Annotated in this window: 60 protein-coding genes, 1 tRNA gene and 1 other RNA gene (2 of these 62 running past the window's edge); 40 read left to right on the top strand and 22 right to left on the bottom strand. The window is 41.4% G+C overall.

All coding sequences use genetic code 11. The features are described from left to right. Positions 1-277, bottom strand: the 5' portion of a protein-coding gene (locus tag A5882_RS09335; protein ID WP_008377404.1) for a GntR family transcriptional regulator. 110 nt of this gene lie to the left of the window's left edge; the window shows 277 of its 387 coding nt (coding positions 1-277); it begins with the start codon at positions 275-277; the stop codon falls past the left edge of the window. 100 nt (positions 278-377) lie between these two features. Between A5882_RS09335 and A5882_RS09340 the strand changes: the two genes are divergently transcribed. Continuing rightward, positions 378-956, top strand: coding sequence for a DNA-3-methyladenine glycosylase I (locus A5882_RS09340; RefSeq protein WP_086299212.1), 579 nt, complete (start codon positions 378-380; stop codon positions 954-956). 6 nt (positions 957-962) lie between these two features. After that, the gene (locus tag A5882_RS09345) at positions 963-1,496 is read left to right on the top strand and encodes a dihydrofolate reductase family protein (RefSeq protein ID WP_005237235.1); all 534 of its coding nucleotides are present in this window, start codon (positions 963-965) and stop codon (positions 1,494-1,496) included. 83 nt (positions 1,497-1,579) lie between these two features. Here the strand turns inward: A5882_RS09345 and A5882_RS09350 are convergent, their stop codons facing one another. Then, positions 1,580-2,131 carry an NADPH-dependent FMN reductase gene (locus A5882_RS09350; RefSeq protein WP_016613846.1) on the bottom strand — a complete coding sequence of 184 codons (552 nt, stop codon included), beginning with the start codon at positions 2,129-2,131 and terminating at the stop codon, positions 1,580-1,582. A 254-nt stretch (positions 2,132-2,385) separates the two neighbouring features. Here A5882_RS09350 and rpsP point away from each other — a divergent pair, with 254 nt between their 5' ends. The 16 genes from rpsP (at position 2,386) to A5882_RS09430 (ending at position 12,790) form a co-directional block, all read left to right on the top strand. Beyond that, positions 2,386-2,661, top strand: coding sequence for a 30S ribosomal protein S16 (rpsP, locus tag A5882_RS09355; protein WP_005228917.1), 276 nt, complete (start codon positions 2,386-2,388; stop codon positions 2,659-2,661). 11 nt (positions 2,662-2,672) lie between these two features. Beyond that, positions 2,673-2,918, top strand: a complete 246-nt coding sequence (locus A5882_RS09360) for a KH domain-containing protein (RefSeq protein WP_005228918.1) — start codon at positions 2,673-2,675, stop codon at positions 2,916-2,918. A 112-nt stretch (positions 2,919-3,030) separates the two neighbouring features. After that, on the top strand, positions 3,031-3,288 hold the full coding sequence (locus A5882_RS09365; RefSeq protein WP_005228919.1) for a hypothetical protein: 258 nt from the start codon (positions 3,031-3,033) through the stop codon (positions 3,286-3,288). Positions 3,289-3,374: 86 nt separating this feature from the next. Continuing rightward, positions 3,375-4,199 carry a hypothetical protein gene (locus A5882_RS09370; RefSeq protein WP_034878719.1) on the top strand — a complete coding sequence of 275 codons (825 nt, stop codon included), beginning with the start codon at positions 3,375-3,377 and terminating at the stop codon, positions 4,197-4,199. A gap of 155 nt (positions 4,200-4,354) precedes the next feature. Beyond that, positions 4,355-4,879, top strand: coding sequence for a ribosome maturation factor RimM (gene rimM / locus A5882_RS09375; RefSeq protein WP_061053876.1), 525 nt, complete (start codon positions 4,355-4,357; stop codon positions 4,877-4,879). Then, a complete protein-coding gene (trmD, locus tag A5882_RS09380; protein WP_005237230.1) occupies positions 4,869-5,615 on the top strand; it encodes a tRNA (guanosine(37)-N1)-methyltransferase TrmD in 747 nt (248 codons plus the stop codon). Before rimM ends, trmD begins: the two co-directional genes overlap by 11 nt. Positions 5,616-5,781: 166 nt before the next feature. Continuing rightward, positions 5,782-6,129: a 50S ribosomal protein L19 gene (gene rplS, locus A5882_RS09385; protein ID WP_002357176.1), complete on the top strand. Its 348-nt coding sequence runs from the start codon at positions 5,782-5,784 to the stop codon at positions 6,127-6,129. Between the two features lie 772 nt (positions 6,130-6,901). Then, the gene (adhP, locus tag A5882_RS09395; protein ID WP_086299213.1) at positions 6,902-7,915 is read left to right on the top strand and encodes an alcohol dehydrogenase AdhP; all 1,014 of its coding nucleotides are present in this window, start codon (positions 6,902-6,904) and stop codon (positions 7,913-7,915) included. A 101-nt stretch (positions 7,916-8,016) separates the two neighbouring features. Further along, complete coding sequence (locus A5882_RS20100) at positions 8,017-8,391, top strand: response regulator transcription factor (protein WP_254908476.1); 375 nt, start codon at positions 8,017-8,019, stop codon at positions 8,389-8,391. A gap of 11 nt (positions 8,392-8,402) precedes the next feature. After that, complete coding sequence (locus A5882_RS20105; protein WP_254908477.1) at positions 8,403-8,735, top strand: helix-turn-helix transcriptional regulator; 333 nt, start codon at positions 8,403-8,405, stop codon at positions 8,733-8,735. Positions 8,736-9,002: 267 nt separating this feature from the next. Beyond that, entirely contained in the window at positions 9,003-9,407 is a 405-nt protein-coding gene (locus tag A5882_RS09405; protein WP_005237221.1) for a VOC family protein, read from the top strand. 191 nt (positions 9,408-9,598) lie between these two features. Beyond that, the gene (locus A5882_RS09410; protein WP_086372690.1) at positions 9,599-10,030 is read left to right on the top strand and encodes an Rrf2 family transcriptional regulator; all 432 of its coding nucleotides are present in this window, start codon (positions 9,599-9,601) and stop codon (positions 10,028-10,030) included. Between the two features lie 130 nt (positions 10,031-10,160). Next, a complete protein-coding gene (locus A5882_RS09415) occupies positions 10,161-10,811 on the top strand; it encodes an NAD(P)H-binding protein (RefSeq protein WP_086299214.1) in 651 nt (216 codons plus the stop codon). Between the two features lie 166 nt (positions 10,812-10,977). After that, a complete protein-coding gene (locus tag A5882_RS09420; RefSeq protein ID WP_008377623.1) occupies positions 10,978-11,439 on the top strand; it encodes a GAF domain-containing protein in 462 nt (153 codons plus the stop codon). Positions 11,440-11,620: 181 nt separating this feature from the next. After that, complete coding sequence (locus A5882_RS09425; RefSeq protein ID WP_005237217.1) at positions 11,621-11,848, top strand: hypothetical protein; 228 nt, start codon at positions 11,621-11,623, stop codon at positions 11,846-11,848. A gap of 168 nt (positions 11,849-12,016) precedes the next feature. Beyond that, positions 12,017-12,790, top strand: coding sequence for a hypothetical protein (locus A5882_RS09430; RefSeq protein ID WP_086299216.1), 774 nt, complete (start codon positions 12,017-12,019; stop codon positions 12,788-12,790). 74 nt (positions 12,791-12,864) lie between these two features. On the opposite strand, the gene A5882_RS09435 is transcribed toward A5882_RS09430, so the two are convergent. Then, positions 12,865-13,200: an antibiotic biosynthesis monooxygenase gene (locus A5882_RS09435; protein ID WP_061053883.1), complete on the bottom strand. Its 336-nt coding sequence runs from the start codon at positions 13,198-13,200 to the stop codon at positions 12,865-12,867. Positions 13,201-13,921: 721 nt separating this feature from the next. Here A5882_RS09435 and A5882_RS09445 point away from each other — a divergent pair. From A5882_RS09445 to A5882_RS09460, 4 genes are all read left to right on the top strand, one after another. Beyond that, the gene (locus A5882_RS09445) at positions 13,922-15,583 is read left to right on the top strand and encodes a peptide ABC transporter substrate-binding protein (RefSeq protein WP_086299218.1); all 1,662 of its coding nucleotides are present in this window, start codon (positions 13,922-13,924) and stop codon (positions 15,581-15,583) included. 182 nt (positions 15,584-15,765) lie between these two features. After that, complete coding sequence (locus A5882_RS09450) at positions 15,766-16,839, top strand: dipeptide epimerase (RefSeq protein ID WP_086299219.1); 1,074 nt, start codon at positions 15,766-15,768, stop codon at positions 16,837-16,839. A gap of 21 nt (positions 16,840-16,860) precedes the next feature. Continuing rightward, on the top strand, positions 16,861-17,772 hold the full coding sequence (locus tag A5882_RS09455) for a C40 family peptidase (RefSeq protein ID WP_176285399.1): 912 nt from the start codon (positions 16,861-16,863) through the stop codon (positions 17,770-17,772). A 36-nt stretch (positions 17,773-17,808) separates the two neighbouring features. Continuing rightward, entirely contained in the window at positions 17,809-18,576 is a 768-nt protein-coding gene (locus tag A5882_RS09460) for a serine hydrolase (protein WP_086299221.1), read from the top strand. Between the two features lie 49 nt (positions 18,577-18,625). On the opposite strand, the gene A5882_RS09465 is transcribed toward A5882_RS09460, so the two are convergent. Then, on the bottom strand, positions 18,626-19,327 hold the full coding sequence (locus A5882_RS09465; RefSeq protein ID WP_034872495.1) for a GntR family transcriptional regulator: 702 nt from the start codon (positions 19,325-19,327) through the stop codon (positions 18,626-18,628). 170 nt (positions 19,328-19,497) lie between these two features. Between A5882_RS09465 and A5882_RS09470 the strand changes: the two genes are divergently transcribed. Both A5882_RS09470 and A5882_RS09475 read left to right on the top strand, forming a co-directional pair. Then, a complete protein-coding gene (locus A5882_RS09470) occupies positions 19,498-20,802 on the top strand; it encodes a PTS sugar transporter subunit IIC (RefSeq protein WP_086299222.1) in 1,305 nt (434 codons plus the stop codon). Positions 20,803-20,817: 15 nt separating this feature from the next. After that, positions 20,818-22,233 carry a glycoside hydrolase family 1 protein gene (locus tag A5882_RS09475; protein WP_086372691.1) on the top strand — a complete coding sequence of 472 codons (1,416 nt, stop codon included), beginning with the start codon at positions 20,818-20,820 and terminating at the stop codon, positions 22,231-22,233. 53 nt (positions 22,234-22,286) lie between these two features. Here the strand turns inward: A5882_RS09475 and A5882_RS09480 are convergent, their stop codons facing one another. The 5 genes from A5882_RS09480 to A5882_RS09500 all read right to left on the bottom strand — a co-directional run bounded on the left by A5882_RS09480 (position 22,287) and on the right by A5882_RS09500 (position 26,893). Further along, positions 22,287-23,387: a mandelate racemase/muconate lactonizing enzyme family protein gene (locus A5882_RS09480; protein ID WP_005237206.1), complete on the bottom strand. Its 1,101-nt coding sequence runs from the start codon at positions 23,385-23,387 to the stop codon at positions 22,287-22,289. A 577-nt stretch (positions 23,388-23,964) separates the two neighbouring features. Then, positions 23,965-24,651: a hypothetical protein gene (locus A5882_RS09485; protein ID WP_254908478.1), complete on the bottom strand. Its 687-nt coding sequence runs from the start codon at positions 24,649-24,651 to the stop codon at positions 23,965-23,967. Positions 24,652-24,695: 44 nt separating this feature from the next. Further along, positions 24,696-25,526, bottom strand: coding sequence for a hypothetical protein (locus tag A5882_RS09490; RefSeq protein ID WP_086372692.1), 831 nt, complete (start codon positions 25,524-25,526; stop codon positions 24,696-24,698). A gap of 170 nt (positions 25,527-25,696) precedes the next feature. Next, positions 25,697-26,060, bottom strand: a transfer-messenger RNA (tmRNA) gene (gene ssrA, locus A5882_RS09495). Between the two features lie 62 nt (positions 26,061-26,122). Then, positions 26,123-26,893 (bottom strand): Cof-type HAD-IIB family hydrolase, encoded by a 771-nt coding sequence (locus A5882_RS09500; RefSeq protein WP_016619858.1) that lies wholly within the window; start codon positions 26,891-26,893, stop codon positions 26,123-26,125. 145 nt (positions 26,894-27,038) lie between these two features. On the opposite strand from A5882_RS09500, the gene A5882_RS09505 reads away from it, so the two are divergent. The 3 genes from A5882_RS09505 to A5882_RS09515 are packed head-to-tail and all read left to right on the top strand — an operon-like array spanning position 27,039 to position 29,543. Next, the gene (locus A5882_RS09505; RefSeq protein WP_005237201.1) at positions 27,039-27,389 is read left to right on the top strand and encodes an SdpI family protein; all 351 of its coding nucleotides are present in this window, start codon (positions 27,039-27,041) and stop codon (positions 27,387-27,389) included. Next, a complete protein-coding gene (locus tag A5882_RS09510) occupies positions 27,370-28,083 on the top strand; it encodes a response regulator transcription factor (RefSeq protein WP_005237200.1) in 714 nt (237 codons plus the stop codon). Before A5882_RS09505 ends, A5882_RS09510 begins: the two co-directional genes overlap by 20 nt. Beyond that, on the top strand, positions 28,083-29,543 hold the full coding sequence (locus tag A5882_RS09515) for a sensor histidine kinase (protein ID WP_005237199.1): 1,461 nt from the start codon (positions 28,083-28,085) through the stop codon (positions 29,541-29,543). The genes A5882_RS09510 and A5882_RS09515 overlap by 1 nt, the downstream gene beginning before the upstream one ends. Before the next feature lie 117 nt (positions 29,544-29,660). Here A5882_RS09515 and A5882_RS09520 read toward each other — a convergent pair whose 3' ends face one another. The 3 genes from A5882_RS09520 to A5882_RS09530 form a co-directional block, all read right to left on the bottom strand. After that, positions 29,661-30,134 (bottom strand): hypothetical protein, encoded by a 474-nt coding sequence (locus tag A5882_RS09520; RefSeq protein WP_005237198.1) that lies wholly within the window; start codon positions 30,132-30,134, stop codon positions 29,661-29,663. After that, complete coding sequence (locus tag A5882_RS09525) at positions 30,113-30,850, bottom strand: hypothetical protein (protein ID WP_005237197.1); 738 nt, start codon at positions 30,848-30,850, stop codon at positions 30,113-30,115. Before A5882_RS09525 ends, A5882_RS09520 begins: the two co-directional genes overlap by 22 nt. A gap of 180 nt (positions 30,851-31,030) precedes the next feature. Further along, positions 31,031-33,115 carry an LTA synthase family protein gene (locus tag A5882_RS09530; RefSeq protein ID WP_016613914.1) on the bottom strand — a complete coding sequence of 695 codons (2,085 nt, stop codon included), beginning with the start codon at positions 33,113-33,115 and terminating at the stop codon, positions 31,031-31,033. 237 nt (positions 33,116-33,352) lie between these two features. On the opposite strand from A5882_RS09530, the gene A5882_RS09535 reads away from it, so the two are divergent. The 3 genes from A5882_RS09535 to ybaK are packed head-to-tail and all read left to right on the top strand — an operon-like array spanning position 33,353 to position 35,822. After that, complete coding sequence (locus tag A5882_RS09535) at positions 33,353-34,522, top strand: class I SAM-dependent rRNA methyltransferase (protein ID WP_303393759.1); 1,170 nt, start codon at positions 33,353-33,355, stop codon at positions 34,520-34,522. 5 nt (positions 34,523-34,527) lie between these two features. Next, on the top strand, positions 34,528-35,280 hold the full coding sequence (gene aroD, locus A5882_RS09540) for a type I 3-dehydroquinate dehydratase (protein WP_008377653.1): 753 nt from the start codon (positions 34,528-34,530) through the stop codon (positions 35,278-35,280). A 50-nt stretch (positions 35,281-35,330) separates the two neighbouring features. Further along, entirely contained in the window at positions 35,331-35,822 is a 492-nt protein-coding gene (gene ybaK / locus A5882_RS09545) for a Cys-tRNA(Pro) deacylase (RefSeq protein WP_008377655.1), read from the top strand. 55 nt (positions 35,823-35,877) lie between these two features. Here the strand turns inward: ybaK and A5882_RS09550 are convergent, their stop codons facing one another. Continuing rightward, positions 35,878-36,915 (bottom strand): tagatose 1,6-diphosphate aldolase, encoded by a 1,038-nt coding sequence (locus A5882_RS09550; RefSeq protein WP_005237193.1) that lies wholly within the window; start codon positions 36,913-36,915, stop codon positions 35,878-35,880. A 139-nt stretch (positions 36,916-37,054) separates the two neighbouring features. Further along, positions 37,055-38,317, bottom strand: coding sequence for an NAD(P)/FAD-dependent oxidoreductase (locus A5882_RS09555; RefSeq protein WP_016613916.1), 1,263 nt, complete (start codon positions 38,315-38,317; stop codon positions 37,055-37,057). Between the two features lie 160 nt (positions 38,318-38,477). Between A5882_RS09555 and gdhA the strand changes: the two genes are divergently transcribed. The 3 genes from gdhA (at position 38,478) to A5882_RS09570 (ending at position 41,848) form a co-directional block, all read left to right on the top strand. After that, on the top strand, positions 38,478-39,827 hold the full coding sequence (gene gdhA, locus A5882_RS09560) for an NADP-specific glutamate dehydrogenase (RefSeq protein ID WP_086299270.1): 1,350 nt from the start codon (positions 38,478-38,480) through the stop codon (positions 39,825-39,827). Between the two features lie 102 nt (positions 39,828-39,929). Then, entirely contained in the window at positions 39,930-41,276 is a 1,347-nt protein-coding gene (locus A5882_RS09565) for a glucose-6-phosphate isomerase (protein WP_005229134.1), read from the top strand. Positions 41,277-41,638: 362 nt separating this feature from the next. After that, the gene (locus A5882_RS09570; RefSeq protein ID WP_016619871.1) at positions 41,639-41,848 is read left to right on the top strand and encodes a hypothetical protein; all 210 of its coding nucleotides are present in this window, start codon (positions 41,639-41,641) and stop codon (positions 41,846-41,848) included. A 61-nt stretch (positions 41,849-41,909) separates the two neighbouring features. On the opposite strand, the gene A5882_RS09575 is transcribed toward A5882_RS09570, so the two are convergent. From A5882_RS09575 to A5882_RS09590, 4 genes are all read right to left on the bottom strand, one after another. After that, the gene (locus tag A5882_RS09575) at positions 41,910-43,712 is read right to left on the bottom strand and encodes a glycerophosphoryl diester phosphodiesterase membrane domain-containing protein (protein WP_086299271.1); all 1,803 of its coding nucleotides are present in this window, start codon (positions 43,710-43,712) and stop codon (positions 41,910-41,912) included. A gap of 170 nt (positions 43,713-43,882) precedes the next feature. Continuing rightward, a complete protein-coding gene (locus A5882_RS09580) occupies positions 43,883-44,482 on the bottom strand; it encodes a TVP38/TMEM64 family protein (protein ID WP_005229140.1) in 600 nt (199 codons plus the stop codon). 188 nt (positions 44,483-44,670) lie between these two features. After that, entirely contained in the window at positions 44,671-45,141 is a 471-nt protein-coding gene (locus A5882_RS09585) for a threonine/serine exporter family protein (protein WP_005237187.1), read from the bottom strand. Further along, positions 45,138-45,896, bottom strand: a complete 759-nt coding sequence (locus tag A5882_RS09590; RefSeq protein WP_016619873.1) for a threonine/serine exporter family protein — start codon at positions 45,894-45,896, stop codon at positions 45,138-45,140. The genes A5882_RS09585 and A5882_RS09590 overlap by 4 nt, the downstream gene beginning before the upstream one ends. 277 nt (positions 45,897-46,173) lie before the next feature. On the opposite strand from A5882_RS09590, the gene A5882_RS09595 reads away from it, so the two are divergent. Further along, positions 46,174-46,740 (top strand): TetR/AcrR family transcriptional regulator, encoded by a 567-nt coding sequence (locus A5882_RS09595; protein WP_086299272.1) that lies wholly within the window; start codon positions 46,174-46,176, stop codon positions 46,738-46,740. Between the two features lie 84 nt (positions 46,741-46,824). Next, a tRNA-Ser gene (locus A5882_RS09600) sits at positions 46,825-46,912 on the top strand. A gap of 205 nt (positions 46,913-47,117) precedes the next feature. Here the strand turns inward: A5882_RS09600 and A5882_RS09605 are convergent. After that, complete coding sequence (locus tag A5882_RS09605) at positions 47,118-47,777, bottom strand: Ltp family lipoprotein (RefSeq protein ID WP_086299273.1); 660 nt, start codon at positions 47,775-47,777, stop codon at positions 47,118-47,120. Between the two features lie 229 nt (positions 47,778-48,006). Between A5882_RS09605 and A5882_RS09610 the strand changes: the two genes are divergently transcribed. After that, positions 48,007-48,195, top strand: a complete 189-nt coding sequence (locus A5882_RS09610; protein WP_034872503.1) for a hypothetical protein — start codon at positions 48,007-48,009, stop codon at positions 48,193-48,195. 59 nt (positions 48,196-48,254) lie between these two features. Here the strand turns inward: A5882_RS09610 and A5882_RS19800 are convergent, their stop codons facing one another. Next, complete coding sequence (locus A5882_RS19800) at positions 48,255-48,404, bottom strand: hypothetical protein (RefSeq protein ID WP_005229155.1); 150 nt, start codon at positions 48,402-48,404, stop codon at positions 48,255-48,257. A gap of 465 nt (positions 48,405-48,869) precedes the next feature. Here A5882_RS19800 and asnB point away from each other — a divergent pair, with 465 nt between their 5' ends. Then, the gene (asnB, locus tag A5882_RS09615) at positions 48,870-50,765 is read left to right on the top strand and encodes an asparagine synthase (glutamine-hydrolyzing) (RefSeq protein ID WP_061054487.1); all 1,896 of its coding nucleotides are present in this window, start codon (positions 48,870-48,872) and stop codon (positions 50,763-50,765) included. A 54-nt stretch (positions 50,766-50,819) separates the two neighbouring features. On the opposite strand, the gene A5882_RS09620 is transcribed toward asnB, so the two are convergent. Continuing rightward, complete coding sequence (locus tag A5882_RS09620; protein ID WP_005229159.1) at positions 50,820-51,623, bottom strand: Cof-type HAD-IIB family hydrolase; 804 nt, start codon at positions 51,621-51,623, stop codon at positions 50,820-50,822. Between the two features lie 261 nt (positions 51,624-51,884). Between A5882_RS09620 and A5882_RS09625 the strand changes: the two genes are divergently transcribed. Both A5882_RS09625 and A5882_RS09630 read left to right on the top strand, forming a co-directional pair. After that, a complete protein-coding gene (locus tag A5882_RS09625) occupies positions 51,885-53,324 on the top strand; it encodes an NCS2 family permease (protein WP_005237180.1) in 1,440 nt (479 codons plus the stop codon). Positions 53,325-53,424: 100 nt separating this feature from the next. Continuing rightward, positions 53,425-54,630 (top strand): multidrug efflux MFS transporter, encoded by a 1,206-nt coding sequence (locus tag A5882_RS09630; RefSeq protein WP_016619879.1) that lies wholly within the window; start codon positions 53,425-53,427, stop codon positions 54,628-54,630. A 47-nt stretch (positions 54,631-54,677) separates the two neighbouring features. Here A5882_RS09630 and A5882_RS09635 read toward each other — a convergent pair whose 3' ends face one another. Next, positions 54,678-54,860, bottom strand: coding sequence for a YjzD family protein (locus tag A5882_RS09635; RefSeq protein WP_008377814.1), 183 nt, complete (start codon positions 54,858-54,860; stop codon positions 54,678-54,680). A 147-nt stretch (positions 54,861-55,007) separates the two neighbouring features. Here A5882_RS09635 and dnaE point away from each other — a divergent pair, with 147 nt between their 5' ends. Next, positions 55,008-56,626 carry the beginning of a DNA polymerase III subunit alpha gene (dnaE, locus tag A5882_RS09640; RefSeq protein WP_086299274.1) on the top strand. 1,693 nt of this gene lie beyond the right edge of the window, so 1,619 of the gene's 3,312 nt are visible here — the first part of the coding sequence; the start codon lies at positions 55,008-55,010; its stop codon lies beyond the right edge, outside the window.

A 56,626-nucleotide genomic window follows, 5' to 3' on the forward strand; every position in this document is an offset into this window, starting at 1 on the left:
CTTTCACTTGTAAGATCCGAATCTCATCGCGTGGCAGATCCTCAGTAACTTTCACAAAGGTGCCTTTTCCTTTGATGGTGACAAGTACTTGCTCATTTTCCAATACTTTGTAGGCTTTGCTGACGGTATTTGGATTCATCAACAGGCGCTTGGCCATTTCACGAACCGAAGGTACTTGGTCTCCGGCGGTTAGAACACCGTTCAGAATATCTTCTTTGATACTTAAAACCAATTGCTCATAGTAAGGTTTGCTGCTGGCTTTGTTAATGCGAACCACAAAATCAGCTCCTTTCATTTATGTGTACTAGTATACGTAGTACACTGGTGGAAGTAAAGTCATTTATGATAAAATAAACAAAAAGGAGCTGATGAGGACAATGGAGCGATGTGAATGGGCCAACAGTACACCAGCAATGCAGGAGTATCATGATACGGTATGGGGAAAACCTGAGTATGAGGATCAGCAGTTGTTTCGAAAACTGGTGTTAGATATGAATCAAGCAGGATTGAGCTGGCAAACGATTTTAAACAAGATGGCGAATTTCGATGCAGCATACGATCAGTTTAATATCATAAAAGTAGCGAACTATACGGAAGAAAAAGTGGAAGAACTGATGATGAATCCAGGAATCATTCGCAATCGACGAAAGATTGAAGCAGCGATCATCAATGCCCAAGAAGTTTTAAAAATCCAGCAAGAATACGGCAGTTTCTCCGCATTCTTGTGGCGATATGTCAATCATGAGCCAGTCATCAATGAATTTCAGCAGCAATCCGATGTACCGACCCATTCGGAAATCTCCGATCAGCTAGCAAAAGACTTGAAAAAGCGAGGCTTTAAATTTGTCGGAACGACAACTATTTACGCGTTTATGGAAGCGGTCGGCATGGTTAATGATCACTTAGTCACTTGTGTTTGTCGAAGGTCAGAAGCAAACGTAAAAATAAAGGAGTGAGCCTAATTGGGAAAAGTGGTATTTTATGGTGCAATCAGCCTCGATGGCTATTTAGCAGGTATGGAGGATCAACTGGACTGGCTGTTTCAAACTGATACCGGTGTTGCAACGACCTATGAAGCATTTTTTGCAACCATCGACGCGACCGTGATGGGAAGAAAGACCTATCAAGAAGCAAAAAAACTGATGGATGATGGACTGCTATATCCTGAAAAGACCAACTATGTTTTTTCTCGTACCCGAAAAGAGCCGCTGCCGGATGCAACCCTAGTGTCAACGGATCCAGTTGCATTTGTTTCAGCATTAAAACAAGAGGAAAACGTATGGGTAGTAGGTGGGGGTTCCTTATTAAAACCATTGCTGGAAGCTGATTTGATCGATGAATGGTTTATTCAAATCGCGCCGGTGTTTTTAGGAGAGGGCAAGCGACTGTTTGAACCGGGGGATTATGCGAGACGCTTGACGTTTGTTGAAACAAAACAGATGGGGGAACTGACAGAACTTCATTTTGTCCGAAAGTCTGTGTCAGGCAGCGAGTAAAAAGCGCAAACGATTATTCTTCACAGTAAAAAGACCAAGAAACTCAGTGCCGAGTTTCTTGGTCTTTTTGTTTGGATTCTTAATTAGTTGAATCGTTGAAAGAGTTCAATATATTTTGCAATGATCGTTTCAAAGAAGCTTACTGTATCTGGGTTGATTTCGTTGTTTTCATCAATCAAGTTGGTGATTCCACCGATATAGGCTTCTGGTTGTTGTAGAGTAGGCATATCCAAAAAGACTAATGATTGACGTAGGTGATGGTTTGCACCAAACCCAGCGATCGCTCCTGGAGAAACGCTGACAACCAAAGCTGGTTTGCCACCCCAACTGCTAGCACCGTAAGGACGAGAACCAACATCTAATGCATTTTTCAATGCTGCAGGAACAGAACGATTGTATTCTGGTGTAAAGAAGAAGACCCCGTCAACGGCGCTTAATGCTTCCCGAAATGCTGTCCATTCAGCAGGAACTTTTCCTTCAACTTCCAAATCTTCATTGTAAAAAGGCAAGTTGCCGATTTCGATGAAAGATGCTTCAAAACCTTCTGGTAATAATGATGCGAATTTTTTCGCTACGAGTTTATTAAATGATCCTTCCCGTAAACTGCCGACGATAAAACCAATTTTTTTTGTCATGTAAATTTCCTCCTTGTTGTTTTCTACTCATTAAGCTTACCAAAAGTAAGTGGATGGTGCAAATAAAACGATTTGACTTTAAAAAGTTTCTCTATTACTAATGATACGCGTCCTGATTCATTCTGGCAAAAGATAACCATGCTTAGAAAATAAGAAAGAAGAAACTTTTTTTAGCTGTAAAGAAAAAACTCTTTACACCATCGGAAAAACCTGTTAAACTAGCTCTTGTGATTAAATCAATGGAGGTGTAAATAATGGCAGTAAAAATTCGTTTAAAACGCATGGGTTCTAAAAAGAAACCTTTTTACCGTATCGTCGTAGCAGATTCACGTTCTCCTCGTGACGGACGTTTCATCGAAACAGTTGGTACTTACAATCCTTTACTAGACCCAGCTGAAGTGACAATCAAAGAAGATTTAGTTCTTGATTGGTTATCTAAAGGTGCGCAACCTTCAGATACAGTTCGTAACATCCTTTCTAAAGAAGGCGTTATGAAAAAACACCACGAAGCAAAATTCACTAAGAAATAAGGTGACTTTGGATGAAAGATTTGCAAGAATTAGTCTTAACGATCGTTTCACCACTTGTTACCAAACCTGAGGATATCAAGCTTGAGCTGGTAGAGTCAGATGATTTCTTGGAATATAATCTTACTGTGGCACCAGAGGATATTGGTCGTATCATCGGTAAACAAGGTCGGGTTGCCAAAGCAATTCGAACAATCGTTTACAGTGTACGGACAAATGGACCAAAAAAAGTTCGTTTGAATATCATTGATGGTAAATAAGCAAGAATGAAAAGCATTTCTCTTTGAGGAATGCTTTTTTTGTAAAATTCATGCTTAAGATGGAGGACAAAAAAAGGTGGTTTTGAGATAATCAAAAGGAGGAGGTGCTTGTATGTCTCAACTAATCGCATGGATCGTCGTTCTTTTGATCCTCGTCTTTATTTATAAAATTGGTTCTTTTCTTTGGCGAACGCTAGGGATCTTGTTGTTGCTCTTTTTAATTTGGGTCTATCGTGAGGAGATCATGACGCAATTGAACCAATGGACACAAAACTTTCGTTGGGGCGACCTATCGACGATCGCCAATCAAGTTTGGCAATGGATCAAGGATGGCTTTCAATCACTGCAAAATTGGGTGACAAATCTTTAAAAAATCAACAAAAAAATGACAGACAATCTGACTTGTTTGTCATTTTTTTTATTGAGGGGTATTCTTTGTATAAGGAGGGGAACATCATGAAAAAAGAACTAGGATTATTCGTTACGCTGCTGACGATGGGCGCCTTAGCTGGCTGCAATAATCAACAGGAACCAGAAACCAGTCAAGCCAGTAGTGCCGAAACAACAGCGACGAGTATGGTGGAAAGTACCCAAACGCAAGCAAGTAGTCAATCAGAAACAAGTCAATCAAGTACGTCTTCTAGTCAGGCGGCTTCTAGGGATTCTTCAAACACGAATAGTACTGCAGATATCTACGCTCAAATACAAGCGGCATTCCCTGATCTTGTCTTGCCCAAGGACATTCCACTTGCTTCAGGTAAAGTGTTGAATGCGGCCACAGCTGGCAGTCAGTCCGATGCTTCGATTCTTTATTATGGACTTGATAAGCAGCTGCCTCTCAATGACAAGGCTTTGAACGAGGAAACACCGATTGCTGCTTTTCAATCAAAAGACTATCAATCAGCGGATGAAGCTGCTGCAGCGGTCAATGTAACAGCTGATGATGGCGGACAAGCCGTTGATCTCGGATATGGCATTACTGGGCATATGCAAGGAGCTGCTGGTTCCAGTTATTTGAGCTGGCAAGAAGGAAATTGGTCATTGACTGTTCGAGCAGTCAATCAAGAGGAACAAGATCCAGTTCCGGTTGCCAAAGAAGTGGTAGCGTATCTGGAAGAAGCTATGCTCCCAGCGCCTGAGGTCGGTCAAATCACTATCGATATGGGAAAAAATGACCATACAGCAACTACAGTGGTTTGGCAACAAGAAAAGACCCTTCGAACGGTGCAACATCAAGATGCACGTTCAGCATTGAAAATGGCCGTTTCTATGAATCAATAAGGTTCATATTAGGACAATGCCCCTTTGATCAAGCGTCGAAGGGGCATTTTTCGCGCGATGATTTTGAGGAAAACATGGGGCGCTAGGAAACGGCTAGAATTCGCTACTTTGCTATGCTAAAATAGAACAGAAGTTAGAAGAAATGGGGAACGAACGTGACAGAATATTTAAACGTAGGAAAAATCGTCAATACACATGGAATCCGTGGAGAAGTACGTGTGATATCACAAACGGATTTTCCAGAAGAACGCTACCGTAAAGGGGCCGAATTGACACTTTTTCGTGAAAATAAAGAGCCAATAACATTGATTGTTTCAGGTCATCGCAAACACAAAAACTTTGATTTAGTGACGTTTGAGGGCTATCCCAATATTAACGATGTTGAACCGTTTCGTAACGGCATTTTAAAAGTTACCAAGGATGATTTGGTGGATTTAGCAGAAAATGAGTTTTACTACCATGAAATTATTGGTCTGGAAGTCGTCGAAGAAGATGGCACAATCATTGGTAAAGTCAAAGAGATCCTTTCACCAGGTGCCAATGACGTTTGGGTCGTTCAACGAAAAGGGAAGAAGGATGCCTTGATTCCTTATATCGAGTCGGTTGTCCACACGATCGATCTTGAAAATGGTCAGGTCATTGTGGAAATCCCAGAGGGGTTGTTAGACGATGAGAATTGATGTATTGACACTATTTCCGCGAATGTTCGAAGGTCCTCTAGGAGAATCGATCATTGGCAAAGCAAGGGAAAAGGGACTGTTAGAAATCAACGTCTCAAATTTCCGTGACTATTCCGACAACAAACATCAAACAGTGGACGACTATCCTTATGGCGGCGGAGCAGGAATGTTATTAAAAGTCCAACCTGTCTATGACAATATCAAAGCGATCGAAGAAGCAGCACCAGAAACGAAGAAACGCGTGATCCTTTTAGACCCAGCGGGGAAACCTTTTGATCAAAAGATGGCAGAAGAATTTTCTACCGAAGAGCACCTCGTCTTCATTTGTGGTCATTATGAAGGATACGATGAACGAATCCGTTCATTGGTCACTGATGAAGTGTCACTGGGAGATTACGTCTTGACTGGCGGCGAATTGGGTGCAATGGTCATGATCGATGCGACGGTCAGACTATTACCAGAAGTTTTAGGCAATCAAACCTCCGCACAAACCGATTCTCATTCCACTGGTTTATTAGAACATCCGCAATATACACGCCCAGCAGAGTTTAAAGGCATGAAAGTACCAGAAGTTTTGATGAATGGCAATCATAAATTGATCGAGCAGTGGCAATTAAAAGAATCATTGCGCCGCACCTTTCAGCGCCGACCTGATATGCTAGAAAATTATCCGTTGACGGAAGAAATGCAGAAGCTTTTAAAAGAAATTGAAGAAGAAGCGAAAGCTGGCAACTAAAATAGTGCCAGTTTTTTTGATATTCTGCGCGATGACAAGAAAATTCTCTTTACAGCCTGTGGTCGACTGTGGTAAGATGTTTCAGTGAGTGTAAACTCAACTATTACGATGTTCCGCTGGAGCTTTCATGCTTTAAGAATGTTTGGGAATAAGGAGAATGATAAACATGAATCCATTGATTCAAGAACTAACTCAAGAACAATTACGTACTGACATCCCAGCTTTCCGTCCTGGGGACACTGTTCGCGTTCACGCGAAAGTTGTCGAAGGAACTCGCGAACGTATCCAGTTATTTGAAGGTGTTGTCATCAAACGCCGCGGTGCTGGTATCAGCGAAACTTATACAGTTCGTAAAGTATCAAACGGTGTAGGTGTTGAACGTACCTTCCCATTGCACACACCACGTGTTGCACAAATCGAAGTTGTTCGTTACGGTAAAGTACGTCGTGCAAAATTGTACTACTTACGTGCATTACACGGAAAAGCAGCTCGTATCAAAGAAATTCGTCGTTAATCATTTATTATCAGATGAAGCAAAAGCCCTTGATTTCAAGGGCTTTTTTCTTTTGTCTGAGGTGACAAAAACTTTCTATTCGTTGTGATAAAATCATGAAACGACTATAAGAACAGGAGGGGATCATTGCTGCATACCACTGGGTACCCTTGTATTTTGATGGGAACAGTCGTCTGAGTGAAACACAATGCCATCGACTGAAACTTTTTGTGGACATTTATCGGCTATCCGATAGTGACAGATTGCAGGTTGAAGATTGTTTGATCGATCACCTTTCAGCATTATTTGCTTTTATGTGCAGAGAAGGAAAAAAGGGAGTGAAAATTGTTAGAAAAACACTGATGAGGGACATCACGTTAAATACCAATATGATATTCAGTGCCTGAAAGAAAATAAATCGTAAATCACCGAATTGATAAAAAAGGATTAGAGAATAATGGGGAAGACCAAGATTACATGTTTATGTAATTTCCTCTTGATAGGTTTTATTAAAACTTTTGTTATTTATATGATGGTTTTTTTTGCTTTTTTAGTCCTTGTAGTTTATTGAATTTGAAATATAAGAAAAAAAATTGAATTATTTCATTATTTTTTTCTCATAAATGATTACAGAAAAAAAGCAATATATTCCCCTTTTTTTGATGGTTTCTATGGTAACCTTCTCGATAGGGAACTTTCTTTTATCTAGCTATTGCTGACCTCTTCGTGTTAGTTAATTACTTCACAAATAAAAGGAAGTTCTTTATTTAAATGAATTGAAAGAGGTGTCTTTATGAAAGCAGCTGTAGTATCAAACGATAAGGTTGTAAAAATTGAGGAAAAAGAATTGAGAGCGCTTCGTCCGAATGAAGCATTATTGAAAATGGAGTGTTGTGGTGTCTGCCATACGGACTTGCATGTAAAAGATGGTGACTTCGGAGATGCATCTGGAATCGTACTCGGTCACGAGGGAATCGGTAAAGTGGTCGCGATCGGTGATGATGTTACTTCTCTAGCAATCGGTGACCGTGCAAGTGTCGCTTGGTTATATGAAAGCTGTGGATCATGCGAATACTGTGTGAACGGGAATGAATCATTATGCCGTTCCGTTAGAAACGCCGGATATTCTGTAGATGGCGGTATGGCTGAAGAGTGTATCGTTGTAGCTGACTATGCAGTGAAGGTACCAGAGGGCTTAGGTTCTGCTGAAGCCAGCAGCATTACTTGTGCAGGTGTAACCACATATAAAGCGGTAAAAGTTTCTGACATTAAACCAGGTCAATGGATCGCGATCTATGGTTTAGGAGGATTAGGAAACCTAGCCTTGCAATATGCAAAAAATGTCTTTAATGCAAAAGTGATTGGGATTGATATCAACGAGAAACAATTGGACTTTGCAAAAGATCATGGCGCTGACCTTGTGATCAATCCTGCGAAAGAAGATGCGGCAAAAATCATTCAAGAAGCAACCGGCGGCGCACATGCAGCTGTAGTAACAGCTGTTTCAAAAGCAGCCTTCAATTCTGCTGTCGATGCCGTTCGTGCGGGTGGTACGATTGTAGCGGTTGGTCTTCCACCAGAAAGCATGGACTTGAACATTCCTCGACTTGTATTGGACGGTATTAAAATCGTCGGTTCCCTTGTTGGAACACGGACTGATTTAGCAGAAGCTTTCCAATTCGCAGCCGAAGGAAAAGTCGTTCCAAAAGTTGTCATGCGTCAGTTAGAAGAGATCAATGATATTTTTGATGAAATGCTTTCAGGAAAAATCAAAGGGCGAATGGTCATTGATTTTCAAGAGAAATAAATAGAAATAGAAAAACCAACGGGTGAATTTTAAACGAAGGAGAAGATTTCGTGTGTAACTTATTGATCATTGATAGCAAAGAGCATGGAGCAGTTAACGATATGATTCGTTTGATCGATCGTCATTTTCCAAATGTCATCTTGCTTCCGACGGTTTGTTCAAAAAAAGCGCTTCAGCGTACCTGTCTTGAGCAGCCGGTTGAAATTGCAGTGATTAATGCGGATGGCGAAGAGGACTCTTTTGAATTATATAAAGTATTGCTTTCATTTTGCCCTAATGCAAAAGCAATTTTGTATTCTGCTGTAGAAAGTTTTGCTACCGCTCAAAAAGCGTTGCGTTACGGCTTGATTGATTACTTGGTCGAACCGATCACAAATGATTTTGTTTATGCATTGGATCGGGAATTCAATCCATCAATCAGATTTCCTTGCTACACATCGAGAAAAATAATGAGGCTTCTCCTTCGCTTTCTTTAAGACATAAGATATTGCGCTATATTCATGAAAATTATAGAGAACATATTACGTTAGATACTTTAGCAGATCACCTGCATTTAAGCCGGTATCACACCAGTCGTTTGATCAAGAATACATTAGGAATGACCTTTTCATTGTACTTGATGATTTATCGTATTGAAGTTGCCAAAAAAGAACTATCAACGAGTGATCGATCAATCAGTGAAATCTCTGTCAGAGCAGGATTCAATGATCCAAATTATTTTAGTAAGAAATTTAAAAAAGCAACTACTTATACGCCAAAAGAGTATCGAAAAATTTATCGTGGGAAAGCTACCGTGATCGATTCAAGACTTGAGCTTTAAGTATTGAAAAAAACAGATCAGCTTGCAGTTGTATTGATTAGCGAAAAAATGGCTTCTATGCGATGCGTATCTGGTTACTTTTCCATAGGTGATAAAAGCAAAAGGCCTTTCATGCAAAGGTTTTTTTGCTTGGAAAAACGAGTTTTGAATGAGCTGATAGAAACCAACGGCGTAGGATAAGGTCTGATGTTTTTGTGAATCCAACGATAGATGCTATAATGAGAGCGGATTCATCAATACAACTTATCAAAGAAAAGAGGCAAGAAAATGGCGAATAAAATGGTGTTTATAAATTTGCCTGTCACTGATATCAAACGTGCAACCTCCTTTTATGAAGCGTTGGGATTTGTCAAAAATGAAGAGTTCTCAAACGAGACTAGCAGCGGAATGGTTTGGAGTGAATCGATTTGGATAATGTTGTTAGAACATGAGTTTTATCAACAGTTTCTGAATGGCAGACGTATTGGGGATACGAAGAACACGAGTAGTGCATTGATCGCGTTTAGCTTTGATACGCCAGAAGAAGCGAAGAATTTTGCAAAGATTGCAGAAGCAAATGGTGGCCAATCGTTCCAAGTTGATATGGGGATTCCAGAGGATATGATGGTCGGCTATGAAATCGTTGATCCCGACGGCAATCAGCTTGAATCAGCATGGATGAATGGCTATTAGCAAAGTGATCGTTTAAATAAAAAGTAAAAAAGTGGTTCAGTATGCAGTTCCTTCAAGAAGTTAGGCTTTTGTGCTAACTTTTTGAGGGCTGTTTTTTTTGACGGGATTCTTGAGTTTTGTAAGATTGATCAGTCCCCTTTGTCTAAATGCTAAAAAAGAGGTATGATACAAGAAAAAGGAGTGGAGACGAAGTGAAATATTCAACCAAATACAGCGACGCCATTCACATCCTCGCTTACATCCACCTCTTTAAAGGAACTGATTTATCAAGTGATCGGATCGCCCAGAGCGTTGAAACGAATCCTGCTTATGTTCGCCGGATTATGAGTGATTTACGGGTTTCTGGATTGATCGAAAGCCAAAGAGGAAAACCAAACCCTAAACTAACGAAGGAACCAAATGAGATTTCTTTGTTAGACATTTATGCGAGTGTTGAAAAAGATCACCATCTTTTACATGCAGACAAAAAAACCAACCCCAACTGCTTAATTGGGGGGAATATCCAAGGGGTATTAGAAGAAACCTATGATGTGCTGCAAAAGAAAATCGAGCAAGAGATGAGCGCCATCTCGCTGCAATCAATCATTGAAGGCATTCAAGGAGAGGCCGATCAAGTAGATTGAACGGACACAACACAGTAAAAAGAACTTTCACCTGCTAAGCAATTTCTTGACAGGAAAGAAAGTTTCTTTTATACTCTAGTTGTAACTTGATTAGTAACAACTATTTTAGTCAAACAAAAGATGAGGAAGGATGATTATCATGAAAATCGGTGTTATTGGCGCAACAGGAAATGCAGGTTCAGCTATTTATCAAGAAGCAGTACAGCGAGGACATGAAGTGACTGCTATTGTTAGAAATGAAGTTAAAGCCAAAGAACAATTTGGTGATACAGTCAAAACACTTACAAAAGATGCTTTTTCGTTAACAGAAGAAGACCTCGACGGATTTGATGTGTTGGTCGATGCGTTTGCGACAAGTCCTGACCAAGCGTACTTGCATGTGGATCTGGCAGCAAAATTGGTACATTTGTTTCGAGAAAAGACCACGCGCTTGTTCTTCATTTTAGGAGCTGGCAGCTTGTTCAATGAAGCGGGTGAACGCAATCTTACCGAATTGAAAAAAGCCCCAGGAAGTGAAAGCTGGATCGCGATCCCAGAAAATCAGTTAGATGAATATCTCTTTTTAGAAACCGTCAAAAATGTTCATTGGGTCGGGATTTCTCCAGGAAATCTATTTCAAGAGGGACCAGCTAAACCAGCGATTTTAGGCAAAGATCACTTGCTTTTCAACGACCAAAAGAAATCAGTAACTTCCAGCGGTACGTTAGCCAAAGCAATTCTTGATGAAATTGAAACAGTGCAACATGAAAATACTCGTTTTACTGTGATTGATGCAGAGTAGGTTCAACAAATGATTGACCCAATCGATCAGAATCGATAGCTGCATAGGTTGGCAAGTAGACTGTTTCAGGCAACTTCTTTTTTCACAATTTTTGTTTCCAATACCCAATAATTTAGACAAGACAAATCCTCTGTCTTTGCTTATAATCAAGGACAGAGGTGATAAAATGAATAAAAAAATCGAAGCGTATGAATTGATGCTTCTGCAATTAAAAGGGTTGCTAGAAGCGGAGAGTAATTGGATCGCCAACCTAGCCAACTCTTCTGCTTTACTGAATGAAACATTGGAAGATACAGTGTTTGCCGGCTATTATTTGTTTGAAGAAGGCGAACTGATTTTAGGTCCATTCCAAGGAAGAGTCTCTTGCACCAGAATCACATTAGGCAAAGGGGTTTGTGGGGAATCAGCAGAGAAAAAAACCACATTGATCGTACCCAATGTCAAAGAACATGAAAATTATATTTCTTGTGACTCAGCAGCGATGTCTGAAATCGTAGTTCCCATGGTGGTTGATGATCAGTTGCTTGGAGTGCTGGATATCGATAGTGGAAAAACGAACAGCTATGATGCGATCGATCAGAAATATCTGGAAGAATTTGCTGCTTTATTGGTAGCAAGCCGTCAATAAAGTACTTGTTTTTTAATTTTAACTATAAAACAACATAATGTTTTTAAGTGGGGCGTTCATTGAATAATGAACGCTTTTTTTAGTTATTATTTAAAAATGTCGGGCATATTACTTTATTTAATTAAAATTAGATGATAATATGATAATACAATTAGAAAAATGAGTTTTTAAGGAGAGAATTATGGAAGCAGAAACTATTGTATTAGGTAAAGCATATGAATGTAAACCAGTCGGCTTACAAAGCCGCGTGATCGGTGAAGTGGTCAGAAAAATGGAACGGTGTGTCGTGTTAAATGTGATCCGCTACGATGGGATCGATCATGAAGATATCGAAGAACGTTGCGGACGAGTAGTTGCAAAATACAATGAGATCTATCAACCAGCGCTAGTTGAATGCTTTTTTAGCTGATCCATTGGTAATCACCCAATCAAAATAAAATGAAACCATGCATGTAAACCAATTCCCTTAAAAAAAGACTGTTTCTCAGAAGCAGTCTCTTTTTTGATTCTTAGACTCAGGCACCTAGCAAAAGAAGTGCTATAATAGGCGAGAAAACAACAGAAAGCAGGGAATAGGATGGAACTGAAAAAGACGATCGTTGAGGAACAGCAGTTGCTTTTTGAATGGCCGAATGAAGCAGGCCAACTGCAAATTGTTAAGGGAAGTTTAGCGCAAGTCAAAGAAAATACTGTGCTATTTTTTATCAAAGACGGCCAAATTTTCTCAGTAGCAGACGATAAAACCTTTGACGACCAGTTAGAATACGACCGCTTGATGATCCTCACACCACCTTGGGAGATCATGGCTCCTTACTTAGTAGCCTATTATCAAGAACAATATCAGTTAACCAATGGGTCCAAAGCATCCATCGGCATACCCCAAGAGTTGCAGCAAACCATTGCTGCTAGCGCAAAACCATTTGATCGTTTTATCGATTTTCTTGGCTATGGATCTACGAGCAAAAAGACGACAAAAGAGGCAAAAAAAGGGGGCAAACCGAGACACAAATGGTCAAAAGAGTTACAAGATGAACCCTTCATGGTTGACTATCAAGGAAGTAAAGCAAGGGTCTATTGGCAAAAACGCAACGAGGTTCGAATTGAAAAAGGCGCAATTTTGAGTCAAGAGATTCCTTTGAATAAAAACGGCTCGGTTGGTTTTTCTGCTCGCTTAGCGGAAAAAATTCGGCAAGAAAACCAAGCAGCGATCAAAGAGGGACACACGATTGAAGACGTTGTATTAAAAAGTGTCAACGAGGTAGGCATGTTTCTTTACTATGGGGGCACCAATGGTTGGCTGCAATTAAAAGATCAGCAAGGAAGAACCTTGAACGAGCGAACGGTGGAGTAGAAAAGAGAGGCACTGAACAAGAAAGCGATCCACCATAGCTAAATCAATCTGCTTTGGTGGATCGCTCTTATAGTTTAACTAGGAGTAGCCTCTTCATCGATCAAGACAAATTCTTGACCGGTCTTGGACAAAACAAGTTTCGGTTTTGCAGTTCCTTCTTTTTCTGCTCGATACGCCTCTCGGTGCTTTTGCAAATGTTCGGGACGTTTTAACCAAGCTTGAAAGGCTTTTTTCTCAGTCCATTTTGACACCAACTGGAAAACGAGGCTGTCTTTTGATTCTGAAAACCAAGCTTCAGCAGAGTGACAGCCAGCAAATGTTTTCATTGAGGCGGAATCTTTTTTCATTTTAGCAAGAAAGATGTCTTTGCCTTCTGGAATGACTTCAAACGCAACGGTACGGATATACATGAAATTCCTCCTTTAACTGTGAGTGATTTCATTTAGTATAGCGCTAATTGAGAATGATTGTCAATTAGCTATGGAATCTTTTAAGCTTTTTATCGATAGTCATTTTTTGATTAAATCCCTCAAAAGCCTTGAACAAATGAAAAAAGTACGTATAATTAATATACGTACTGAAGAGTCCGAAGAGTATTGGAGAAAATGGATACTTGGGGAAGTCTTTCTTTTCTCACGTGCAGTACTCTTCGTTTGTTTAGTGTACCACTCCCATTTTAAAATAGATACGTTTTTTTTGCTTTCTGAGGAGATTTCTTTTGTTCCTTGAGTTGAAAGGCAAAAAAGTGGGAAGGTTCTGAGAAAGCGCTATGAAGACGAAATTTGCGTCTTTTTTTTGAAATGTTAGGAAAGAAATGTTAGGAAAATAGTGGAAGTTTTTTTATCCGTTTTTATGCTTCATTCTGTATAAGATTGCATTCGAAGTTCTGATCAGTAGGAGATCAGAACTTTTTTGTATGCTTTCTTAGAGCGGCAGATTTTTCAAAGATAGTTGCTAGACAATAGGCTTTGTTTCATTAAGGAATAAAGAATAAGGAAAACTGACATCTCGGTGTAACCTCTTACATTTTTTCGTCGCGTTAAATTGACAGGCTGTATAAACTTGCGGTAAACTCGGTACAACAAACAGAATTTTTTGAATTATCTGAATGTTAGAAGGGGATGAGTGAGAATGGGGAAACGTACCAACTATGCATTAATGCTTGTAGTACTTAGCAGCTTCTTTTTGGCAGCTTGTCAAAATGGCACGCAAGAAAATGAGACGGATTCAACGGGAGCTTCTTCTGTAGAGCAAGTGATCAATGTGCAACTTTCGGCGGAGATGGGCAGTGCCGATATTTCTTTAGCAACCGACTCTTATAGCTTTATTACTCTGAACAATGCTTATGAAGGCCTTTATCGCTTGAATGAGAACAATGTTCCAGTGATTGCCGGGGCAAGTGAAGAAGCTGAAGTCAGTGAAGATGGGCTGACCTACACCATTTCACTGCGGGAAGAGGCAAAATGGTCCAATGGCGATTCAGTTACTGCGGCTGATTATGTTTTTAGTTGGCAGCGAACAGTTGATCCAGCCACTGCTTCCAATTATGCCTATATGCTGGCACCCGTTAAAAACGCTGCCGCTATTTCAGATGGGACGCTAGATAAAAGCGAGTTAGGGATCGAAGCAGTCAATGATCATGAGTTGAAAATCACGTTAGAAAAACCAACACCTTACTTTTTATCTTTACTGGCTTTTCCAACCTTCTTCCCACAAAACGAACGTGTCGTGGAGGAATTTGGTGATCAATACGCCTTAACAAGTGAAAACGCGGCGTACAATGGACCATTCCTATTGACCAATTATGCTGGCCCAGGCACCGATATCCAGTGGTCATTGGAAAAAAATCCGGATTATTGGGATGCCGATTCAGTCAAACTTGAAACAGTTAATTTCGATGTCGTGAAAGACTCATCGACTGCTTATAACTTGTACGAAAGCGGACAAGCCGATGACATTATTTTAAGCGGTGAATTGGCGATGCAGAATGTGAATCATCCTGATTACATTGTTCAGCCTAGTGCAACCACTCAGTATTTAGAAATGAATCAAGCACCAGAAGATTCGCCTTTTCGAAATGCAAATTTGCGGCAAGCCATTTCTTATAGCATGAATCGGCAACAAATCGTTGAGAATATTTTAGGCAACGGCTCATTACCGGCTGTCGGTTTTGTTCCTTCTGACCTAGCTTTCAATCCAGAGACAAAAGCTGACTTTGTAGAGGATGCGGCAACCACGTTAGCCTTTGACGAAGAAAAAGCCCAAGAGTATTGGGAAAAGGCCAAGGCAGAACTGGGTATCGATACATTGTCTTTTGAACTGCTGACCTCAGATACCGACCAATCGAAAAAAATGGCGGAATACATTCAAGGAACCTTGCAGCAAACACTGGATGGATTGACTGTCGAAGTCACAAACGTTCCTTTTTCTGTTCGTTTGGATCGTTCCAATAGCGGCGATTTTGAGATGGTCATGAACAATTGGATCGGGGACTATGCAGATCCAATCAACTTTTTGGAATTGTTCAAAAAAGACAGTTCCTACAATCGTGGGAAATGGCTAAATGATGAATACGACCAATTGATCGAACAAGCCTCCAATGAAAATGCCAACGACCCAGAAGCCCGTTGGGAAAATATGGTGGAAGCAGAAAAAATCTTAAATGAAGATTTGGGCGTTATACCGCTTTTCCAAAGTGCAGAAGCACATCTGCGGTCGCCTAAGATCAAAGGCCTCATCGTTCATAGTGTCGGTGCTGCCTATGATTATAAAAATGTGTTTGTCGAAGAATAAGTAAAAAAAACAATTCTTTCATACATCTACCGACTGACGTAGTCAAACAGTACTGCAGAAAAGAGGAACGCCAAGCGTTCAGCAACTAGAGCAAGGAATAAAGCCGTTCTTTATCTAGCAGTGAAGAGGAATCATTCATTCCAGCTAGATAAGAACGGCTTTTCCTTTTGGGAGGAACACGAATGAAAATCACAGCAGTTGAAACGAAGCTAATTCCGATCCAGCTGAATGCACCGTTTAAAACGGCGCTCAGAGAAGTGCACGCCGTCGAAGTGATTCGAGTGCTGCTTTCTTTTGACAATGGGATCGTTGGCATCGGAGAAGCAGCACCTACCGAAGTGATCACCGGTGATACAAAAGAAAGTATTTTAAAAGATATCGAAACTGTTTTTGCCCCTTTCCTGTTAGGTAGAAAGGTAGATGCCCAATTGCTGGTAATGGATGAGCTTCATGCGTTGATCCAGCATCATACGAGCCCTAAAGCGGCGATTGATATCGCGTTGCACGATGCACTGGCTAAAGTAGCTAACTTACCGCTTTACCGCTATTTAGGTGGTTCTGCCAATACACTGACAACCGACTATACGATCAGTGTTGGTTCACAGGAGCAGATGCTGCAGGATGCGCAAGCGAAAGTCCAGGCGGGATTTCGCTCCTTGAAAATCAAACTAGGAGTAGGCGCGATCGAAGAGGAGGTTGCGAAAATTCGCTGCATCAATGAACGCTTGGCAGGAAAGATCCCCTTTCGAATTGATGCCAATCAAGGCTGGACCAAAGAAGAAGCGGTGCAGATTTTAGACCAATGGCAAGACATTCCGATCGAGTTTGTTGAACAGCCAGTAAAAGCCCATGATTTTGCTGGACTCAGCTATGTGACTGCTCGTACGACGATTCCAATCATGGCCGATGAAAGTCTTTTTTCCTATGAGGATGCCAAACGTTTGATTGCTGAAAACTGCTGCGATTATATGAACATTAAATTGATGAAAAGCGGCGGGATCAAAGAGGGACAAAAAATTTATCAATTGGCAAAAGAGCATCAAATGCCGGTGATGGTCGGTTCGATGATTGAAGGGTATGGGGGAATGGCTGCAGCCGCCCATTTTGCCTTGGGGATGGCGGATGTCCAATTTTATGATCTGGATGTTCCTTTTATGTGGGAGACCCAAACGACTTCCCCTGAAATGCAAGGGATTCTTCAGCGTCCAGGAAGCTTGAGCGTCACCGAACGCATCGGACTAGGAATCAATGAATAAACAGTTATGAGAGGAGCAAAGATGAAACAAATTGTTCAGGCTAGCTCTTCCTTCTTATGGAAGGAACCCAAAGAAAACAAAGTACTAGCAAAAATCAAAGCATTTCCTTTAGAAGCACTGCACACTTTTTTGACTGATGAAGATACGATGCGGCTTTATCAGGAAAGCTTAGTGGACTCCGAAGTATTATATGGGACGATTGTAGAAGTCATCGCCCAAACGGATGGTTGGTCCCATGTGATCGTCTTGGATCAAATAAGCAATAAACACCCACTCGGGTATCTTGGTTATCTGCCGAACGAGGTATTGAAGCCATTGCCACCAGACTATGCAATAGCTAAAAGAAGGATTGGTGTGATTGTAAAAGAAGCCGTGCTTGTTTTTGACTCGACCACACGACTCGTTTCTTTTGGAACAGTTTTACCACTTGTTGGGGAAACCGCAGATTCCTATCAAGTGGCTACGCCTAATGGACCAGCAACGATCGCTAAAGCTTTTGCTCACGTCCTATCGGACACATGGGCAAAGCTCCCAGAAAAAATAATAGCCTTGGCAGAACAATTTATAAACCAGCCCTATGTCTGGGCAGGCATTAGCGGCAGTGGCTTTGACTGTTCTGGATTCATGTATTCGCTGCATCGACTTCATGGTATTTTAATCCCCCGAGATACGATCGAGCAAGCACAACAAGCAAACATCGTACCTTACAGTCAGGCACAACCAGGGGATCTGCTGTTGTTTGCTTATGAAGAAGGAAAAGGCGAAGTCCATCATGTCGGTCTATATTTGGGGGATGACGAAATGATTCATTCAAGAACACCTGGGTCACGGGTCATGAAAACCAAAATCACTGGCTCTAATTATGAACCAGAACTCGCAGTTGTGGCGCGTTATTGGCAAAACCAGCCGAATGAATCACAGGAATACTCATGAACATTCTTTTCATGATCGTAAGGAAAGGGGCATTTGATGGGAAAAGATGACTTGCGTGTAGCAATTGATCCTATTCTAAAAAACTACCAGGCAACGTTGGAAATGGGGGTATGGATCGGTACGCCAACGGAATGTCTTGTTGACTATCAGGGTCAAAAGTCGTTTTCGGCAGCGAGTATTAGTAAGCTTGTTTTGTACGCGTATTATCTTGAACAAATCATCGAAAAAAAGATCGATCCCCAACAGGTAATTTGTGTGAACCCTGTTGATCTGACAGGGGGTGCTGGGGTGATCCGTCTTTTTCCTCAGAAGAAAGGTTGGACCATCAGTGAACTTCTCACGGCAATGATCGCCGTATCTGATAATACTGCGACCAATGTACTATTGGACTTAGTAGGGTTGCCCACGCTTCAGGCATGGATTCAGGAGCCGGAGATCCAATTTGAACGGTATATGATGCGACCGATCAAAGACAAAGAGAACCGCTTGACACCCTCGGTGGCTGCCAAACTGCTACTAAGGTGTGTGGAACGAGAAGAAGCTGCACTAGGATTTTCACCTTTAAATCAGCAGCAATTTCAAGATGGATTAGCGGGGAATTTTGCTGAAACTGCGCAGCCTTCTTGCCGCATTTTTAATAAGACAGGTCGTCTTGACCGCATCGAACACGATGTAGCATATTTACAAGCCAATGAAACGACGATCATCATTGCGGCATTTTCCTATGATAAAGCCGGTAGTGGCCGAGGGATCAGTTGGCTAAGAGAAATTGGTCAAACAGTCTATCAGCAGTATTTTAAGTAAAATACGCTGCGTATCGACCCTCAATCAGAGGCACTCGATCCGCAGCGTATTAATTATTTACAACAATAAAATCCCCCATATCATAGCGGTGCCGTGATTGGGAAAATTCAAAAGGCGTCCCATCGCCGAGGTAAACCGTTTGTTCCACTTCTAAAATGGGATCGGTGGCAGCACAAGCTAAGTATTGCTGGTCGTAGGTGTCTGCACGATCCGCTTTGATACGACGGACAGATGTTCCAATCGAGGAGTGGAGTTGGTTCGTGATGTAGCTATAGACGGAAGAGGTTAAGACTTCTTCGGTAATGCCAGGAATGACATGAAGCGGCATGATGGTATATTCTAAAACAACGGGTATATCGTCAAATAGACGCAAACGAACGATATCATAAATTTGCTGGTCACTGCGAATGTTTAGTTTTTCTTGTTCTTTCTCATCGGGAAAAAGAATGGCAAAAGAAATGATCTTGCTGGTGATCTTTCCTGTTTCTCCAAGGCGCTTGGTCAGCCCGCGATTGATCTTGGCGTTGTAATCGAAGGTTGAATAGGAATCGCTGATAAACGTACCCGTGCCTTTTTTACCGTAAATAATGCCTTCCATTTGTAAAATATTCAATGCTTTTTGAATCGTCACGCGGCTCGTTTGATAATCCGCAGCCAGTTCGGATTGCTTCGGCAATTTTTTCTCTTCTTCGTAAAACCCGTGATTGATTTTGCTCCGTAAATCGGCAGCGATGTCATGGTAGTTCGCCATTTGCTTCACCTCAAAATAATAATAAGTGATAAAACGAAGTATGTAAACGTGGAGCTTTACATACCCTGTTTTAAAGGCTTTTCCTGCGTTTACATTCTTCAAGAAATGAATTACATTTGTAATGTAATCGTTTTCTATCAATTGAAGAATAGGGTATAGGAGGGAGTTTTATGCAAGGATTTATGGATCGACTCGCTGACGTTTTGGGAAAATTTGCCAACAGGATCAACAATTTACGCTACATCATGGTCATTAAAAATGCCTTTGCTGCTTTGATTCCAGTAATCATTACAGGGGCATTTGGTACATTATTTTCAGCAATGGTTTTTGATGCTGAAAATGGATTGGCACAAATCGAGGTACTGCGCTTTTTAGAAAGTTTAAAACCAATCTCATCTGCGGTCAGTTATGTGACATTGAGTTTCTTAACGATCTATGCAGTGTTTCTGATTGGGATTGAGCTAGCAAAACTAAATAAGATTTCTGGGGTCTTTCCAGGAATCATCGCCGTGATGTCTTATCTTTCTGTTAATCCAATGATCTTTGAATTTTTGCACGAAGATGCGACGGTGGTTGCCGAAAACGTGCTGGCTAAGCAATACACGGACACGAAAGGTCTATTTTTAGGCATGTTCGTTGCAATCGTTTCCATCGAGCTTTATGCATGGCTAGGAAGACAAAAACGGCTGCAGATCACGATGCCTGATAGTGTTCCAGGGAATGTTTCGGCAAGTTTTTCGGCATTGTTTCCAACGATTTTCACCGTGACCATCATCGCCACCGCTGGTTTTGCTATCAAGGCGCTCACAGGAATGTATGCTTACGATATCATCTACAACGTGGTTCAACGCCCACTGGAAGGAATCGTTCAAGGCTTACCAGGCATCTTGTTGTTGATGTTTATCGCACAAGTCTTTTGGGTGATCGGGATTCATGGGAACCAGATGGTCAAACCCATTCGAGAACCATTGTTATTGGCAGCGATTGCCGTCAACACGGAAGCCTTTGAAGCTGGAAAAGAAGTACCCAATATCATTACGATGCCGTTTTGGGATATGTATATGAGTATGGGCGGCTCTGGCGTGACGATTGGTTTGCTGATTGCGATTTTGATCGTCGGTAAACGAGAGGATATGCGCCAAATCACTAAATTGTCATTAGCACCTGGGATTTTCAATATCAATGAGCCAGTGATCTTCGGAATGCCGATCATGCTGAATCCCATTTTGGCGATTCCCTTTATCCTCACACCGTTAGTAACAGGAACGATTGGGTACGTGGCGACAAGCCTAGGCTTTGCCGCTAAAGCGGTGGTAATGGTCCCATGGCCGATGCCACCGATCGTCAATGCTTATCTAGCTACTGCTGGGGATATCGGGGCTGTCATCACGCAAGTGATCTGTATTATCGTAGCGATTTTGATCTATCTGCCTTTTGTTTTGGTAATGAATCGTACGACCAATGAAGTTGCATAAAGGAGTTTTGCAAAAATGGTAAAAATACCTGAGACATTTATTTTAGGCGCTGCTTCGTCTGCTTGGCAGACAGAAGGCTGGCAGGGAAAGAGAGAAGGGCAAGATTCGTATCTCGACCGCTGGTACAAAGAAGAACGCTTTGTTTGGCATAATGGCTATGGGCCGGCTATTGCGACGAATTTTATGGAAAAGTTTTCGGAAGATGTTGAACTGATGCAGGAGGTTCATTTGACCCATTACCGAACATCGATCAACTGGGCGCGCTTCTTTACCGACCATGAACAGCTGATCGTTGACGAAGACTATGCTGCTCATATCGATCAGCTTATCGACCAATTGCTTGCGGCTGGCGTCGAACCGATGCTTTGTTTGGAACATTATGAACTGCCAGCTAGTTTGATGGATGCCTATGATGGCTGGAGCTCGCGGAAAGTGGTCGATCTATATACCCGTTATGCCGAAATCGCCTTCGAGCGTTACGGTGATCGAGTCAAACAGTGGTTTACCTTCAATGAGCCGATCGTTATTCAGACTCGTTGCTATCTCGATGCGATCCGCTGGCCCCATGAGCAAAACACAAAAAAATGGATGCTTTGGAACTATCACAAAGTATTGGCGTCCGCCCAAGCGGTGGCTGTCTATCATGAAAAGGGCTACGAGGGGCGCATCGGTTGTGTGCTAAATCCAGAAATGGTTTACGCACGCTCTTCCTCACCGGAGGATCAAAAAGCGCAAAAAATGTATGATCTCTTTTTCAACCGGATCTTTTTTGATCCAATGGTCAAAGGTCATTATCCAGAGGAACTTATCACACTTTGCCAAACCTATGACATCTACTTTGATCCGACAGAAGAAGATTTGGAAACGATCCGCACCCATACGGTGGATTTCTTAGGTGTCAATCAGTACTACCCGAAACGCGTGCGGGCACCACGATATCAATGGCATTCGGATACACCATTTCATCCAGAAATGTTTTATGAGACATTTGATTTGCCAGGAAAACAAATGAATAACTCCCGTGGCTGGGAAATCTATCCGAAGGTCATGTACGATATGGCTAATTATCTTAAAGAAAATTATGGCAATATTCCATGGCTGATCACTGAAAATGGTATGGGGCGGGAAAATGAAGAACAGTATATGGATGCCACAGGTCAAGTCCAAGATGATTATCGGATTCAGTTTATTACCGAACATCTTTACTGGCTGCTAAAAGCCGTCGAGGAAGGTGCCAACTGCGAAGGCTATATGCTTTGGGCATTTACCGATTGTGTTTCACCTATGAATGCATTTAAGAACCGCTATGGTCTCGTCCGAATTGAGTTAAATGAAGAACGGACCCGGTCATTAAAAAAATCAGCCGCTTGGTATCGTTCCCTTATTGATGAACGGTGGCTTCCATTTGAAGAAAAGCCATTGATTCTGTAATAAAAACCCACGATTATTTCCTAATCCTAAAGGAAATAATCGTGGATTTTCAGTTAAAAGGGTTGTTTATGAGGAGCAAGTTTCTCCCAGTCAAATATGACACCAATCCCTGGTTCTTCTGGTGCAATCGCACGGCCATCGGATGGATCGATCACTAATGGTCTCGTGGTGTATTGATCGATTGGAAAACTGTGCATTTCAAGATACCCAGCATTAGGCATCGCCGCCAGTAGACTGACGTGTAATTCCTGCATGCCATGTGTAGAAACAGATAAGTTACTTGTTTGTGTTAAGGCAGCAATTTTCAACCAGCCGGTGATCCCACCGCAATTGGAAGCGTCGGGTTGTGGAAAATCGACATTGCCATATTTGATCATATGAGCAAACTCAATAGGGGTGCGCAAGTTTTCCCCGCCTGCGACTGCAATTTGCCCTTCTTTAGCGATACGAGCGTAGCCTTCGTAATCTTCGGGGATTGTTGGTTCTTCAAGGAACAAAATGTCATAAGGCGCCATCAGTTTGGCGGCTTTGATCGCTTTTTCAACAGACCAGCTCATGTTGGCATCCACCATAAAGACAACATCGGGACCAATCAATTCTCTGACCGCTTTTATTCGAGCAATATCTTCGGCAAGTGTTTTTTGGCCCAATTTGATTTTGACCGCTTTTAATCCCATGTCTAAATATTTTTGATTATTGGCTAAGAGTTTTTCAAGAGAAAAGTTTAGATCGATCGCACCACCATAGCATTTGACTTTGTTACTTGCGCCGCCTAAAAGTTTGTAGAGGGGTTCTTGTGCTTTTTTCGCGCGTAAGTCCCATAAGGCAATATCACAAGCCGCAATGGCGAAACTCGCTAAACCGCCTCTGGCAACATAGTGAATGCCCCAGTTCATCTGATCCCACAAGGCCTCCACACATGCTGGATCTTTCCCTAAGAGGATTGCTTTTAGTTCTTTGTCGATCAGTTTGGCAATCGATTCGCCACCGAAGCCACCAGTATACGTATAGCCCACACCTTCACGTCCCTCATCAGTAACGATCTTGACGATAGGCACTTCAAAGTGGGTGTGTAAGCCGTGCTTCGCATCTTCCATGATTTCCGGAAGAGGTATCCGATAATACGCTGTTTGTACATCTGTAATTTTTGCCATTAAAAATCCTCCTCAAACTAATGTTCACGTGTGCATTTTAATGTTAACGTTTGCATAATCATGTTAGCATGGGAACGCGAGATTGACAAGACAAAAATCGCTCAAATTCAATACTTAGGAAACAAGAATGTCTCTTTTTAAGAGGTCATTCACTTAGGAGCGAAGCTAAAGGACCTCTTCAGAATATAAATAGAAATTGGAGAGATGTTATAAGAAATGAATTGAAAACCTTATAAATTGTCATAAAAAGGTATTTAATGTAATTTATAGACATATTTATTGAATAAAAATCATTTTTGTATTATGATTATCTTAACAACGAGCAATGAAGAGTACTGGGGCAGATGAAAGCTTGGGGAAGTCTTTTATTTGGGATACCTAGTACTCTTATCTTTCTTCAACGACAAGTGAAATACAAAAGAACGACTGAACTTCTTTGGTTCAGTCGTTCTTTTGTATTTCATAAAGCGAGCGAGAGTAACTTGTAGTAAGGAAGAAAAAAGACTTTTCTCATTCCGATATGGATAGCCATTGTCGTTTAGACTAGCAAAGCGATAGTTTATTAGATGTCTGTCTCTTATACACATCTAGATGTGTATAAGAGACAGGGCTTGAAATAAGCGAATATCATGCCAGCCGGTAAGCAAATCATTGTGTTATAAGTATATGCCGGACGATCAATTCGCATAAGAAAGTAAACTACCAATATAGTGAATAGAGTAGTAAGAATGATTCCTACAAAATAATTTTTTCTTGAAATTGTAAAAGCTAAACCAATCAATAGGCAAAATATGATCATTGAAGTAATATACCAGTTGCTATTACCTATAGAAACCCATGTTGTGAAAGATAGCAGTATGGTTTTTAAAGGAAAGTTTCTGTCGATAAACATATTTGTTATCAGATAAAATATGACTGCAACATCAAATTGAATCAAAAGCTTAAAAGCTTTTATTGGCATTTCTTTAATATAGTTTTGACTCTTTTTCTGAATAGAACTCATCATTCCAAATCCAGAGTAAAATAAAAAAGTAGTAACAACTGCTTGACCCAAAAATCGTCGTAGCAGAACATAAACTTCATTATGGGCACCGTCCAAGGATATATATTGTGCACCGTGAGAAAGAAATACCAAGAATACGAAAATACCGTTTATTGTAGTTGTTTGTTTTTTTGACATGTAGTCATCATTAAATTTATTTGGTTCGGCGAAATTAATTCCGGTGATAGACAAAGCTAAAAAGAAAAATAATATATAAGTCATAAGATAAGACTCCCGTTTCCAATTTTTTTAAATATGCTGAAAAATTAATTTTGTTTTATTTTGGGGAAATGAATTATTAGACTATCTAAATCAGATATACTGGAAATAGCTTTTACTTTTGTTAGAGATTCATTGATTGAAGCAATTTCATTTATATTAGTTTGCCAATAACTAGAATTATCAACTCCTTTAAATATATAGTCTGAATTACTTTTTTTGTATTTCAATGAATTGGTAGTTTCAGAATCACTAAATGGTTGAGCAGAGGTACGATCCCAAAAAATATCTTCTCTTTGAAGTATACTTGGATTACCGGCGTAAATAGAGTTACTTTGCACTCGAGATTTCACTACACTCCCCATTCCTAAAATAGATCCCGATCCTATAAAAGGACTTTTAATAATACTTACATTTTGACCAACCCAAACGTGATCCCCAATAATAATATCCCTGCTGATGTTTACTCTTTTGCATGATTCAATATCATATATTAAATGACCATCGGAATTTCTTATCCAACATTCTTGAGAAAACATACAATCTTTACCAATAACTATATTTTTGTTTTCAGATATTATAATTTTAATATTCATATTAATAGAGCAACCTTTGTCCATGAAGAAAAAGGAATCGTTATATATATCAATAGTCATATTAATCCGATTATTTTTCGTTTTTTTTATAAAAATAATTGAATTGTTTCCTTTAAAACTTATTCGTGCATTTATTATGTTTGCATCTTTTTCAACCACCAAAAAGTTGTTAGTACCCAAAAAAGATATGATGGAATTAGTTATCTGTATATTTCCTTGCTGAAAGATTATATGGTTGTTTTTCAATTTGTTTAAGTCGTCGGTAGAAGCGATTTTTTCCATAAAAGACCTCTTTTCTTTTTGATTAATTTTATCAGAAATGCGTATAGTGCATAGTATTTTTTTAGAAAAATAAACACTTTATTTCCTATTTTTGATTTCAAAAAAAAAGAAAAGTAAGAACGTTGATTTAACAACAATTCTTATCTTTTCTAAAAGCGTGTAGAACACAAAAATGGAGATGGCGGGAGTCGAACCCGCGTCCAAACATATTGCTACCTAAAAATCTACGCTCATAGTCAACTCATTTGTAGATTCGCTTTACAGCTTGCCGAGTGACAGGCAGTCTGTATCGCTAGTCTGATGATCTCTTTTTTATCTTACAGACGGAAAGATAAAACGTATCCCACTTAGAATAGGACCCTTACTCGAGCACATGGGCGATGCCGAGAGGATCTACGCTAACTGTTTTTAGGCAGCTAAAGCGTAAGAGTTTTCGTTTTTAGCAGTTATATTTAACTGTAACGTTTTAACGTAGACGTAACCTACGAAGCGCAATTCAGGCTCAACTATGCCTGTCGAATCCGTAACATCCCCTTGATAAAAGGGGTATCGCTACCATTCACTAGTATACCATATTTTCGTGCGTGTGCAAAGAATCAGATTAAGTCAAAATGTTTCAGGGCGTGTACGATCCCGCCTTCGGTATTTTTCAAGGTCACGAAGTCTGCCAGCTCTTTTAACTCTTGAATCCCATTTCCCATTGCAATCTTGTGGTCACAAGCTTCTAAAAGGGCGAAATCGTTGCTGCCATCACCAAAGCCAAAGGTAGGTACATCTTCTAGACCCAATAATTCTACCAAGGTTTTTACGCCAGTCCCTTTAGAAGTCCCGGATTTTACGACATCGATTGAAAAGGGCGTATTACGATAAAAAGTTAGTTCGGGAAAACGCTCATGATAATAAGCATCGTTGCCGACACCTAAAACTAACAACATATTGGTCCGATCAGTTTCATAATGCAGAGGATCGATTTCTGGTAGAGGGCTACGGACGTAGTTATATGCACCAACCATTTCCTCGGTGTGACCAGTCGCCCAATAGCCTTTCTCATTGTAATAACACAGCTCATCGCCATTGTCTTTGACGGCTTGGTACATCCTTGCGCAAAGCTCAGGCTCAAGGGTATCGGAAAAAACTTCTTTGCCATCAATGCGGATAAAAGCACCGTTCATGACGATGTTCGAGGTAATACCAGCTGCTTCACGAATAGCGGTAACTTCAGGTTCGGTTCTGCCTGTTGCAATGATCGGCAGTACTTGGTTTTTTCGCAACCTCGCCATCGCCTCAGCAATTTCCGAAGTGATTTGCGAGTGTTCATCTAAAAGTGTACCGTCAAGATCAAAAAAAGTTAATGCTTTATAGGTCATGTATCTTACTCCTAAGGTTTATAGTCATAGTCCACTCACAATCTTATCAAAGATTGAAAAAAAGGCAAACCTTTATGAATAATCGGTGAAGTTGTTGGTAGAAGAAAGAAATTCGAGTATACTATAGGAAGAATGGAGTGAAACGATGATTTTTTTAGTAATTGGCAGCATTTTTTTCTTGATTGGTCTCACTTTTTTTCTTTTTCCATCAAAAAAAATGAACCTTATTTATGGCTACCGTTCCTATCTAGCAAAACAAAATGAACGCAATTGGCGACAGGCCCAAAAACTATCTGCCCGATTCTTTCTGCTTTTTGGCGGAATCATGGCGCTCATTGGGTTTGTCTTGAAATGGCAAGAATGGACCAATTTTTTTCTAGTTGAAATGATCGTGATCCCTTGGTTCATCGTGCCGATCTTTGGCCTGATCGAAGAAAATCTGCAACGATTTGATAAAGAACATAGAGGTGAAGAAAATGAATATATTAATGATTGAAGACAATGAATCTGTTTCTGAAATGATGCAAATGTTTTTCTTGAATGAAGGATGGGAAGCAGTATTTAAATACGATGGCAAAGAAGGACTAGAGGCCTTTGCTGCTGAACCAGACAAGTGGGATATGATCACCCTTGACTTGAATCTTCCTTCCATGGACGGCATGATGGTGGCGCGCGAAATTCGTAAAATCTCTAGTACAGTTCCTATTATTATGTTGACGGCCCGTGATTCAGAAAGCGACCAAGTCATCGGGTTAGAGATGGGGGCGGACGACTATGTGACGAAACCCTTTAGTCCATTGACCTTGATTGCACGGATCAAGGCATTACACCGCCGCAGTGAATTGGTTGAAAAAACAACACCTGAAGCTTCCGATGCCACCTTTGATATCGTCACCGATCATTTCAAAATGAACACAAAAACAAGGGAAGCCTATTTAAATGGCAAACCCATCGATGGGTTGACGCCGAAAGAATTTGATTTGCTTTATACGTTAGCGAAAAAACCGCGACAAGTGTTTTCGAGAGAACAGCTGTTAGAACTGGTTTGGGATTACCAATACTTTGGCGATGAACGGACCGTTGATGCACACATCAAAAAACTAAGACAAAAAATTGAAAAAGTGGGGCCACAGATCATTCAAACCGTCTGGGGCGTTGGGTACAAATTTGATGATGCGGGTGCTGCTTAATGCGCTACCTGTATCAACAGCTGATTGCATTTTTCGTGGTGATCTTCGTGATCTTGATGACGATTGGTATTGCGTTTACTCAAATGACACGCCAAACGTTACAAGAACGGAATTATGAGCAGTTAATGGGGTATGCTTCGTCGGTCGCGACGATTTCGCAAATCAGTGATTCAGAATATTTACAGCAAAATATGACCCGGGATGGCTATCTACAGTATTCCTTGCGTTTGGCTGAGAATATTTTGAGCAACCAAGATATCTCCTTTGCTTTCTTTAAAAGTCCTGATGACATTATTTATCCACTAGATACCGCTCATGCTGTTGATTTTCCGATCTCTGAAAAAGACTGGCAATCCTTAGAAAATGGGGCGCGTCTACAACTGACTTCCGCCACAAATTTATACGGGGAAAAAGAACTGACTTCCTATGTGTTGATACCTTTTTCTGTCAATCGCACGGATTTTTACGGTGTAATGGTGGTTTCGCAATCGGCAAGCAGTATTTTGAATCTTGTCAGTGCTTTTAATCAAAACTTGTTTAAAGTTTGTTTGATCTCGATCGTTGTCTCATTATTGATCAGTTACCTTTTCGCTACGTTCCAAGTAAGACGGATCAATCGAATGAAACGAGCAACCAAAGAAATTACTAATGGCAATTTTGATATTTTCTTGCCGGTGCATAATCGGGATGAATTTGATGAATTAGCCGAAGATTTTAATTTAATGACGAAATCCTTAAAAGAATCCCAAGAAGAAATTGAACGGCAAGAAGAACGTCGTCGGCAATTTATGGCGGATGCTTCTCATGAGATGCGTACCCCGTTGACGACCATCAATGGCTTATTGGAGGGCTTAGAGTACAACGCAATTCCTGAGAATCAAAAAGACAATGCGATCCGCTTGATGAAAAATGAAACCAATCGCTTGATTCGATTAGTCAACGAAAACCTTGACTACGAAAAAATCAGGACCAATCAAATCTCGATGGTCATCAAAAAATTTGATGCGACGCAAACCATCAAAAATCTGTTGACGCAACTGGAGAGCAAGGCAGAAATTGCCAAAGATGTGCTGATTTTAGAAACAACCGAGCCAATCGATGTCTACGCGGATTATGATCGTTTCGTCCAGATCATGGTCAATATTTTACAAAATGCGATCCAGTTTACGGAAGATGGAGAAATTCGGGTCCGAATAGAAAAAGGCTATTTAGAAACGATTATCGAAATCAGTGATACGGGGATCGGTATGTCTGAAGAACAAGTCAAAAATATTTGGGATCGTTACTACAAAGTCGATCCGTCCCGTAAAAACCGTCAATTTGGCGAATCAGGTCTAGGCTTATCAATCGTTGAACAGCTCGTACGCCTGCACAAAGGAAAGATCAGTGTAGAAAGTGAACTTGGCAAAGGCACGACCTTTAAAATCTCTTTTCCAGATATCGACTTAAATGAAGAATAAGGAATCGACCGGCAGCAATTCGCTTAGCCGGTCGATTTTTTTGCGGTTCATTGGCAGCAGCCCAAACAAAAAGACTTGCTTTTGCAAGCAAGCCTTTTTGTATGAGGGCTATGTAAACTATAGATAAGTGGTATAGGGCGTATGGGCAAAGCATTCGTCTTCATGGATCAAATAGATGGCAACAGCAAATTGTTCGGCGATTTCTTGGCACAAAGGTAGCAGGATTTGGACCTCTTCTGTTGTTAACGTGCTCAAGACATTTTCGATTAAAAGGGTTTCTCTTTCTGAAAGTAACGCTAAGAGCAGCTGAATTTTGATCTCCTCAAAGGGGCCTAATTCTGTCCGCTCTTTTTTCAAAGCCGATAAGGGAAGCTGAACATAAGGCAGAACACCCTCTAAATCGCCCCCTTTTTTATTTGCAAGAGATACATTGTCCATGACGGATAAAAAGGGAACGGAAGGCCATTGAGCACGAATCAAGATGGCTTTTTTTTGTGAAAGCAGCAAACTTAATTCAGAAGTTTTTGTTTCATTGTCTTTCGAAACATAATAGAAACCAATTGGTTTCGTTAGCTGAGTTGGTTTTTCCATTGTTTTTTCCTCCAATACAGACTATGTCCGCTGGCAATCAAACCAGTAAAACTGGTAACAGCGGCAAGTAAGACGACAAGTGTGTGGCGTGTGCTTTCAAATAAAATAGCAAGCCAAGTGGTGCTGTTCAAATCGACATTTTGGACCAGAATTTGACTATTCTGCGGAATCGTAATGGCGAATTCTTGTCCAGGAAGACTTTGTACAGCCTCCCAAAAGTTATCAGAAGCACGCTCTCGATCAAGGGCAATGATATGCCCACTGAGTAATTCCCGCTGGAAATAAGGCTGGAAGAGTAGCAATAAGACAAAGGCGATCACAGCGGCTGCTAAGAGCGGCAAGAGCATTTCAATGATCTGCATCGCTACCCATTGTCTGGTGGTGGCGCCACTTGCTAACCAAGCTGTGTATTCCGAGCGTTTATATAATTGATAGTAAACTTGAAAGCCAATAAAGACCAGTGTAAAGGCACTAAAAATCAAATAGAACAGTTGATGATAGATTGTCGTGACTGGTTGGATCTCTTCGGCTACTTTCGTTTGCAGATCTTCTGTCGCCAAGAGATCTCTTGTTTGAGCGATCACTTGATCCATCGAATAGATCAAGGCAAACGTCACGATCAAGCCAATCACGGCAAAGAAGGATACAAGCGTATAAAGCACCATGGCTTTTTTATGATAAAAAATGCTGGCAATCGCAAAATGTATAGTTTTCATCTAAGTCACCTCATCCTAGTACATAGTATAAAAGGGGAGTTTGAATAAAGTATGAAGTTCTTGTAGTAAAATATCGAAGCTAAAAAAGTGGCAAGAAAGTTCGACTTTTTCCTATCAAATAGTGCAAAAAAATCCAGCAAGGCAGGTGCCTTACTGGATTGATTATTGGTTGTTCTTACTTTACTCGCCGCTATCTTGTTCCGTCATCTGCTGGTATTCTTGGAAGGTTTTTGTTTGATACAGATCGACGGTCGATTGATTGCCATTTTGAGAAAAGGCACTAGTTGAATCACTGCCTAGATTCTTTTCAATGTCCATCATTTGCTGAAGGGCGTCTTTGTAGTTATAGGTCGAAGGATCAACTTCTTCTAGACCGCTTTTCGCGTAGAATCGTAAAAGGTCACCATTATTGATCTGATCAGAAACCGAAAGCTGCTTGTCGACTTTGGCTTTCCATTCATCGACTTTGGCTTGCAATTCATCGGATGGATCGTTGATCGGCATGCCGGTACGATTGTCATACAATGTACTGCTGTAGTAGGTGTAGTCTGGTGTCACAAAGTCGCCATCGCGGAAAGCAACCAGTTGTTCGTTTTGATCAGAGAATAAATCTTGTCCTAATTGGATATAGTTTGATGTATCCACACCCAGTAAGTGCAATAGGGTTGGCAAGGCATCGACTTGGCCACCATACGTATGATTGATGCCGCCGTTTGATTGTCCTGGAATATGAATCATATAAGGGACACGTTGCAATGAAGCATTGTCAAAGTTTGTCCAAGTCGAACTTGTTTTTCCAAGCAATTCTGCTAAGTTGCGGTTCCGAGAATTGGAAATTCCGTAATGGTCACCATATAAAACGATGACTGAGTTTTCGTATAAGCCACTTTCTTTCAAGTAATTGAAGAACTCTTCCACGGCTTTATCCAAATAATTCGCGGTTGCGAAATAGCCATTGATCGTTTGATCAGAAGTGTTCGCTAGCGGGAAGCCGCCTTCCTCATTGGTAAATTCAGAATATGGGTAGTGGTTAGAAACCGCAATGAATTTTGAATAGAACGGTTGTTGCAGACGTTCTAAGTATTGTACGGATTGTTCAAAGAACGGTTTGTCATGTAGACCGTATTGGAATGAATTTTCATCATTGACATCATAATAAGATGCGTCGAAGAAATAATCATAGCCAAACCGTTTGTAGGTTTCATTTCGGTTCCAGAAGGTACCGGTATTTCCGTGGAAAACAGCACTGGTATAGCCTTGCGTTTGACCTAAAATATCTGGAGCTGCCTCAAAGGTATTTTTCCCACCCAGTTGAGTGAATAACGCTCCTTGATTCAATCCAAACAGGGAATTTTCGAATAATGTTTCGGCATCACTGGTCTTCCCAGCTTTTACTTGGTGGAAGAAATTATCAAAACTAAAGGTACTATCGCTATGGTATAAACTATTGATAAACGGCATGACTTCATGTTCCACGCCATCTTCATCTTTCAATTTATAATCGATCAAGAATTGCTGAACACTTTCTAAGTGAATATAAATGACATTCTTGCCTTTTGCGATACCGAACAGATCATCATTTGGTTCTGCGTAATGTTCTTTAACATAGCTCTCTACTTCGTTCATGTCGTTGGGACTCGCTTCGGCACGTACTTGCGAAGCTTGATAAGTTTGTACCCCATCATAAACCGTAAAGGCGTTGATCCCAAGATATTTGACTAAATAGTCACGAGAAAACGTTCGAGTAAGCAATTCAGGACGATCCGCCTCTGCTAAGAAAAGGTTGGCAGAAAAGACCATGACAGCCAATGTTGAAATGGCGAAAGCCATCCGTGCCCGTACAGGACGAGTGTCCATTTTGATTTTCTTCATTGAAAAGGCTGCAATTAACACGATAAAGTCAATAAAATACAACACATCGTAGGGACGGAACAAGCGAATCGCGCTTTCTCCTAGACCACTTGCCACTTTTCCTACACCGAGCATTGTGTTGATGGTAATAAAGTCAGTGAATTCTCGATAGTACGAAACGTTGGAGAACAAGAGCAGGGTCATCAGGAAATAAATCACAAGCATGGTGATATAAGCTGCTTTGGTTCTTCTTACGTACAATGCGATCGACAGCAGCAATAAGGTCGTTGCGATCGGATTGATGAATAAGATGAAGTACTGAATGCTGCTTTCAATACCTAGGTGGAAATCCACCATATAGGCAAAGATATTTTTTAGCCAAAATAATAGGGCTAATAGGAAAAAAAAGCCCATTCTTGTATTCACAAAGGTGGATACTTTATTTTTTTTCAAAGGAATCGTCCTCTCTTTTTCCAGTATAACCGGTAAATTACGATTTTACATCACAATACATTCTACTAGGCTGTGAAAGACGTGTCAAATGAATTCCTTGTCATGACGCGGAATTAAGTATTTCTTTACTTTCAAGGATACAGACAATACAGTCGCTTTTTGCTATACTAAAAAGGAGAATGAATGGAGCAGATGAACATGAAAATAAAACTAACGAAGCAAGGATCAGCGAAGCTTCGCAAAAAGAATCCGTTGATCCAACGAGAAGATCTTCAACAAGCAATCGAGACGAAGGAGTGGGTCACCTTTATTGATCAGGCCAACCATTTCTTAGGTGTCGGCTATCTTGGGGAACAAAATAAAGGGATCGGATGGGTCGTATCCTTTGAAGAAACAGTGATCGACCAAGCATTCTTTGCGCAACGCTTTGCGAAAGCAAAAGGCAAGCGTAGTGCGTATTATCAAGATGAACTGACAGATGCATTTCGTCTTTTTAACGGTGAGGGGGATCAATTGGGAGGTCTCACCGTAGATTTGTATGGCGAGTATGTCGTTTTTTCTTGGTACAATGCCACCCTTTATCAACATAAAGAAACGATCGTAGCCGCTTTTCGTCAAATCTTTCCCGAAATCAAAGGGGCTTATGAAAAAATTCGCTTTGCGTCTGAACTGCCTGAATCAGCATGGGTCTATGGGGAAACGGCGCCTGAACCCTTACTTTTGAAAGAAAATGGTGTCACGTATGCGACATATTTGAACGAAGGACTAATGACGGGCATCTTTTTGGATCAAAAAGAAGTGCGTGGGCAACTTGTTGATGGCTTGGCAGCTGGCAAGACGGTTTTAAATATGTTCAGTTATACGGGGGCGTTTTCTGTCGCTGCTGCTGTCGGTGGCGCTGCTCAAACAACGAGCGTCGATTTGGCAAAACGCAGTCTAGAAAAGACCCGCGAACAATTTGCAGTCAACGGCATTGATCCAGATACCCAGCGTATCCATGTCATGGATGTTTTCAATTACTTCAATTATGCCAGCAAAAAAGACTTGCGCTTTGATGTGATCGTTTTAGATCCGCCGAGTTTTGCCCGCAACAAGAAAAAGGTCTTCTCGGTTGCGAAAAATTATGGCGACTTAGTCACTGATAGTTTGGCGATTTTAGCGCCTGATGGCTTGTTGATCGCCTCAACGAATGCGGCCAATCTTTCACCGAGGAAGTTTCAAGAAATGATCGAAGCATCCTTAGAGAAAGCACACGTTGCTTATGAATGTATTCAAAGTTATCGTCTACCAGCTGATTTTGCGGTAGATAAGCATTTTTCCGAAGGGAACTATCTGAAAGTATTCTTTTATCAAATGAAAAAGGAGTGAAGGAGATGAGCCGATCAAAACCAGTAACGTTAGACGGGAAAACACCGTTGATTTGTGTGCCATTGATTGGGAAAACCAATGAAGAGATCTTGAAACAAGCCATTGCTGCTGAGGAATCAGAGGCACAGATCGTCGAATGGCGTGTTGATCATTACAAACATGTCGAAGACCAGCAAGCGGTCTTAGATGCGTTATCACATATTCGCACGACATTAAAGCACAAAGAGCTGCTCTTCACTTTTCGAACCTTGGAAGAAGGGGGCGAGCGGGCGTTCACATTGACCCAGTACAAAGAATTGTGTTTAGCTGCTGCTGATTCAGGCTTGATCGATTGGATCGATGTCGAATTAGAGAAAGCTGAATTTTTAGGTCGAGCCTTTATTCAAGAAATCAAAAAGGCACAGGTAAAGCTGATATTGAGCAATCATGATTTTGAGAAAACGCCAGAAGATGCTGTGTTGATTTTAAAGATCGGCGTAATGAATCAATTTGGTGCCGATGTTGGCAAGTTAGCGATGATGCCCAAGCAAGTCCAAGATGTTTTACGTTTGATGGGGATCATTACTAAAGCGCGTGGCTTCAACCAACTGCCGTTGGCGATCATGTCGATGGGGGAGCTGGGGAAAATCAGCCGGATTAGTGGGGCATTGACTGGTTCGGTCTTTACTTTTGCTTCGTTGCAAGGTGCTTCAGCACCTGGACAAATACCGATCGAACGAATGACCAACTACTTACAAGAATTTTCACTCAATGAGTAAGACCAGCCAAGGCCTTCTCTTAAAAGAAACCAAAACAAAAGAGGGATAAAATGGCGAAGAAGAAACAAAAAACCAATGCGATCCGTCAAGTAGAACAACAGAAAATCGCTTATAACGAATACACCTATGAGTGGTCGGAAGACCATCTCGATGCGCAATCCGTCGCTGTGCAACTAGCACGCCCGCAAGCCATCTACAAAACGCTGGTGGCACTGGGCAACAAAACAGGTCCGCTAGTGGCTGTGATTCCTGGAAACAGAGAAGTGGATCTGAAAAAGTTAGCCAAAGTCAGTGGAAACAAAAAAGTAGAGATGCTGCATCTGAGAGATTTAGAAGAAACGACTGGCTATATTCGCGGCGGCTGTTCGCCGATCGGGATGAAAAAGCTCTTTCCTACTTATATTGATCGTGGGGCGCAGACACTGGAAGAAATCGTGGTTTCTGCAGGAAAGCGCGGGTTGCAGATGGGGCTTGCCCCACAAGCGTTGCAACAATTGACTAGGGCGATCTTTGCCGATTTGTTGGCACCTGAACACGAATAAAAAATCCCCGTGAACCATCTTGAAATGCCGTTCACGGGGATTATTTTGTACTATTTTATTCCATTACTTCAATATCGAAAACCTCAATATTTTCTAAACCACCATAAAAGTCAAACCATGGAGTGGCATATTGTTTTAGAATGGCGTTTAATTCTTCAACATTTTCTTTCCCTTGGGTGTCCAGCCATTCCAGTAATGCTTTGGCGCCTTGCTTCCCATAGATTTCCACACTATCGCGCCAAGTTGCTCGCCCACCTAAGATTCCTGAGAATTTAGCACCGTGTTGACCAGCAAAGGTCAATTCATCGCGAAAGACATTCGCTGGAACTCCCGCACTCAAATAGATAAATGGCCGAGTCGCGGCGTCACTGGCTTCTTTGAAGTAATTGGCTGCTTCTTCTTGCGTATAGACGGCCTCTAAGCCTTCTTTTTGGAAGCCTTCCACTAAGTCGAACTGAACCGGTACTTCGACTTTCAAAATATCGATATGGTAGTGATCTTTCGTCAATTCCTGAATGGTTCGGATGACCTTGCTCGGTTTGATCTTGGCAAAAGCAGGTGATTTGTCATCTGTGATCTCATCATCATAGACGATCGGTTCCACAAATAAGGGAATATCGGCCGCCTGTGCCTCCGTACCTAAACGCTCCAAAAACGCATGTTTGGTATCTAAAATCTCTTGGGGTTCATCTGGATTATAATAAACCAAGACTTTTGCAGCATCCGCACCTTTTTTCACCAAGCGCTGCAACGATTCATTGGGTAAAATCTCTGGCAAACGACCCGGCGTGTTGACATCATAGCCTGTTTTTTCATAGGAAAGGATCAAGCCAGCATTGGGATTCTTTGCTTCGATCCCTAAGAAGCCATATTCCTCATCTAACAGAATACTGCTGACATATTTGGTCAGTTCTTGGGAAACCAACTGTTTGAATTCATAAATGTGTTCCATCGTAAAGTCATCCGGTCCAGTTGCCGCCTTCATCATTTTTTTCATGGAACCACGTTGGTCGATCGCTAGTGCGGCAATCACACCGTCCTCATTTGAAAGTTTTTGCATTCGTTCAAATTTACCTCTTGAAATTCGTTTCATAAAAAAAACCTCCCTCGATCTTGCTATCTTTAGTCTACGCCTACTTTGAGAAAAACCCAACTAATAAGCAAAAAGGGGGGGAGAACCAGGTGTTCGCAGCTACAGGCCAGGATATTGCTGCGAACACCCGGGTCGTCGATCAATAATTGAAATAACTAGCTGTTTCTGCTGCGTTTTTTCCAGAAACATGACCCGTGCAAAACGCAGCGGTGATGTTGAAACCACCTGTATAACCATTGATATCCAGCAATTCACCGGCAAAATACAAGCCATTGATTTTCTTACTTTCCATGGTCTTAGGGTTGATTTCTTTCAGATGGACCCCGCCGCCCGTCACGAAGGACTTTTCTAATGGGAACGTGCGGACAATGGTGATTGAAAAGCCTTTGATCAAGGAAGCGAGCGCCGTCAACTGTTCCGGTGAGGCTTTTTCAGCAACCAGCTCATGCAAGTCTAGCTGCTGCAAAAAGAAGGTCATCAAGCGCTCAGGCAAAAAGCCAGCTAAAGCATTCGGCAATTGTTTCTTCGAAGCCGCAGACTGAATTAATTCTTGGGTCAAGGCTTCCTGGGCTTTCGTCGGCAGACAATCCAGAACAACCGTCACTGGTTGCTGCTTTTTCAATTCTTGGTTCACAAAAGAGGAACAGCGCAAAGCAGCTGGACCAGATAACCCAAAGTGGGTAAACAAAAGATCCATGGTATGGGCGACGATGGGCTTTCCTTTTTGATCCAAGACGCTCAAGGTGATGTCTTGTAAGGAAATGCCCTGCAAGGTCCGTTCTTGAATAAAAGATTCTTCTGAAACAAGCGGCGATTCGGTTGGATAAAGCGGCGTAATGGTATGCCCGACTTTTTTCGCCATCTTATAGCCGTCCCCCGTCGCGCCCGTGGAAGGATAGGTGCGGCCACCCGTCGTCAAAATCACGCTTGGGGCAGAGAACTCATCGGTTTCGGTTCGTACGCCGCGTATTTGGCTGCCATCATGGATCAGCTTGGTTACGACCGTATTCGTCAACAGGGTGACGTGATGATCGTTGATTGCTTGAAGCAGCGCTTCGACGATGGTTTTTGATTTGTTCGTCACAGGGAACATCCGTCCGTGGTCTTCTTCTTTTAAGACGACACCTAAGTCTGCGAAAAACGCCATTACATCATAGTTATTGAATTGGGAAAACGTACTATACAAAAACTTGCCGTTTCCTGGAATATGAGCAACTAAATCATCTACCGGCCGATTATTGGTTACATTGCAGCGTCCGCCGCCAGTCATCAATAGTTTCTTGCCGATTTTTTTGTTTTTTTCGATTAATAAGACCCTAGCACCTTGTTTGGCAGCGGTGATCGCAGCCATCATACCGCTCGTACCTGCACCAACAACGATGACATCATAGGTTTTTTCCATTCTTCTCACCTCTTTGGGATTGTAACACATCGCCTATGACTGCTGAAAGGAGAGGGCGATTTTTTTCGAATGATAAAAAATTCTGACAATTCTAAAAAAAAGCGTGCAATTTCAGAAAATTTCTTTAAAATAGAAAATATCTTAAAGGAGGTAATGCACTATGACCAAAGCTTCAGCTTACGTGAAAGAAATTCAAGCGAAGATTCACGAGAAAGACCAACACCAACCGGAATTTCTTCAAGCAATTGACGAATTTTTGCCTACGATCGTTCCCTTTTTAGAGGAGCATCCAGAATATATTGAATCAAATATCCTTGCACTCTTAACTGAACCAGAACGTTTTATCCAATTCAGAGTCCCGTGGCAAGACGATCAAGGCAACTGGCAAGTAAACCGTGGCTATCGGATTCAATTCAACTCTGCAATGGGGCCTTACAAAGGCGGTTTGCGTTTTCACCCAAGTGTAAACTTGAGTATTTTGAAGTTTTTGGCGTTTGAGCAAATCTTCAAAAACAGCTTGACGGGTCTGCCGATCGGCGGCGGCAAAGGCGGAAGTGACTTTGATCCAAAAGGCAAATCAGATGCCGAAGTGATGCGTTTTTGCCAAAGCTTTATGACGGAGCTGTCAAAACATATCGGACCTGACCTAGATGTTCCTGCTGGCGACATTGGTGTCGGAGGTCGGGAAATCGGCTATTTGTTTGGTGCCTACAAACGATTGAAACAATACGATGCCGGGATTTTAACCGGTAAGCCACTAGACTTCTGGGGCAGTAAAAACCGCACAGAAGCAACGGGTTATGGCGCTGTTTATTTCGTTAAGCATTTATTGACAGACTTAGGTGAAACATTTGAAGGCAAAAAAGCGATCGTTTCTGGAAGCGGCAATGTTGCGATCTATGCAATTGAGAAATTGCAAGAATTAGGTGCGATCCCTGTCACATGTTCTGATTCCTCTGGTTTTATTTATGACAAAGACGGCATTGATCTGGCCTTATTAAAAGAGATCAAAGAAGTGAAACGCGAACGGTTGACGGCTTACGCCAAGGAACGGCCAACAGCGGAATATCATGAAGGGGCAACTGTCTGGGATTTTGATACTCCAGCGGAATTAGCCTTTCCTTGTGCGACCCAAAACGAGATTGATCTCTCGCAAGCCAAACGTGCAAAAGCCAATGGCGTCCGGGTCGTTTCTGAAGGCGCGAATATGCCTAGCTCATTAGAAGCAGCAGAATATTTTATTGAAGAAGGAATTTTCTACTGCCCAGGAAAAGCAGCCAATGCCGGCGGCGTAGCCGTTTCTGCTTTAGAAATGAGTCAAAACTCCCAACGATTGCAATGGGAAAAAGCCGAAGTCGATGCCAAATTGGATGATATCATGAAGTCGATCTATGAAGCATGCCGTGATACAGCTGAAACCTTCGATCAAAAAAATAATTTTATGTTAGGTGCGAACGTAGCAGGCTTTGAAAAAGTTGCTAAAGCAATGTTTGCTCAAGGACTTGTCTAAAATCACCTGACAGGCTATCTATCAGGAATTACTTGAAAAAAGTTGGAAAAAAACGTAAAGTAGGTAGTGTATGAAAAACTATTTTTTCAAGGAGGACAAATCATGTCACACATCAAGTTTGACTATTCGAAAGTAGCACCATTCGTGAACGAATACGAATTGAGCTACATGCAAAGTCAAGTTACAGCAGCAGACAAACAATTACGCGAAGGAACAGGTGCTGGTAGCGACTTTTTAGGTTGGATCGACCTTCCTAAAAATTATGACAAAGATGAATTTGCGCGTATCAAAAAAGCGGCGGAAAAAATTCAATCTGATTCTGAAGTACTAGTCGTGATCGGGATCGGCGGATCTTATTTAGGAGCGAAAGCAGCGATTGATTTCTTAAATCATTCTTTCTTTAACTTGTTACCAAATGAAGAACGCAAAGCACCACAAATCTTTTTTGCCGGTAATTCGATTTCTTCAACTTACTTAGCAGATTTGATCGAAATCATTGGTGACCGTGACTTCTCTGTGAATGTGATCTCAAAATCAGGAACAACTACTGAGCCAGCGATCGCTTTCCGTGTTTTCAAAGAACGTTTGATTGAAAAATACGGCAAAGAAGAAGCCAACAAACGGATCTACGCAACAACGGATAAAGCGAAAGGTGCAGTAAAAGTTGAAGCAGATGCCGAAAACTGGGAAACCTTTGTGATTCCAGATGACGTCGGCGGCCGTTTCTCTGTATTGACTGCTGTTGGTTTATTACCAATCGCTGCCAGCGGAGCAGATATCGATGCCTTGATGCAAGGGGCAGCAGATGCTAGCGATGCTTACGCAAGTGACGACCTTGAAAAAAATGAAGCGTATCAATATGCAGCAATGCGTAACATCCTTTATCGCAAAGGCAAAGTAACCGAATTGCTGATCAACTACGAACCAGGCATGCAATACTTCTCAGAATGGTGGAAACAATTATTCGGTGAGTCTGAAGGAAAAGACCAAAAAGGGATCTATCCTTCAAGTGCAAACTTCTCAACAGATTTGCATTCTCTTGGTCAATACATCCAAGAAGGCCGTCGCAATATCTTTGAAACTGTCGTAAAAGTTGAAAAACCACGCAAATCAATTGCGATCCCTACACAAGAAGCAGATCTTGATGGTCTTGGCTACTTAGAAGGAAAAGAAGTTGATTTTGTTAATACGAAAGCTTTTGAAGGAACGTTACTTGCCCATACAGATGGGGATGTACCTAATCTGTTAGTAAAAATTCCTACAATGGATGCGTACACGTTAGGTTACACGATGTACTTCTTTGAGATCGCTGTAGGTATCTCTGGTTACTTAAACGGTGTGAACCCATTTGACCAACCAGGGGTTGAAGCGTACAAGAAAAACATGTTCGCCTTACTTGGCAAACCAGGTTTCGAAGATCTTGCAAAAGAATTGAACGAACGCCTATAATTCGACAAAGAAACGCCTTGTGCCAGTTCTGATTGGCTCAAGGCGTTGTTTTATTTTCGCGTTTGTTGTGTTACTAGATAGTTGATCCAAAAAATCAGCGGTCTTCTTTTAATCCCCAAAGCAACGCAGCAGACAATAGTCCAAAGATACAGGTTTGAATAATTGGCATTTGACTCATCTCCTTTTGATTTTCTTTAGTATAAAATGCTTTTTAAGAAGTGGCACGAACAAACCAGTGCGTTTGAACGAACGAAACTGTCATTTCTTGGTGACAAATGCGTGATAAATTGAAATAAAACGTTTTCAATTTGATGCTTTTTTGTTATTATATCTTTATGAAAGAAAACGGTTGAGGTGAGGATATGGAGAATATTACGATCGGTGAAAAATATGTCTGCCGACCTGTCGGGGCGAGCAAGCCTGTGATTGGTGTGGTGGAAAAACTATACGTACATACGGCGTTGATCGTCGTTTCAAGTTATGAAGAAGAAGATCAAGCACAAGTAGAAGCTTGTAATCGTCGGATGATCGTCAGTTTCAATAAAATTTGTACGCAAACGAACGTTGCCTAACCAACTAGCAAAAAATGCTGCTCAACGGATCACCGTGAGCAGTATTTTTCTTTGTGTGAGATCAGCCAACGCCAATCACGAAATTCAATAGTTTGTCTGAATAAGTCATGTCTTCTTCCGACAAACTCAACTCTTCATTTAAAATCCCCATTTGGTCAGTAATGATCCCGTCTACACCGTAAAAACGCATTCGGCTGATAGTATCCGCATCATTGGGGGTCCAAACGAACACTTCCTTGCCATCGGTCCGGGCAGAAGCGATGAAGTTGCGGTTGATCGTACTGTATTCCATTGTCAGAAAGTCGGCACTGGTCAGTGGCGGCCCTACGACATTGAAAGGCATGATGTATCCCGATGTCAATTCAGGCGCCTTCTCTTTTAATTCTTCAACAACTGTATAGGAGAGACTTTGCATAATATGCCCATTTGCAACTAAATCCTCTTGGTATCGGTCTAAGAAGGCATCTACGAGTGCCGCAGTATCTTTTTGTTGGGTTTTGATCTCCACCAGTAATTTTTGGTCCAACTGATTGGCAAGCGCCAAGTACTCGTCAAAAGTTGGAATACGGGCTGTCTGGTTGTTTTCTGAAACCGTCAGTGATTCGGCGTAACTCAAGGGCAATTGCTCGGGTTTTCCTTTGCCGCCTGTCAAAGGCCGGTAAGAAAAATCATGGTAGACAATAAAATGACCATCACTTGTTTGCTGGACGTCCATTTCCACGTAGTCCGGCTGATATTTCTCACTAGTAAATCGTAACGCTTCAAGGGAATTTTGGACCCCTTGTCCGTCGCTTACCCCTCGATGGGAGATCGTTACCGGATGGATCGAAGCAGCTGAGGTCAGATAGTTCATATTATACAGACTAACCCCAACACCAAAAAGTACCGTGACCAAGGTAAACAAGGAACTTTTCAGTCCTAGAAAATGTCGCTGGTTCAATGGTTCTTGGTGGAACCACGAAGGGATCTCTGGTAAAAAGCCTTCATCATCCATGAAATCAACGATGATGTAAAAAATAGCCACAGTCGATAAAATGACATTCAGTAACAAAATAAACTGCAAGAAAGTCATAATAAAAACAGCACTATACAACGCATAGTCCGGTGTAACAACTTCAATCACCGCTTGAAGGGTAATCAGCAGCGTGAAGCCCAGAGTCGTGATCAATAAGATACTACCACCGATAAAGACAAATTGACCAACGATGGCAAAAAAACGGCGTTTTGTTACTTGGAGGCTTTCTTTGATCGCTTTTCGAAAGGGCAGATCACGTAAAATCATTTCCGGTAAGGCAAAGATCACGCGAATCCCCAAGTAAATCAACAAAACATAAACCAAAAGCACTGCCCCAATGATCAAGACACGATTGGCAAAAATAAAGTCCATGATAAAAGCAGGGATTTTGATTTTTGCGAGTAAATCCGAATTAAAACTCAATCCACCGATGGGTAAAATCAGTAAGAAGTAAAAAAGGAAAAATAAAAAGGTCATCGGCCGTAATTTGCGCAATTGCAAAATAGTCATTCGTAACAATTGCCGCAAGCTGATGGGCTGCTTCTTTTTGATAAAATAGACACTCAGCAGTAAGAAAGTAAATTCAAAAAAGACGGCTAATAAGATCAAAAGCAAAATCAGGGTTAATGAGAGCAACACAACAGGGTGATCTGTAAAGATACTACCGATATTATCGAAAGAAAGATAAGGCAAGCCGCCGCGCTTTAAGACGAACTTGGTGGAAGCTGATAATATCGGGATCACTAAGAACAACAAGGCACCGTGCATCAATAAAACATCACGGAAGTAGGCATTGCTGTCTTTCAAAAAATCCCACGTGTTGACTAAGCTGTTTTTTAAATAATTCATGGTCGTCATCCTAACAAAGTAAGTATTGTGGTTCAATTTATTCTAGAAAGGCGGTAAAAAAGAGCCGAACAGTTTTAGAAGCACATTTGCCACAGGCATAGTTCCCTGTTTGAAAAGCAGCTTCTTTACGTTCGGCTCGCTGAATTGATCGTTTTTCTTACATATGATTCTTATCCGCCTAACAAACCAGTTAAGAATGTTCCACCGTAAATCAATGCCATACTGTACAAGAAAATTGAAGCAGGTTTTGCCAACAAAATAATCAACGTAAATTTCTTCACTGTCATGTTGGTCAAGCCAGCCATTAGACAAAGGGCATCATCAGGGGCAACCGGTAGAAAGATTGCAAGGGCGAAAAGTTTTTCAAATCGGCTTTGGTTGTCTAACCAGCCGATATATTTATCGTAAGTTTTGTCACTGATCATACTTAAAATGAATGGTTTACCGTATCGTCGGCCAAGCAGGAAAATAATGACAGAACCAATACTGATTCCTACATAGTTATAAACGAATCCTAGATAAGGACCGAAAATCAAGACACCTGCAGCGCTGGAGACACCACCGGGAATAATCGGGATTACTACTTGCAAGATCTGCAATAGGATAAAGACGATTGGTCCTAAGATAACGGAATTTCCAACTAGACCTCGCAGTGCATTAATATCTTTAAAAACACCTAGATTGATAAAATAGATGGTTAACGCGATCGATAAACCTAAGCCAATAATAGAAATCGTATTAATGATACGACGAGAAGTTGCTATGCTCACAGGACTTCATCTCCTTTATGTTTCATAATCTCACTATACGGGGTGGGACCAGAAAAATCCAGTAAAACAAATGACAAACGTCAAACAGTTTTGTAAGGTATGCCTTTATTATAAAAGAAGTCCGAAAAGAAAACATTGTACTAAAGTCTGAAATAAGAAAAATTTATAGTTTCTGCGCGCCAATAGTTTTAGGAGATTTTTTTATCCGGGTGACGTTTTTTTGTGCGTTTCACTTGCCAGCGATTGACGATCTTTTCAACCACACTCGTCATCATGAACCCGCCGGCAATCGCCCCAGCGGTGATGACAACGATCATCAGATTTTCAAAACCGACAAAGTTGTCGCCCAAAGCGAATTCTCGAACGGCTTTGTAGGCAGGCCCACCCGGTACGAGGGGAACGAGGCTGGGAATGTTAAAAATGATCATGGGCATTTTTTTTCTGCGGGAAAAAAAGATGCTGACGCAACCGACGGCAAATGCGGCTAAGAAGTTGGCACTGCCTAGACCGTAGCCAATCGTTTGCAATGACCAATAGATCATCCAGCCAACCGTTCCAGCAATGCCTGTGGCAACTAAGGCTCTTTTAGGAATATTGGTCAAGATGCCGAAGGTTACAGTGCTTAAGAAGCTGAAGGAAAGGTGAATAAAAATCGTCATGAGATCCCTCCAAATAAGGTGAAGACCGTGGCAATGCCGACACCGATCGCGGCAGCAGTAAAGATGGCCTCTGTTCCCCGAGCTGTGCCACTAATGAGATGGCCTGCCAAGATATCTCGAAAGGAATTGGTGATTGCTACACCAGGAACTAAGGGCATGACGGCACCGATAATCAAATTATCGACGTTTTGTGCGATATGAAGAGAGACCGCTAAGACAGACAAAGTACCGATCAGTAAGGAGGCACAAAACATATCCAAAAAGCGAATGTCGATCAGTTTCTTGACCCAATACGCACACAAAAAGCCAAGGCAGCCAATGACGAAGGTCGCTAGAAAGTCAAACCAAGCACCGCCAAAAATAATCATTAAGGTACTGCTGACCACGCCAGCACTAAGAACCTGTAGCCAGTAAGGAAAACTTGGTGTTGTCTGATTGACCTTTTTTAATGCCTCATGCAGTTCCGCTAAGGAAAGTTTCTTTTCCGCATAGGCGCGAGAGAGCCCATTGACGGCAACAATTTTTTCGAGATTGATGACTCGATCATGAACATTTTCTACTTGTGCATAGTGGCTACTGCGTAAGCCCATAAAAAGTCCAGTTGCTGTTACATAACTAATACTCCCTTGCTCTCCAGCGTTTGCCGCAATTCGATTCATCGTATCTTCCACGCGATACACTTCTGAGCCGTTTTCCATCATGATTTTCCCTGCTAATAAGCAGGTCTCCAATAATAGCTCTTTTGATTCAGCCATTTCCAAACCCCTTTTTCAATCGAATTTGCGTGCTACACTCCTAGTGTACAATTTCAGCGAGTTTTCAACAAGAAAGAAAAGTAGATTTGAAAAATAACTAGAACGCCATCCGTTGGATTTTTTGTGATAAATGAAAAAAGCAGAACATTTCCTATTACTAAACATTCGTTTTTAGTGAACAAAGTGAATAGAAATAAGATAACGGAAGGAGTGTTTTATTTTTAAAAAATGAATATCTCGGTTACAATTAAATAAATATAAAAAGGGGGATTTATTGATGCGAAGGAAGGTCTATACAAGAGAACACATTTTGAAGGCCGCTTATGAACTGATCAATAGAGAAGGTTTTGGCAACTTTACGGCCCGGAATATCGCTAAGCACATGGGAATTTCTACTCAACCAATTTATCTTGAGTTCGAAAATATGCAGGACTTAAAAAATACCTTGGTGGAGGCTGTTTTCAAAGATTTATCGGAAAATGTTTTTCCAGTCGTTCGAACAGGAGACAAACTTGTTGATTTAGGCCTGAATTATATACGCTTCGCGCAAGAGCAGCACAATCTCTACATCGCCCTTTTTATCGACGACTACGGCGGGGGGAAATTGATGCATGATTTTTCATCCACCTATTTCAAATCCTTGATCAAATCAGAAGAAAAATATGCAGATCTATCCGAAGATGCGATAAATGCACTACATAATGGCGCATGGATCGTTGTGACTGGTTTGGCTTCCTTAATGTCGGCGGGTATCATCACACCCACCGATGATCAGATCATCAAAATCATCAACGAGACGATCGCAGGCGTAATCGAAAAGAAAGAAAACTATATTTTCGATTAAAGAACAAAAAATCTGTATCCATTTCCATTTTGGATGCAGATTTTTCTTGACATTTTTTGTAAAACTAGCGAAAATAACTGTTATGGAGAGTTGGCAGAGTGGTAATGCAGCGGACTCGAAATCCGCCGACCCGGTTCATCCCGGCGCGCAGGTTCAAATCCTGTACTCTCCTTATACCAACGCTTTGGAGCGTTTAGCCTATCTTTCGAGATAGGCTTTTTTGTTTGTTGTGGGCAGAAGAATATAAATGACTGCCGAGGTTGATCGATAACCATCTGAAAAGCGATTAACCTACACTCGGTCTAGAAAACAGCATAATTGTTCCGTCAACTTGCCGATATCTTTTTTGCTTGTGGTCCTGCAACAAACGAAAAGAATCAATCGGGCAAACGTGATAAGGCGTATTCAATTTGTTCAGAAGTAAAGCCTTCAAAGGAAAGTTGGCTCGCCACACGCTCATCCGATAAGGATAAATTTTGCGAGTAGCGAATCGCTTTTTTCAATGCTTGCTCGTTCCAATCGGCATCCACGGTGGCTACGGCAAAGTCTGCTGCGCTCTCAGAAAAATCTTCATAGAGTAGTTGGCGTTTTAAGCTCGACTGAGAAAACGCATTGCTGGATAAGTATCTTTCTGCACGATTCAGTGCATTTCTTTCTTCACGAGAAAGTTCAGGTGTATGTTGCTCGTTGTTCGCGGGTTCTTCTTGTTGTGCGCTACTTGCTTCGTTGTTGCCAGCTTTTTGTTCTCCTTGTGGTTGTTCCATGGAAGCAGCGGCATCGCCAAAGGATTCGCTTTGCCTTGATTCGTTACGTAAAGAAAGGCTTAATTGCGCAGTGATGCTATCGAAAGATGTCACATCTTGGTAGAAGGACAAGCCACCATAAGAAAACAAGGCAATAAAAGCGGAAGCGACAATGATCAAAACGTTTCGATCTCGTTTTGAATTTTGTTTTACAAGCCCAATATAAAATAAGACAATGCCAAAAACGAAACAGAACAATCCAATGAAAAACAAAATGGCGAAAAACGTAGCCATAAAAATTCCTCCTAAATAAAAGTCTCCTGAAAAGACAATAGTACTATGTTCTGTACCAGAAAACAGATTTGTCTTTTCATGAATAGAGGAAAAGGATGATTTGACAAATGTAACGTGTATGCTATTAATGGATCATTCATAAGTATTAAAGGAATGACGCTCAAGAATGACTAGTGAAATAGATGGTAAACTTAATAAAAGCACAGTTGTATCAGTAGGAGGCAAGAAGATGGATTTTGAAGAAAAAGATTATTTTATGCGTTATACAAAAGTTGCGGCACAGGGATTGAGTAAGTTTATTACGCAAGGATCTGTTGATGAAATCTTACAGCTAGATGAACAGCAAAGTGGACAGAAGCAAGAAGTGGATGCTGCAACAGACAAAAGCGAGCCAAAAAACAAGAAAGCACCTAGCTAATTATTTCCTTAGCGAGGTGCTTTCAGTACGAATCGGTATCCTTCATTTGGATAAACTCCTTATGCAGTTTTTTTCAATTCTTGTACAGCTTGCTCGATCGTAATTCCAGTCGCAAAATGATTCGCATCTTTTTTATCGAAAACGATAAATAAATTCAATTTGGTATCCAGAGTTACACGATATTGTAGATCTGTGTTATAGAATGTCATAGTCATTCTCCTTTCTTAAAACTTGTCATTGAAAGGCAACGGTTAGTTGATAACGAAATTCCATAGTTAGAATAACACTTTTTTTCACAATAGTCCAATAAAACTATCAAACGAACAAATCTGACTGATTATTTTCAGGAAATCAATGCTGAGAATGGAAGCAAAAGAAGTTTGCTGGAGTCAGTAAATTCGGGAAAAGTATCTTTGTATATTTTCAGAAAAATAGAATTCATAAAAAATTTCTTAAGAATTTTGAGGATAGCTATTTTCTTAGATAACAAATTTGTAAGATTGAGAGTATGAGATGATTGGAAACCTTGATATCATAAGGTTTATCTTCAAATTGTGTTTTGTGCAAAAATATATTGATTGTATTTTTTTGAAAAAGAGATCGTATCTCTTGAATTCTATGGTATGATTTACTTTAGAAAAATGAAAATGGATTATGAAAACGGATGTGAAAATATGTGCGGAATTGTCGGCTTTGTCAATTCAAAAGACCAAAAAGAAATCATTATTGAACGCATGATGGACCGGATCGTTCATCGCGGACCAAACAGTTCAGGGAAATTTACCGACGACCGAGTGGCATTAGGGTTTCGTCGTTTATCGATCATCGACTTAGAAGGTGGCTCACAACCAATTTTTAATGAGGATCGAACAAAAGTAATCATTTTTAATGGTGAAATTTACAACTTTCAAGTATTGCGTGAGGAATTGATCCAAGCAGGTCATGTCTTCTCTACCCATGCGGATACCGAAGTAGTCTTACATGGCTATGAAGAGTGGGGCATTGATGTGTTGCAGCGCCTGCGGGGAATGTTTGCTTTTGCCATCTGGGATACTCAAAAACAAGAGCTTTTCGGCGCGCGGGATCACTTTGGGATCAAACCGTATTACTATGCGCAAATGAACGGCAGTTTCATGTTTGGCTCTGAAATCAAAAGCTTTTTGCCTCATCCAGATTTCAAGAAAGAACTAAACCAGGAGGCGTTGAAACCTTATTTGACGTTCCAATACTCGCCTTTGAACGGAGAAACCTTCTTTAAAGGCGTTCATCGTTTGCAAGAAGGGCATTATTATCTGTTTAATGAACAGGGATTGACGATCAAGCAGTACTGGGATGCAGATTTTTCAGTGAAAGAAAATCATTCAAGAGAAGAATGGGTCGATAAAATCGATCAAGCAGTCCAAGAATCAATTGCCGCTCATCAAATCAGTGATGTTGAAGTCGGCTCATTTTTATCCAGTGGTGTCGATTCAAGTTACGTGGCCTCGGTCTTGCGCCCAGATCACTCATTTTCAATTGGGTTTGATGACAAAACCTACAACGAAGCGATCGAAGCCCGCAAATTGACGGAAAAGCTCGGCTTGAACAACACAGCAGCGGTCATCGATGGTGAAATGTCCTTTGAGGCATTTCCGCTGATTCAGTATCACTTGGACGAACCGGATTCTAACCCAAGCTGTGTCCCTTTGTACTTTTTAGCCAACCTAGCAGCACAGCAAGTGCGGGTCGTTCAATCTGGGGAAGGGGCAGATGAATTATTTGCCGGTTATGCTGCCTATGGCTTCCACACAAACTCTAAAGCGGTTCGCGTTTTTGCCCAAGGCTTGAAAAAACTGCCGCAAAACATCCGCTTTCGTTTAGGGCGTCAAATCGGCAAAATGAAAAACTTCCATGGTCGAATTCATCTTTATGAAGCAACGGCACCTGCCCAAGACTTCTTTATCGGGCAAGCCCTGGTCTTTGAAGAAGAGGAAGCACTACAGCTTTTAAAACCAACGTATCAAAAAGGACCATCTGTTGCTGAAATCGTTGCGCCTCATTATGAGAAAGTCAATGGTCTCAAAGACGAGGTCAACAAGATGCAATATTTGGATCTTCATCAATGGATGCCGAAGGATATTTTGTTAAAAGCAGACAAAATGTCCATGGCGAGTTCTTTAGAATTACGGGTTCCGTTACTGGATATCGAGATGCAAAAACTGGCGCAAACGATCCCGACGAAATATTTGATCAATCAAAACAATACGAAAGATGTGTTTCGACAAGCGTCAAACCGTCATTTGCCAAAAGAATGGGCAAACCGTGAAAAGCTAGGCTTTCCTGTACCAATCAAGGCATGGCTGAAAGAAGGAACAGGGTATGAAGCAGTTAAAGCCCTTTTTGAGTCAGACTTTGCAGCAACCTTCTTTGATCAAACAGCGATTTTGCAAATGCTAGAAGACCATCGCCAAGGAAAACCGAATCTTCAGCGAAAAATCTGGACGATCTTTACATTCTTGACCTGGTACAAAGTATTCTTTATTGATGAATCGATTCCCGAAGCCAAAGAAATCGTTTATGAAACACTTTGATTTGAATATGGAAGCAAAAAAAAGCTGATGCGGACAATCCCGCATCGGCTTTTTTTATAGACCTAAATATTTTTCCAAGTAATCGACCATGCCATCTTCCGCATTGGTTTTGTCAGTAACATCATTGGCGATCGATTTTAATTGTTGCGTGCCATTTGCCATAGCAACGCCCCAACCCGCATAATCCAGCATCTCCAAATCATTGTGTTCATCACCAAAAGCGATGATATCTTGCCGATCCAAAGACAAAGAATCCGCGATCACCGAAAGACCAAGTGCTTTATGGACCCCTTTTGGTACGATCTCTAAGATGGCTTGAGGCCCGCCCCACGTGCGAACATCGACTGCATCGTCAAATTGATCCTTGATACGTAAAGAAACAGATTCTGCTAATTCATTTTCGGTTTTCACCAGTAATGAAGTGGGATCCGTTTTTAAATTTGCTAATAGATTTTTTTCGGAAGCATTACCCGAAAAGAAAAAGTGTTGATCAAATCCGCTTAAATCATCAATGAAAAAGGTTTCGCGATTTTCTGCTGCGACAAATGTCAGCCCCAATTGCTCTTTTTGTGCCATGAGCTCAAACGCAATTTCTCGAGAGATCGAGTGCTCCATTTCATTTGCCCATACTTGTCGAGGTTTATGGACCAACCCACCGTTAAAATTGACCATTGGTGTTGTGAGCGCCAATTCTTTATAGAATTGATCGCTCATACGAAAAGGTCTTCCTGTAGCGATGGTAACAAAGTGTCCCGCTTTGGTGGCGCGAACCAGTACCTCACGTGTGCGAGGGGAAAGTTGGGATTCAGTATTTAAGGTTGTGCCATCTAAATCAATGGCGATGATTTTTGGTTTCAAAAGACTCGCTCCATTCTCTTATGGTAGTGGCTTAAGTGTAACATATTTCTGTCATTTCACAATACAAGTAAGTTTTCGATAAGTTTTCATAATAGTTACAAAGCAAAACACGAACATTAAACGTTTTTGGTTCGTTTTATTCGGAAAAAGGTTTGAAAAGCGAAAATTATTCCCTTATAATTTGTAATTGTTCGATGAAAAGCGCAATTATTCATTTTTTCTTTTCATAGAAACGATTAACGTTCAGGAGTGAAACATAACATGGAAAAGTTTTTCAAATTAAAGGAGAATAAAACGACGGTTTCCACAGAAGTGATGGCTGGGGTCACCACCTTCTTCGCGATGAGTTATATTTTGTTTGTGAATCCGACGATTTTATCTGCTGCAGGCATGCCGTTTCAAGCTGTTTTCTTAGCAACAATCATCGCTTCAGTGATTGGTACCCTGATCATGGGCTTATTTGCAAATGTGCCTTACGCGCAAGCGCCTGGAATGGGACTTAATGCATTCTTCACCTTTACCGTTGTTTTTGGTTTGGGGTATACGTGGCAGCAAGCATTAGCGATGGTTTTCATCTGCGGCCTGATCAACATTTTTATCACGGTGACTCGAATCAGAAAAATGATCATTCATGCGATTCCAGAAAGCATGCAGCATGCAATCGGCGGCGGGATCGGGATCTTTGTGGCTTATGTAGGGATCAAAAATGCCAACTTGCTAAACTTCAGTGCAGACACTGCCGCAGTGACGGGTTCAGTTGTCGACGGTGAGACGATTGTGAGTGCCAATTTTAATGGGGGGATCGTCCCAGCTTTGGCGAATTTCAATAATGCACCTGTTTTGTTAGCAGTGATTGGTTTAGTAGTGACTACTTTATTAGTGGTGAAAAATGTTCGTGGGGCAATTATTTTTGGTATTTTAGGAACGACGATCATTGGTATTTTGATGGGTGTGGTGGATTTAAGTGCCATTGATTGGCACGGGAATTCATTAGGAAGTTCCATCAGCGAACTAGGAATCACATTTGGCGCTGCATTTGGCTCTGAAGGAATGGGCTCACTATTCAGTGATTCTGCCAAAATCCCTCAAGTAATCATGACGATTTTAGCGTTTAGTTTATCAGATGTCTTCGATACGATCGGTACCTTTATTGGGACCGGACGTCGTACTGGGATCTTTTCGAAAAAAGATGAAGAAGCGGTTGAAAACAGTAATGGGTTGAATACGAAGATGGATAAGGCTCTTTTTGCAGATGCCGTAGCCACTTCTGTAGGGGCCATCGTAGGGACCTCAAATACAACGACTTATGTGGAATCAGCAGCTGGCATCGGTGCTGGTGGACGCACGGGCTTGACTTCCGTTGTGGTGGCAGCACTCTTTGCGATCAGCAGTATCTTTTCTCCACTGATCTCAATCGTTCCCGCACAAGCGACAGCACCGGCGTTGATCTTGGTTGGGGTAATGATGATGGCTTCTTTTGCGGACATCAAGTGGACTGATCTAGAAGAAGCAGTTCCAGCCTTCTTCGCGTCCATTTTTATGGGCTTGTCTTACAGTATTTCAAATGGGATCGCTGTTGGTTTCATTTTCTATGCATTAGTGAAAGTAGTGAAAGGAAAAGCCAACGAAGTGTCTCCGATCATCTGGGTCGTCAATGCGTTGTTTATCCTGAACTTTGTCATTTTGGCTTTGATCAGTTAAGTTTAATGATGAAAATCTTTCTGTATTTTAAATGCAGAAAGATTTTTTATTTGATTATTACTCACGATACGGTATAGTATTTGTGAAAGAAGGTTTGTAAATGAAGATTGATTGGAAACGAAATCTACTGATTTCATGGGTAGGTTGTTTTTTTACGGGTGCCAGTTTTAGTCTTGTCATGCCATTCATTCCCTTATATATAGAAGAGTTAGGCGCTCCAGAGAGTCAAATTGAGTTGTTTTCTGGATTAGCAATCTCAGTAACGGCGTTTGCGGCGGCTATCATTGCTCCAGTTTGGGGAAATCTAGCAGACCAAAAAGGTCGTCGTTTAATGATGATTCGCGCGGCTGCGGGGATGACAGTGACGATGGGTTCTTTGGCTTTTGTACCGAATGTCTATTGGTTATTGATCATGCGTTTCTTTACCGGAATTTTATCGGGGTATATTCCAAATGCGACTGCGTTGATCGCTTCGCAGGCGCCTCGAGAAAAAAGCGGTTGGGCGCTTGGGACATTGGCTACAGGAGCCATCGCAGGGAATTTGATTGGTCCTTCGATGGGTGGGGCGTTGGCGCAATGGTTTGGCATGAAAAATGTCTTTATTATCACAGGCGTTGTTCTACTAATCACGCTGTTGCTTACGATTTTTCTCGTTCAAGAAGATTTTGAGCCAGTTGAAAAGGGCGATCTGCTTTCCATTAAAGAAATTTTTGGTCAAATCAAAAATATGCAGTTGCTTGTTGGCTTGTTTATTACTTCCCTGATTTTACAGCTAGGTGTAACGAGCATCAGTCCGATCCTCACATTGTATATTCGTGATTTAAGCGGGGATACGGGCAATATTTTGTTCGTCAGCGGATTGATCGTCTCTGTTGCCGGTGTTTCAGCGATTATCTCCTCGCCGTTTTTAGGCAAAATCGGTGATCGTTATGGCAATCACAAAGTACTATTGGGGGGCTTAGTGCTATCATTTTTCTGTTTCATTCCGATGGGCTTTGTTTCTACTCCGTTTCAATTAGGCGTGTTACGCTTCTTGCTTGGTTTTTCTACCGGTGCCTTGATGCCGTCCATCAATACACTGATCAGCAAGATCACCCCGATGGAAGGGGTCAGCCGCATCTACAGCTACAACCAAATGTTTTCTAACTTTGGGCAAGTGTTAGGTCCGATGGTCGGTTCAACGGTGGCAGCTGGTTTTGGTTATCCCGCTGTCTTTTGGGTAACTAGTGGGTTTGTACTGATCAATATTTTTATCTCAGGATTTAATTTCCGTAAAAGCTTACGTAAAACGGACATCAGTGAATAGTTGAAAAGAAAAAAAAACCAGTTACAATAAAGGTAACTGGTTTTTTTTTAATGGCTTGTCTTTTCAGGCGCTGGTGCGATAATACCAACAAGAATGATCACCACACCTGTGACCAAAGAGATGATTGAAGTTAATTGAAAATCATAAGTTGCTCCAGCAAGTGAGCTGCCTAGATAGCCAACGACTTGACCTAATACAAAAGTCCAAAATAAAGTGACTAGGTAACGCATGACGACACCTCTTTTCTGCGTATCTTCCATTTCGACTTTAGTTTATCACAAAAATATTTATTGTAAAGATTTTCACTTTTTCATTTTGTTTTTCAAATCTATTTACTAGCAGAAAGAAAGAGAATTTTCATTTTTGGAGGGATTTCAATGTATTCACAGCTCACCACCTTAAGCGCCTATTCGTTGCTGCAAAGTACGATCAAAATTCCTCACTATATAGAGCAAGCCAAAAAGATGGGCTATCAGACATTGGGGCTGACCGATCATAATGTTCTCTATGGCGCGGTCGAGTTTTATCAACAATGCCTAGCACAGGGCATCAAGCCGATTTTTGGCGCTTTGTTCGACTGTACCTTCGGAGAGGGATCAATGTCCTTTCCATTGTACGTATTTGCCAAAAACCTCAAGGGCTATCAAACTTTGATGCGTTTATCAAGTGAAAAAATGATCACCGAGCAGTTGAATTTAGCTGCTTGTGATTCTTTGCAGGATCTCTTTGGTTTGCTGCCTGAAGGCGAGGGGTTTCTGCCTTCTCAGCACGATGATCTAGAAGCCAATCAAGAAGCACTGCGAGCAATCAGCCATAAATTTGATTCTGAGAGCTTGTTTTTAGGGATTACTAGCAAAGGGCTAGATCCAGAAACGATCGCTTGGTTTAACGAGCAAAACATTGCACCATGTGCGTATCAACCCATCGCGGCTTTAGCACAAGAAGAAGCCTTTGCAGTCAAAGTGATGACCCATATCAAAGATGGTTCGCAAATTGAAGACTTTCGTCAGGCAAAAGAGCAAGCGACTACGCAGCTTTTTTTACAACCGGCAGACCAATTGACTGCGTCATTTGGCGAAGCGTCGCAGGCATTGATGAATAATCAGCGGATTGCAGCTGAATGCGCCGTCGAGCTGCCGCTGCATCAGCGGCTGTTGCCTCATTACCCGCTACCAGCCGAAGAAAGTGCTGCGGACTATTTGCGGAAAATTTGTTTTGAGCGTCTGCCTCAGCGTGTTGCCCACGTTACATCGGCGTACGAACAGCGTTTGGATTATGAGTTGTCCGTTATCCATAAGATGGGCTTTGATGACTATTTCTTGATTATTTGGGACGTCATGGACTTTGCCCACCAACAAGAGATCGTTACCGGCGCTGGACGGGGATCGGCTGCTGGAGCACTGGTGGCATATGTTTTATCGATCACCGACGTAGATCCAATCAAATACGATCTTTTGTTTGAACGATTCTTGAATCCAGAACGTTACACGATGCCTGATATTGATTTAGATATTCCTGACAATCGCAGAGACGAGATTTTACAGTATGTGCGCCAAAAATATGGGCAAGAATATATGGCACAGATTGCCACGTTTGGTACCATGGCGGCCAAAATGGTTTTGCGAGATGTTTCTCGGGTCTTTGGTCTCTCGCAAAGTGAAGCTAATCGCTGGTCAAAAGCCATCCCCAATGCCTTGAAAATGACCTTAGATCTTGCTTATGAACAATCCAATCAGCTGCGAGAGCTGGTTTCGTTCAATGAGCGGAATCAAGTAATGTTTCAAGTCGCCAAAATCTTAGAAGGACTGCCCCGTCACGTATCGACCCATGCCGCCGGTGTGGTGATCAGTGACAAGAATCTGCTTGATTTGGTGCCTTTGCAAGAAGGCAGCGATGGGATTTGGCTGACCCAGTTTACCATGAATGACGTGGAAGCCATTGGCCTATTGAAGATGGATTTTTTAGGTTTGAGAAACTTGTCGATCATTGATAATAC

Source organism: Enterococcus sp. 4E1_DIV0656 (assembly GCF_002140695.1).
GTDB classification, from domain to species: Bacteria; Bacillota; Bacilli; order Lactobacillales; family Enterococcaceae; genus Enterococcus_D; species Enterococcus_D entomosocium.

Excerpts from the sequence above, each read along its gene's own strand:
- A5882_RS09485 (WP_254908478.1), bottom strand. The coding sequence starts at position 24,651 with ATGACTTATATATTATTTTTCTTTTTAGCTTTGTCTATCACCGGAATT.
- rpsP (WP_005228917.1), top strand. The coding sequence starts at position 2,386 with ATGGCAGTAAAAATTCGTTTAAAACGCATGGGTTCTAAAAAGAAACCT.
- A5882_RS09420 (WP_008377623.1), top strand. The coding sequence starts at position 10,978 with ATGAATAAAAAAATCGAAGCGTATGAATTGATGCTTCTGCAATTAAAA.
- ybaK (WP_008377655.1), top strand. The coding sequence starts at position 35,331 with ATGGCGAAGAAGAAACAAAAAACCAATGCGATCCGTCAAGTAGAACAA.
- A5882_RS19800 (WP_005229155.1), bottom strand. The coding sequence starts at position 48,404 with ATGACATTCTATAACACAGATCTACAATATCGTGTAACTCTGGATACC.
- A5882_RS09585 (WP_005237187.1), bottom strand. The coding sequence starts at position 45,141 with ATGACGATTTTTATTCACCTTTCCTTCAGCTTCTTAAGCACTGTAACC.
- A5882_RS09625 (WP_005237180.1), top strand. The coding sequence starts at position 51,885 with ATGGAAAAGTTTTTCAAATTAAAGGAGAATAAAACGACGGTTTCCACA.
- A5882_RS09550 (WP_005237193.1), bottom strand. The coding sequence starts at position 36,915 with ATGAAACGAATTTCAAGAGGTAAATTTGAACGAATGCAAAAACTTTCA.
- A5882_RS09480 (WP_005237206.1), bottom strand. The coding sequence starts at position 23,387 with ATGGCAAAAATTACAGATGTACAAACAGCGTATTATCGGATACCTCTT.
- A5882_RS09565 (WP_005229134.1), top strand. The coding sequence starts at position 39,930 with ATGTCACACATCAAGTTTGACTATTCGAAAGTAGCACCATTCGTGAAC.
- A5882_RS09610 (WP_034872503.1), top strand. The coding sequence starts at position 48,007 with ATGGATTTTGAAGAAAAAGATTATTTTATGCGTTATACAAAAGTTGCG.
- A5882_RS09350 (WP_016613846.1), bottom strand. The coding sequence starts at position 2,131 with ATGACAAAAAAAATTGGTTTTATCGTCGGCAGTTTACGGGAAGGATCA.
- A5882_RS09510 (WP_005237200.1), top strand. The coding sequence starts at position 27,370 with ATGAATATATTAATGATTGAAGACAATGAATCTGTTTCTGAAATGATG.
- A5882_RS09525 (WP_005237197.1), bottom strand. The coding sequence starts at position 30,850 with ATGAAAACTATACATTTTGCGATTGCCAGCATTTTTTATCATAAAAAA.
- A5882_RS09360 (WP_005228918.1), top strand. The coding sequence starts at position 2,673 with ATGAAAGATTTGCAAGAATTAGTCTTAACGATCGTTTCACCACTTGTT.
- A5882_RS09515 (WP_005237199.1), top strand. The coding sequence starts at position 28,083 with ATGCGCTACCTGTATCAACAGCTGATTGCATTTTTCGTGGTGATCTTC.
- A5882_RS09575 (WP_086299271.1), bottom strand. The coding sequence starts at position 43,712 with ATGAATTATTTAAAAAACAGCTTAGTCAACACGTGGGATTTTTTGAAA.
- A5882_RS09340 (WP_086299212.1), top strand. The coding sequence starts at position 378 with ATGGAGCGATGTGAATGGGCCAACAGTACACCAGCAATGCAGGAGTAT.
- A5882_RS09475 (WP_086372691.1), top strand. The coding sequence starts at position 20,818 with ATGGTAAAAATACCTGAGACATTTATTTTAGGCGCTGCTTCGTCTGCT.
- asnB (WP_061054487.1), top strand. The coding sequence starts at position 48,870 with ATGTGCGGAATTGTCGGCTTTGTCAATTCAAAAGACCAAAAAGAAATC.
- A5882_RS09535 (WP_303393759.1), top strand. The coding sequence starts at position 33,353 with ATGAAAATAAAACTAACGAAGCAAGGATCAGCGAAGCTTCGCAAAAAG.
- A5882_RS09455 (WP_176285399.1), top strand. The coding sequence starts at position 16,861 with ATGAAACAAATTGTTCAGGCTAGCTCTTCCTTCTTATGGAAGGAACCC.
- A5882_RS09630 (WP_016619879.1), top strand. The coding sequence starts at position 53,425 with ATGAAGATTGATTGGAAACGAAATCTACTGATTTCATGGGTAGGTTGT.
- aroD (WP_008377653.1), top strand. The coding sequence starts at position 34,528 with ATGAGCCGATCAAAACCAGTAACGTTAGACGGGAAAACACCGTTGATT.
- A5882_RS09555 (WP_016613916.1), bottom strand. The coding sequence starts at position 38,317 with ATGGAAAAAACCTATGATGTCATCGTTGTTGGTGCAGGTACGAGCGGT.
- A5882_RS09445 (WP_086299218.1), top strand. The coding sequence starts at position 13,922 with ATGGGGAAACGTACCAACTATGCATTAATGCTTGTAGTACTTAGCAGC.
- A5882_RS09470 (WP_086299222.1), top strand. The coding sequence starts at position 19,498 with ATGCAAGGATTTATGGATCGACTCGCTGACGTTTTGGGAAAATTTGCC.
- A5882_RS09460 (WP_086299221.1), top strand. The coding sequence starts at position 17,809 with ATGGGAAAAGATGACTTGCGTGTAGCAATTGATCCTATTCTAAAAAAC.
- A5882_RS09435 (WP_061053883.1), bottom strand. The coding sequence starts at position 13,200 with ATGTATATCCGTACCGTTGCGTTTGAAGTCATTCCAGAAGGCAAAGAC.
- A5882_RS09635 (WP_008377814.1), bottom strand. The coding sequence starts at position 54,860 with ATGCGTTACCTAGTCACTTTATTTTGGACTTTTGTATTAGGTCAAGTC.
- A5882_RS09570 (WP_016619871.1), top strand. The coding sequence starts at position 41,639 with ATGGAGAATATTACGATCGGTGAAAAATATGTCTGCCGACCTGTCGGG.
- rplS (WP_002357176.1), top strand. The coding sequence starts at position 5,782 with ATGAATCCATTGATTCAAGAACTAACTCAAGAACAATTACGTACTGAC.
- A5882_RS09520 (WP_005237198.1), bottom strand. The coding sequence starts at position 30,134 with ATGGAAAAACCAACTCAGCTAACGAAACCAATTGGTTTCTATTATGTT.
- A5882_RS09450 (WP_086299219.1), top strand. The coding sequence starts at position 15,766 with ATGAAAATCACAGCAGTTGAAACGAAGCTAATTCCGATCCAGCTGAAT.
- A5882_RS09365 (WP_005228919.1), top strand. The coding sequence starts at position 3,031 with ATGTCTCAACTAATCGCATGGATCGTCGTTCTTTTGATCCTCGTCTTT.
- A5882_RS09500 (WP_016619858.1), bottom strand. The coding sequence starts at position 26,893 with ATGACCTATAAAGCATTAACTTTTTTTGATCTTGACGGTACACTTTTA.
- A5882_RS20100 (WP_254908476.1), top strand. The coding sequence starts at position 8,017 with ATGATTCGTTTGATCGATCGTCATTTTCCAAATGTCATCTTGCTTCCG.
- A5882_RS09405 (WP_005237221.1), top strand. The coding sequence starts at position 9,003 with ATGGCGAATAAAATGGTGTTTATAAATTTGCCTGTCACTGATATCAAA.
- A5882_RS09490 (WP_086372692.1), bottom strand. The coding sequence starts at position 25,526 with ATGGAAAAAATCGCTTCTACCGACGACTTAAACAAATTGAAAAACAAC.
- A5882_RS09465 (WP_034872495.1), bottom strand. The coding sequence starts at position 19,327 with ATGGCGAACTACCATGACATCGCTGCCGATTTACGGAGCAAAATCAAT.
- A5882_RS09595 (WP_086299272.1), top strand. The coding sequence starts at position 46,174 with ATGCGAAGGAAGGTCTATACAAGAGAACACATTTTGAAGGCCGCTTAT.
- A5882_RS09590 (WP_016619873.1), bottom strand. The coding sequence starts at position 45,896 with ATGGCTGAATCAAAAGAGCTATTATTGGAGACCTGCTTATTAGCAGGG.
- adhP (WP_086299213.1), top strand. The coding sequence starts at position 6,902 with ATGAAAGCAGCTGTAGTATCAAACGATAAGGTTGTAAAAATTGAGGAA.
- A5882_RS09605 (WP_086299273.1), bottom strand. The coding sequence starts at position 47,777 with ATGGCTACGTTTTTCGCCATTTTGTTTTTCATTGGATTGTTCTGTTTC.
- trmD (WP_005237230.1), top strand. The coding sequence starts at position 4,869 with ATGAGAATTGATGTATTGACACTATTTCCGCGAATGTTCGAAGGTCCT.
- A5882_RS09430 (WP_086299216.1), top strand. The coding sequence starts at position 12,017 with ATGGAACTGAAAAAGACGATCGTTGAGGAACAGCAGTTGCTTTTTGAA.
- A5882_RS09505 (WP_005237201.1), top strand. The coding sequence starts at position 27,039 with ATGATTTTTTTAGTAATTGGCAGCATTTTTTTCTTGATTGGTCTCACT.
- A5882_RS09530 (WP_016613914.1), bottom strand. The coding sequence starts at position 33,115 with ATGGGCTTTTTTTTCCTATTAGCCCTATTATTTTGGCTAAAAAATATC.
- A5882_RS09415 (WP_086299214.1), top strand. The coding sequence starts at position 10,161 with ATGATTATCATGAAAATCGGTGTTATTGGCGCAACAGGAAATGCAGGT.
- gdhA (WP_086299270.1), top strand. The coding sequence starts at position 38,478 with ATGACCAAAGCTTCAGCTTACGTGAAAGAAATTCAAGCGAAGATTCAC.
- A5882_RS09425 (WP_005237217.1), top strand. The coding sequence starts at position 11,621 with ATGGAAGCAGAAACTATTGTATTAGGTAAAGCATATGAATGTAAACCA.
- A5882_RS09370 (WP_034878719.1), top strand. The coding sequence starts at position 3,375 with ATGAAAAAAGAACTAGGATTATTCGTTACGCTGCTGACGATGGGCGCC.